This is a genomic window from Methanofastidiosum sp. (genome assembly GCA_035362715.1).
Taxonomy (GTDB): Archaea; Methanobacteriota_B; Thermococci; order Methanofastidiosales; family Methanofastidiosaceae; genus Methanofastidiosum.
This window is the reverse complement of the sequence record DAOSDU010000001.1, coordinates 169654-227324: the sequence shown is the minus strand read 5'-3', so window position 1 is coordinate 227324 and position 57671 is coordinate 169654. Positions and strand designations below refer to the sequence as shown.

The 57671-nt window shown below is 37.0% G+C and carries 55 protein-coding genes (2 of these 55 only partly in view); 38 read left to right on the top strand and 17 right to left on the bottom strand.

The annotated features are described in order from the left end of the window. Window positions 1-317, bottom strand: the 5' portion of a protein-coding gene (locus PLI06_01240) for a hypothetical protein (GenBank protein HOI76224.1). It extends 208 nt beyond the left edge of the window; only the first 317 of its 525 coding nucleotides appear in the window; it begins with the start codon at window positions 315-317; its stop codon lies beyond the left edge, outside the window. A gap of 22 nt (window positions 318-339) precedes the next feature. Beyond that, window positions 340-975 (bottom strand): hypothetical protein, encoded by a 636-nt coding sequence (locus tag PLI06_01235; protein HOI76223.1) that lies wholly within the window; start codon window positions 973-975, stop codon window positions 340-342. A 277-nt stretch (window positions 976-1252) separates the two neighbouring features. Between PLI06_01235 and PLI06_01230 the strand changes: the two genes are divergently transcribed. The 7 genes from PLI06_01230 (at window position 1253) to PLI06_01200 (ending at window position 11715) form a co-directional block, all read left to right on the top strand. Beyond that, a complete protein-coding gene (locus PLI06_01230; GenBank protein HOI76222.1) occupies window positions 1253-2131 on the top strand; it encodes a hypothetical protein in 879 nt (292 codons plus the stop codon). A gap of 184 nt (window positions 2132-2315) precedes the next feature. Further along, window positions 2316-2921, top strand: coding sequence for a hypothetical protein (locus PLI06_01225; protein HOI76221.1), 606 nt, complete (start codon window positions 2316-2318; stop codon window positions 2919-2921). A gap of 14 nt (window positions 2922-2935) precedes the next feature. Further along, window positions 2936-3775, top strand: a complete 840-nt coding sequence (locus tag PLI06_01220; protein ID HOI76220.1) for a hypothetical protein — start codon at window positions 2936-2938, stop codon at window positions 3773-3775. Beyond that, window positions 3762-4124 carry a hypothetical protein gene (locus tag PLI06_01215; protein ID HOI76219.1) on the top strand — a complete coding sequence of 121 codons (363 nt, stop codon included), beginning with the start codon at window positions 3762-3764 and terminating at the stop codon, window positions 4122-4124. The genes PLI06_01220 and PLI06_01215 overlap by 14 nt, the downstream gene beginning before the upstream one ends. A gap of 126 nt (window positions 4125-4250) precedes the next feature. Beyond that, a complete protein-coding gene (locus tag PLI06_01210) occupies window positions 4251-7106 on the top strand; it encodes an ATP-dependent DNA helicase (GenBank protein ID HOI76218.1) in 2856 nt (951 codons plus the stop codon). After that, entirely contained in the window at window positions 7103-8974 is a 1872-nt protein-coding gene (locus PLI06_01205) for a DNA methyltransferase (GenBank protein ID HOI76217.1), read from the top strand. The genes PLI06_01210 and PLI06_01205 overlap by 4 nt, the downstream gene beginning before the upstream one ends. Further along, window positions 8971-11715, top strand: coding sequence for a DEAD/DEAH box helicase family protein (locus tag PLI06_01200; protein HOI76216.1), 2745 nt, complete (start codon window positions 8971-8973; stop codon window positions 11713-11715). Before PLI06_01205 ends, PLI06_01200 begins: the two co-directional genes overlap by 4 nt. A gap of 134 nt (window positions 11716-11849) precedes the next feature. On the opposite strand, the gene PLI06_01195 is transcribed toward PLI06_01200, so the two are convergent. Next, window positions 11850-12413, bottom strand: coding sequence for a hypothetical protein (locus PLI06_01195; protein HOI76215.1), 564 nt, complete (start codon window positions 12411-12413; stop codon window positions 11850-11852). 467 nt (window positions 12414-12880) lie between these two features. On the opposite strand from PLI06_01195, the gene metG reads away from it, so the two are divergent. The 15 genes from metG to PLI06_01120 all read left to right on the top strand — a co-directional run bounded on the left by metG (window position 12881) and on the right by PLI06_01120 (window position 28573). Next, a complete protein-coding gene (gene metG / locus PLI06_01190) occupies window positions 12881-14914 on the top strand; it encodes a methionine--tRNA ligase (GenBank protein ID HOI76214.1) in 2034 nt (677 codons plus the stop codon). Between the two features lie 105 nt (window positions 14915-15019). Continuing rightward, window positions 15020-15142 (top strand): hypothetical protein, encoded by a 123-nt coding sequence (locus PLI06_01185; GenBank protein HOI76213.1) that lies wholly within the window; start codon window positions 15020-15022, stop codon window positions 15140-15142. Further along, a complete protein-coding gene (locus tag PLI06_01180; GenBank protein HOI76212.1) occupies window positions 15133-16443 on the top strand; it encodes a PQQ-binding-like beta-propeller repeat protein in 1311 nt (436 codons plus the stop codon). Before PLI06_01185 ends, PLI06_01180 begins: the two co-directional genes overlap by 10 nt. 109 nt (window positions 16444-16552) lie before the next feature. Then, window positions 16553-17506, top strand: a complete 954-nt coding sequence (locus PLI06_01175) for a hypothetical protein (protein ID HOI76211.1) — start codon at window positions 16553-16555, stop codon at window positions 17504-17506. A 103-nt stretch (window positions 17507-17609) separates the two neighbouring features. Next, on the top strand, window positions 17610-18815 hold the full coding sequence (locus PLI06_01170; protein ID HOI76210.1) for a PQQ-binding-like beta-propeller repeat protein: 1206 nt from the start codon (window positions 17610-17612) through the stop codon (window positions 18813-18815). A gap of 67 nt (window positions 18816-18882) precedes the next feature. Further along, the gene (locus PLI06_01165) at window positions 18883-19170 is read left to right on the top strand and encodes an ACT domain-containing protein (protein ID HOI76209.1); all 288 of its coding nucleotides are present in this window, start codon (window positions 18883-18885) and stop codon (window positions 19168-19170) included. A gap of 5 nt (window positions 19171-19175) precedes the next feature. Beyond that, complete coding sequence (locus tag PLI06_01160) at window positions 19176-20528, top strand: PFL family protein (GenBank protein ID HOI76208.1); 1353 nt, start codon at window positions 19176-19178, stop codon at window positions 20526-20528. Between the two features lie 69 nt (window positions 20529-20597). Beyond that, complete coding sequence (locus tag PLI06_01155) at window positions 20598-21869, top strand: ATP-binding protein (GenBank protein ID HOI76207.1); 1272 nt, start codon at window positions 20598-20600, stop codon at window positions 21867-21869. A gap of 172 nt (window positions 21870-22041) precedes the next feature. Next, window positions 22042-23202 (top strand): hypothetical protein, encoded by a 1161-nt coding sequence (locus PLI06_01150; GenBank protein ID HOI76206.1) that lies wholly within the window; start codon window positions 22042-22044, stop codon window positions 23200-23202. 93 nt (window positions 23203-23295) lie between these two features. Beyond that, the gene (locus tag PLI06_01145; protein HOI76205.1) at window positions 23296-23691 is read left to right on the top strand and encodes a hypothetical protein; all 396 of its coding nucleotides are present in this window, start codon (window positions 23296-23298) and stop codon (window positions 23689-23691) included. A 90-nt stretch (window positions 23692-23781) separates the two neighbouring features. Continuing rightward, window positions 23782-24288 (top strand): hypothetical protein, encoded by a 507-nt coding sequence (locus PLI06_01140; GenBank protein ID HOI76204.1) that lies wholly within the window; start codon window positions 23782-23784, stop codon window positions 24286-24288. A 250-nt stretch (window positions 24289-24538) separates the two neighbouring features. Continuing rightward, on the top strand, window positions 24539-25369 hold the full coding sequence (locus PLI06_01135) for a hypothetical protein (protein HOI76203.1): 831 nt from the start codon (window positions 24539-24541) through the stop codon (window positions 25367-25369). Window positions 25370-25383: 14 nt separating this feature from the next. Continuing rightward, the gene (locus PLI06_01130) at window positions 25384-26163 is read left to right on the top strand and encodes a hypothetical protein (GenBank protein ID HOI76202.1); all 780 of its coding nucleotides are present in this window, start codon (window positions 25384-25386) and stop codon (window positions 26161-26163) included. A 136-nt stretch (window positions 26164-26299) separates the two neighbouring features. Next, window positions 26300-26482 (top strand): YegP family protein, encoded by a 183-nt coding sequence (locus PLI06_01125; GenBank protein HOI76201.1) that lies wholly within the window; start codon window positions 26300-26302, stop codon window positions 26480-26482. 171 nt (window positions 26483-26653) lie between these two features. Beyond that, complete coding sequence (locus PLI06_01120) at window positions 26654-28573, top strand: hypothetical protein (GenBank protein ID HOI76200.1); 1920 nt, start codon at window positions 26654-26656, stop codon at window positions 28571-28573. A 6-nt stretch (window positions 28574-28579) separates the two neighbouring features. Here PLI06_01120 and PLI06_01115 read toward each other — a convergent pair whose 3' ends face one another. Further along, window positions 28580-28972, bottom strand: coding sequence for a hypothetical protein (locus PLI06_01115; protein ID HOI76199.1), 393 nt, complete (start codon window positions 28970-28972; stop codon window positions 28580-28582). Beyond that, window positions 28969-29259 (bottom strand): winged helix-turn-helix domain-containing protein, encoded by a 291-nt coding sequence (locus tag PLI06_01110; GenBank protein ID HOI76198.1) that lies wholly within the window; start codon window positions 29257-29259, stop codon window positions 28969-28971. Before PLI06_01110 ends, PLI06_01115 begins: the two co-directional genes overlap by 4 nt. Window positions 29260-29466: 207 nt before the next feature. On the opposite strand from PLI06_01110, the gene PLI06_01105 reads away from it, so the two are divergent. From PLI06_01105 to PLI06_01090, 4 genes are read left to right on the top strand one after another with little or no spacing between them, the layout of a single operon-like run. Continuing rightward, window positions 29467-30768 (top strand): hypothetical protein, encoded by a 1302-nt coding sequence (locus PLI06_01105; GenBank protein HOI76197.1) that lies wholly within the window; start codon window positions 29467-29469, stop codon window positions 30766-30768. A 26-nt stretch (window positions 30769-30794) separates the two neighbouring features. After that, window positions 30795-31481, top strand: coding sequence for an ABC transporter ATP-binding protein (locus tag PLI06_01100; protein ID HOI76196.1), 687 nt, complete (start codon window positions 30795-30797; stop codon window positions 31479-31481). Beyond that, window positions 31465-34401, top strand: coding sequence for an ABC transporter permease (locus tag PLI06_01095; GenBank protein HOI76195.1), 2937 nt, complete (start codon window positions 31465-31467; stop codon window positions 34399-34401). The genes PLI06_01100 and PLI06_01095 overlap by 17 nt, the downstream gene beginning before the upstream one ends. A 2-nt stretch (window positions 34402-34403) precedes the next feature. Continuing rightward, window positions 34404-34691 (top strand): hypothetical protein, encoded by a 288-nt coding sequence (locus tag PLI06_01090; protein HOI76194.1) that lies wholly within the window; start codon window positions 34404-34406, stop codon window positions 34689-34691. Window positions 34692-34784: 93 nt separating this feature from the next. Here the strand turns inward: PLI06_01090 and PLI06_01085 are convergent, their stop codons facing one another. Then, window positions 34785-35810, bottom strand: coding sequence for a HAMP domain-containing sensor histidine kinase (locus PLI06_01085; protein HOI76193.1), 1026 nt, complete (start codon window positions 35808-35810; stop codon window positions 34785-34787). Window positions 35811-35928: 118 nt separating this feature from the next. After that, entirely contained in the window at window positions 35929-36966 is a 1038-nt protein-coding gene (locus PLI06_01080) for a tRNA-guanine transglycosylase (protein HOI76192.1), read from the bottom strand. A 51-nt stretch (window positions 36967-37017) separates the two neighbouring features. Between PLI06_01080 and PLI06_01075 the strand changes: the two genes are divergently transcribed. From PLI06_01075 to PLI06_01025, 11 genes are all read left to right on the top strand, one after another. Beyond that, window positions 37018-39441: a DUF87 domain-containing protein gene (locus PLI06_01075; protein HOI76191.1), complete on the top strand. Its 2424-nt coding sequence runs from the start codon at window positions 37018-37020 to the stop codon at window positions 39439-39441. A gap of 2 nt (window positions 39442-39443) precedes the next feature. After that, entirely contained in the window at window positions 39444-40961 is a 1518-nt protein-coding gene (locus PLI06_01070; GenBank protein ID HOI76190.1) for a methanogenesis marker 3 protein, read from the top strand. A 129-nt stretch (window positions 40962-41090) separates the two neighbouring features. Further along, on the top strand, window positions 41091-42134 hold the full coding sequence (locus tag PLI06_01065; protein HOI76189.1) for a hydroxymethylglutaryl-CoA synthase: 1044 nt from the start codon (window positions 41091-41093) through the stop codon (window positions 42132-42134). Window positions 42135-42138: 4 nt separating this feature from the next. Then, window positions 42139-43287, top strand: a complete 1149-nt coding sequence (locus tag PLI06_01060) for a thiolase domain-containing protein (protein HOI76188.1) — start codon at window positions 42139-42141, stop codon at window positions 43285-43287. 1 nt (window position 43288) lies between these two features. After that, complete coding sequence (locus PLI06_01055) at window positions 43289-43696, top strand: Zn-ribbon domain-containing OB-fold protein (GenBank protein HOI76187.1); 408 nt, start codon at window positions 43289-43291, stop codon at window positions 43694-43696. A 9-nt stretch (window positions 43697-43705) separates the two neighbouring features. Then, window positions 43706-44923: a hydroxymethylglutaryl-CoA reductase (NADPH) gene (gene hmgA / locus PLI06_01050; GenBank protein HOI76186.1), complete on the top strand. Its 1218-nt coding sequence runs from the start codon at window positions 43706-43708 to the stop codon at window positions 44921-44923. 118 nt (window positions 44924-45041) lie between these two features. After that, entirely contained in the window at window positions 45042-45251 is a 210-nt protein-coding gene (locus PLI06_01045; protein ID HOI76185.1) for a 4Fe-4S binding protein, read from the top strand. Continuing rightward, entirely contained in the window at window positions 45241-46413 is a 1173-nt protein-coding gene (locus PLI06_01040) for a 2-oxoacid:acceptor oxidoreductase subunit alpha (protein ID HOI76184.1), read from the top strand. The genes PLI06_01045 and PLI06_01040 overlap by 11 nt, the downstream gene beginning before the upstream one ends. Window positions 46414-46460: 47 nt before the next feature. Next, window positions 46461-47237 (top strand): thiamine pyrophosphate-dependent enzyme, encoded by a 777-nt coding sequence (locus tag PLI06_01035; protein HOI76183.1) that lies wholly within the window; start codon window positions 46461-46463, stop codon window positions 47235-47237. After that, a complete protein-coding gene (locus PLI06_01030; protein HOI76182.1) occupies window positions 47234-47776 on the top strand; it encodes a 2-oxoacid:acceptor oxidoreductase family protein in 543 nt (180 codons plus the stop codon). The genes PLI06_01035 and PLI06_01030 overlap by 4 nt, the downstream gene beginning before the upstream one ends. Before the next feature lie 112 nt (window positions 47777-47888). Beyond that, window positions 47889-49451 (top strand): radical SAM protein, encoded by a 1563-nt coding sequence (locus PLI06_01025; GenBank protein HOI76181.1) that lies wholly within the window; start codon window positions 47889-47891, stop codon window positions 49449-49451. Here PLI06_01025 and PLI06_01020 read toward each other — a convergent pair. Genes PLI06_01020 through PLI06_01000 form a run of 5 tightly spaced genes read right to left on the bottom strand, consistent with a single transcriptional unit; the run spans window position 49420 to window position 53623 of the window. Further along, window positions 49420-50256, bottom strand: coding sequence for a deoxyribonuclease IV (locus PLI06_01020; protein ID HOI76180.1), 837 nt, complete (start codon window positions 50254-50256; stop codon window positions 49420-49422). The genes PLI06_01025 and PLI06_01020 overlap by 32 nt on opposite strands. Window positions 50257-50280: 24 nt before the next feature. Then, window positions 50281-50601, bottom strand: coding sequence for a carboxymuconolactone decarboxylase family protein (locus PLI06_01015; protein HOI76179.1), 321 nt, complete (start codon window positions 50599-50601; stop codon window positions 50281-50283). A gap of 43 nt (window positions 50602-50644) precedes the next feature. Further along, entirely contained in the window at window positions 50645-51772 is a 1128-nt protein-coding gene (locus tag PLI06_01010) for a DUF362 domain-containing protein (protein ID HOI76178.1), read from the bottom strand. After that, window positions 51765-52103, bottom strand: a complete 339-nt coding sequence (locus tag PLI06_01005; protein ID HOI76177.1) for a hypothetical protein — start codon at window positions 52101-52103, stop codon at window positions 51765-51767. The genes PLI06_01010 and PLI06_01005 overlap by 8 nt, the downstream gene beginning before the upstream one ends. Beyond that, window positions 52103-53623, bottom strand: coding sequence for an AMP phosphorylase (locus PLI06_01000; GenBank protein HOI76176.1), 1521 nt, complete (start codon window positions 53621-53623; stop codon window positions 52103-52105). Before PLI06_01000 ends, PLI06_01005 begins: the two co-directional genes overlap by 1 nt. A gap of 135 nt (window positions 53624-53758) precedes the next feature. Between PLI06_01000 and PLI06_00995 the strand changes: the two genes are divergently transcribed. Continuing rightward, a complete protein-coding gene (locus PLI06_00995; protein HOI76175.1) occupies window positions 53759-54265 on the top strand; it encodes a hypothetical protein in 507 nt (168 codons plus the stop codon). 19 nt (window positions 54266-54284) lie between these two features. Here the strand turns inward: PLI06_00995 and PLI06_00990 are convergent, their stop codons facing one another. The 5 genes in view from PLI06_00990 to PLI06_00970 are tightly spaced (at most 48 nt apart) and all read right to left on the bottom strand, a layout consistent with a single transcriptional unit that may run on beyond the window. Beyond that, window positions 54285-55097: an asparagine synthase C-terminal domain-containing protein gene (locus PLI06_00990; GenBank protein ID HOI76174.1), complete on the bottom strand. Its 813-nt coding sequence runs from the start codon at window positions 55095-55097 to the stop codon at window positions 54285-54287. Then, complete coding sequence (locus tag PLI06_00985) at window positions 55097-55459, bottom strand: Mov34/MPN/PAD-1 family protein (GenBank protein HOI76173.1); 363 nt, start codon at window positions 55457-55459, stop codon at window positions 55097-55099. Before PLI06_00985 ends, PLI06_00990 begins: the two co-directional genes overlap by 1 nt. 6 nt (window positions 55460-55465) lie before the next feature. Further along, on the bottom strand, window positions 55466-55906 hold the full coding sequence (locus tag PLI06_00980) for a helix-turn-helix domain-containing protein (GenBank protein ID HOI76172.1): 441 nt from the start codon (window positions 55904-55906) through the stop codon (window positions 55466-55468). A gap of 48 nt (window positions 55907-55954) precedes the next feature. Continuing rightward, window positions 55955-56620 (bottom strand): ribose-5-phosphate isomerase RpiA, encoded by a 666-nt coding sequence (rpiA, locus tag PLI06_00975; protein HOI76171.1) that lies wholly within the window; start codon window positions 56618-56620, stop codon window positions 55955-55957. A 15-nt stretch (window positions 56621-56635) separates the two neighbouring features. Continuing rightward, window positions 56636-57671, bottom strand: the 3' portion of a protein-coding gene (locus PLI06_00970) for a hypothetical protein (GenBank protein ID HOI76170.1). It continues 92 nt past the right edge of the window; the window shows 1036 of its 1128 coding nt (coding positions 93-1128); the start codon falls outside the window, past its right edge; its stop codon occupies window positions 56636-56638.

The following is a 57671-nucleotide window of genomic DNA, read 5'->3' as shown; positions in this document are numbered from 1 at the left end:
TTCTCAAAGCCCTGTTTGTCATACCTTGTCCCGGTGTCCCTATGGATCCCTTTTCCGTCAAACCCATACCTATCAAACCCTTCTCTATTGTAGCCCTCTATGTTAAATCCATCTTCATCATAGGCTGTTTTTGTCTTCATGTGCATGCCGTCTTTGTCAAAGCCATTTCTGCCAAAGCCTTTTTCATCAAAGCCTTCCTTATCATACCCATACTTGTCAAAGCCATCCTTATTGTATCCTTTGGGATCGTAGATCTTATGCGTGAGCTTATGGATGCCATTTTTATCAAAGCCGTGCTCGTCATACTCATAGGGCATATTGATCACTTTCTTAATTCAATTATATTTTTACAGCAAGATACTGGAATAGTCCATTTTCCTTTATCCCATTTTCATCATCTTTTATCTCGGAGTATTTCTCCCACCCAAGATCATATTGTCCGTTTAAATTAATCTTTTCTCTTCTACCCTTCATAGTGCCTTCAGAAGCACCTTTCCATTCAAGAGAGCCCCTTAATTTATTTCTATCACATATCCTAAAGGCAGAATCAACAGAGCCGATATTTTTTGAATCCTTCCAATACAATGGATCATTTGTAAGAAAAATTGCGTATCCAAAGAATGACTTGTCTTTAGATACAAATCCTTCTAATCTCCCTATATCTTTACAAAAGTCATACCTTGCAATGTCCTGTGCATGTTGTGTAGTAAGATTAAAAGATTCATTATTATGAGAATGCTCTATTCTTTTTTTCTTATACTTTAATTCTATAGCAATTTTAGAGTTGTTATTGCTTACAAGAATATCGAGATACTTTCTTTTATCTAACTTTGGATAGTCCTTTTCCAATCTTATATCGTATTTGGGATATTTTTCATGAATTTTCCATGCAAGGGCATGTTGGAAATCTGCTTCTGAGTGGAATATTGGGCGCTCGTTACTTAAATCTGACATTATACTTTCAAGAGAAAACATATTAACACCTAAAATATGATTCAATAGAATTACATTCCTAGTTATTTAAGGTTTTGGTAATCGCTTCCCAAAAATAATATAAACTCTGTTCTCCTATACCCACATTGAAAGTGAAAATAATCAAAGAATAATGCAAAAACTTTTCAAATATAAATAAATTCATTAAGTAGATATAAAATAAGGCGGATTAAAATATGTTAGATAAAAAATTATCATTTCAAAAATTGAATATGTTCTATGCTGAAAAAATAGCATATAAAAACAAGTGAGGCATTCTATGAGAATAGAAAAAATATTTTTGGAAAACTATTATGGTATTAGAAACAAAGAGATATTGTTCAATCAGAAAGATGGCAGCGATTTTCATGTTATAGTTCTTGAAGATAACTCAAATTATAATCCATTGATGAATGCTTTTTATTGGTGCTTATTTGGAAAAGATTACTTGCCAGATCGTTATTTATCAAAATCTGAAGGTGAACAAAAAGTTGAGCTATTAATCAATTTAGGTATAAATAATAAATTTTTAATTACGCGTAAAAAGAATAATACGCGTAAAAAGAATAATCAAGAAGATAACATTCAAATAACAAATTATAATTCTCAAGGAATTCCTAAAATCTTAAATAAAGATGATTCTATTTTATTTCTAAAAGATTGTCTGACTAATTACTATTCAGAATTATTCTTTTTAGATGAGGATAATCTAAATAGATTTAGCCAAAAGAATTATTCAAAAGAAGTATTATGTTGCTTAAAAAATAAAGTTAAGCTAGATAATAAAGAACTAAATACGATCATAGAACAAAAGGCTAACTCCTATCTGGCTAGGTTTCCTCCTACAATGAGAAAAATTGGGAAAATAAAAATTGGTAATACTGATAACATCACAGTTGAAGACAGGTTTTCTGATTATGATAGTTTTAGTAGTTTATCAGAAGATGATAAAAATGCAGTTATTCTTTCTTTTGTATTGGCGGCCTTAGAATTATTAGAAGATAAACAGTTTCTTATAATATCAACCCAAAATTACCTCACGAGACCATTTGGACATGAGATCTTCGAATTCATAAAAAGTATGAAAACTCGACCTTCAAGAAATCAAATTATATATCTGCCTACAGCGATGGAGCTAGTGGACTTAAAAAGAATTTAAGATTAAATAGAATTCAATAGATCTTTATCGCTAGATATTTAAGGTTTTGGTAATCGATTTTCAAAAAATAGTAGATAGGTTAAATTTAGAATTAATAGAGAAATGAGTAAGTTAATTTCCGATAATAAAGAGAAAAAAAATTAGTTGGGAAACTATTATAAATATTTATTAATAATAAGAATGCATGGATAAATTAAATCTAGAATCATTTATTAAAAGTTTTTCTTGGAATTCTCTTCCTAATATTTATGGAAGCGGACACAATTCAATTATTGGTTTAATTTCAACTGAATGGATAAAAAAATCTGATACAAATACAGTTCTTGACGGAGCACCATCTGCTTTTACAGGTGCAGGCCGTATAGGGCAGAAAAATGCAGATTTGATTTTATGTAAAAATCAAACTCCCCTATTCGTAGTAGAAGTTGAAACTACCGCAAATAAATATCTAGATAAATTGAATTCTATAGTAGACTATTTGAAAAACAAAGAAGAATATGACTTAATTGCAGGTTTAATGATTATGACAAATTACTGTGCGCCTTGTGAAAAAGCTGGATTAAAGTACTACAAACATAATTGGAAGAGTATTCAGGAAAAAATTATTAGTGATTACGCCAATTATTCTTTCATACTAGTTTCAATTGAAAAAGATAAAGAAAAGATGGACAAAAAAATAAAAGAAGATAACATTAGAAATAGAAATTCATACCATCCTTGGAAAATTAATAATATCGAATATTGGATAAAAGAAAAAGACAATAATGAGATAACGGGTAAATTGTACTAATTTAGAGTGGTCTTATGGAAAGACTCAATTTTTCTTATGAGCACAAAAAATTTTTATCAGATGTAAGAAGACTTTGTATCGTTGAATATTTGATGACGAATAATATTTACTACTACGAAACTATCGATAAAAAAAACTTACATAAATTTTGTAAGGAAAAAGACATTGGATCTCTACCTTCAAAACATAGTAATTTAGTTTATGTATTACAGAATAATAATTTTATAAAAAGGGAAATTAAATATGAAGAGAAATTGAAGATAACTGATCATATATTTGACAAGGATGTTTTAGAATCTTTCACTGAAGCAAGCCCAATTAAATACGTTTACAAAGATGATGTTCTAGAGGGAATAGTTCATTTTTCAGATTATAATAGGTCCGCAGTAAAAATATATCTATACGGAGTTATATCCGAATTTGAAAACAATTTGCGTTCAATCTTCATTTCTACAGAAATTAAAGAAGAAAGTGTACTTGAATATATCAAACGTAAGGCAGAGAAGGACAAAAAAATAGGGATATATGAAGAGGCCAAAAAAAGATATGAATCTTCTAAAAATAAATCATATCCATTTGAATCATTTGATTTAATACATCTACTATGGTTCTACAATCATAATGCAAATAATTATCCTTCATTTAATAAAATCAATAATATAGGAGAGATAACTAAATTAAGAAATAGCATCATGCATTCAAAAATATCCATAGAACTAAAAGATTTTTCAAATGAACCTTTAGTATTTAATTTTCCAAGTTTTGAAAGATTTAGATCAAATTGTTATTCTGTATTTGATGGATTAAAAACTACATATAATATTTTGGGAGATTTAAATAATGACCGATTTTAGAAAGATAAAAACTCGATATGTTAGAAACAAACTGAAAGAACTTGAATATAATGAGGAGAATAAGCAATATATTCAGGATCTGATGTTCATTGAGCGGGTGATATCGGGCGAGAGGATCAATTATATTTCCGGCATGAGCTACGAATCAAAGAAAAGTCAATACAAGGAAGAATTCAAGGAGATATACACAGAGCTTGACCCTGAAGGATACAAGAAGTACTTAGAAGATGAGGAACAGAGGAGAAGAAAATTAGAGGAATCAAAAAAAGAGTGGGAGCAAAAAATGGAGGAGGAAGAGGAACTTTCTAAGAAATCATGGGAAGAAGTTTCTGGTGAGAAATCAATATGAGCAGTCGTGATTTTCTCAATGGAAAAGAAAAATTTTTCCCTATTTTCCCTATTTTTTTCCATATCCTTATAAATGTGAAATTCTATATTATACAATTAAATAATTCAAATCAATGACTGTGATACGATGGATCAAGTGCTTTCAGAAATTATTCAGCTTTTTCCTTTATTAAACAAAGAACAACAAAAAGCTATTACTACTACAGAAGGCCCATTATTACTTATTGCAGGCCCTGGCACCGGAAAAACTTTGGTCTTAGTATTAAGAACACTTTATCTTATAAAAACAGGCAAAGCCAAACCATCAGAAATAGTATTGACAACATTTACTGAGAAAGCTGCATTTGAATTAAGAGATCGAGTTAGCCAAATTTCAAGAAAATTGGAAATTAAAGAATCCCTCCACGAACTAAAGATTGGAACTATCCACAGCATCTGCGAGAGCTTTATTTCCAAAAACTTATTTTATACCCAATTAAAAAATAATTATCTTACGCTTGATGATTTAACTCAGTACTTATTTATTTACGAGCACTTTAATGAAATAGTAGGCCCTCCTAGAAATGACCTTTATCTTGGCAAATGGAAGACAAAATGGTCAACAATAAAGGCCCTTATACCTTTCATAAATAAGATAACTGAAGAGTTAATCGACCCAGAACAATTATTGCGTTCAGAGGATAAGTTTGTTAGGAACTTAGGAAGTACCTATAAACAATATAGAAAGCTCTTATTTGAGAACAACAGAATAGATTTTTCCCATCTACAGACAGTTTTTTTAGATCTATTACAAAATGAAACAGTTGGCCCTAAAATTAAGGATAAGATAAAGTACATAATGGTCGATGAGTACCAGGATACAAACTATGTTCAAGAGCAGATAATCTTAACTTGGGGCAGTCCAATAAATAACATCTGCGTTGTTGGAGATGAGGATCAATCACTTTATAGATTCAGAGGGGCAACGATTAGAAACATAATTGAATTCCCTTCTCATTTTAAGGATTGTAAAGAGATTCCGCTTCTAACAAACTACAGGTCACATAAGCAGATTATTGAAAGATACAATAGTTTCATGCAAGATGTAGATTGGGCCGATAACGATGGAAGATTTTACAGATTTATGAACAAAGAAGTTATCCCTCCAGAAGATACAGTATTTCCAGATTACCCATCAGTATTTTCTATATGGGGGAGAAATGAATTTGATGAAGGCCAAAGAGTAGCCGAGATGATAAAGCACCTAAAAGATAAGAACGTAATAACTGATTATAGGGACGTGGCACTTATTCTAAAAAGTGTTCGAATAGAGTCAAGTGGCCATTACACAGAAGCCTTTGATAGATTGGGAATTCCTTATTTTAATCCAAGGGCCAAGGCCTACTTTGAAAATGATGAAATAAAGATGATGTTGGCCTGCTTTGCTATGCTCTTTGAGTTTATGGGAGAACATTTAGAAAATTATCCTTACCGAGATTATATTTATCAAGGATTTGAATTATTGAAGGATTACATTAAAAGTCCGTTATCTGAGTACATTCAAAGGCGAAATAATCAGATTAACTCCCTTGGCGAAGGGCAATCACTAGATATAACAATTGGAGATTACTTCTATCAGCTACTTGCATACAAGCCGTTTTCTAAATTCTTAAAGGAAGATAATAAAGCTAGAAATTTATCAATATTTTCCTCATTGTTAAGCAAGTTTCAACAATATTATCATTTTAATATTGTAACTTTTAAGAATAAAGAATTTATCAAGTTTTATTTATTTGGAAGTTTCTTTAGATTTTTAATTGATGGAGGGATAGATGAATACGAGGATCCTGACAATCCTTTCCCAAAAGGTCATGTACAAGTGATGACGATTCATCAATCAAAAGGATTAGATTTCCCAGTAATCATAGTAGGGTCTTTATCAAAAGGATTTAGTACGCAAAAGCAGATTGATAGAATTCTAGGTGGCTATTATGCAAGGGGACTATTTGAGCCTGAGAAGAGAATTACAGATTTTGATAGAGCAAGACATTTCTATGTAGCCTTCTCAAGAGCCCAAAAATTACTTGTTCTAACTACAACTGATATTCCTCATAGGTCGTTTGCTACTATTTGGGAAGGTCTTGATCAATGGCCTCATGTTAAAAGAGAACTGCTTGCCGCCCAAAAATTTTCTCCAAAAGATCAGTATGTACCAAAAAGGTCTTTTAGTCTTACTTCAGATATCGACATCTACGAAACTTGCCCCAGGAAGTATCAGATGTACCGAGAGTATAAATTTGAGCCTTCGAGAATAGGGGGTGTTCTTTTTGGAAGTCTAGTCCACCAGACAATAGAAGACATCCATAGAGTTGTTCTAGAAGGCAGATTGGATGAGATAACGCCGACTTTGATAGAAGAGCTTTACAATGAGAACTATAAAGGATTAATTGCAACAGGTTTAAGGCCTTTAGCTCAGACTCCTAGAGAAGCCGGCCTTAAACAAGTGATTACTTACTTTAATCAAAACAAGGATTTAATGGACAGAGTAATTGAAACAGAAGTAGACGTTTCTGTAGAAAAAGATAAATATATAATACTTGGGAAAATAGATCTCCTCTTAGGAAAAGACAATAAGGTTGAGATACTTGACTTTAAGACTCAACCAAAGCCAGACTTTAATGATCTGCTGATTGAAAGATATAAGAAACAACTCTCCCTATATGGATACATAGTGAATCAAAGGTATGGATTGCATCCAGAAAGGCTATTGCTATACTGGACCAGTGAGGAGATAAGAGACAATGCGTTGATGGAGTTCCCATATAGTAAAGATTATGTAAATGAAGTTGGAAAACACTTTGATTATGTTTCAAGTTGTATTATAGAAAAAAAGTTTGATATAAGAAATCCCCCAGATATTTCAAAAACATGTAAAGACTGTGATTTTAGAATTTACTGTTCCAAAGAAGGCGTTATTAATTTCAAAAGTGAGGATGTTATATGAGTAAAATAGATATAAAAAAGCCAGAGCTAGTTTGGAAAGGAAAATATGATAATGAGAGTAATTTAAAACCAATTGATAGGCCTGGACCTTACCCATTCCAAGTTGTCGAAACTATCAACTCTCCGAGAAAAGGAAAAAAATCTGGAGAAAACCTTACTTTGTATGATTTCTATGATGTCGATGAGGGCGATAGTTTTGAGACTGGATGGACAAACAAGCTAATTTGGGGTGACAACAAACTAGTAATGTCTTCTCTTCTCGAGAAGTTTGCTGGAAAAATTGATTTAATTTATATTGATCCGCCTTTTGCTACAGGTGCCGATTTCAGATTGAAAGTACTAGTTGGTGAAGAAGGGGAAGAGATTGAAAAAGATCATTCTATCTTGGAAGAAAAGGCGTATCGGGATACTTGGGGAGATGGGCTTGAATCATACCTAGGAATGATGTACGAAAGACTATATCTAATGAAAGAACTACTTTCTGAGAATGGATCTATTTTTGTTCATTGTGATTATAGAGTTAACTCTTATCTTAGACTAATTATGGATGATATATATGGCAATGATAATATAATTAATGAAATAATATGGGCTTACCATGGGGCCACAAGTCCTGGAATGAAAAGATTTGCAAATAAACATGACACCATTTTATGGTATTCTAAAAAACCAACTTGGATTTTCAATGTTGACGATGTAAGATTAGAATATGCCGATAGTACTCTAAAAAGAGCAGAAAATCCTACGCACCATGGCAGATGGAATCAAGGAAAAGTTGAATTAAATGAAATAGGAAAATTTCCAGAAGATTGGTGGTCGGACATAAAAGCTATGCAATATGTATCACCTAATGAAAGAATAGGATATCCAACTCAGAAACCAGAATCTTTATTAGAAAGAATAATAAAAGTTGGCAGTAATCCTGGTAGTTTGATAGCAGATTTCTTTTGTGGATCTGGAACTAGTCTTGTCGTGGCTGAAAAGTTAGGAAGGCGTTGGATAGGCTCAGATCTTTCTAGATATGCAGTCCATACTACTAGAAAAAGACTACTTGAAATACAAAATTCAAAAGATATTCTTCAGTCTAATAACAAATTATATAATAAAAAAGCTAATCCGTTTGAGATTTTAAATCTAGGTAAATATGAAAGACAGTATTGGAAGAGTACAACTTTTAATTCAAAAGACCCTAATCAAGCATATTATGAATACTTAACATTTATTTTAAAATTATATGGGGCAGAGCCCATTGCTGGGGCGCAATTTATCCATGGTAAAAAATCTAATGCGTTAGTTTATGTTGGATCTATAGATTCTCCTGTTACAATAAACGAGATTATAAATGCAATTACCGAAGCAAAAAAAATGGGGCAAAAAGAACTTCACGTTTTAGGCTGGGAATGGGAAATGGGACTAAACGATGCAATAGATCAAATAGCAAAAAGAGAAAATATTAATCTTAAACTTTGGATTATACCAAACGAAGTTCTAGAAAAACAGGCCATTGATAAGGGCGACATAAAGTTCTTTGAATTAGCTTACTTCAAACCTGAAATAAAAGTATCTGGAAAAGAAATAGCAGTTGAACTAATAGATTTTATTATTCCCCACACTGATCAAATATCTAAAGACATAAGGGATAAAATAAAAAAATGGTCTGATTGGATTGATTACTGGGCAATTGATTTTAATTTTCAAAATGATACTTTTGCTAATAGCTGGACATCATATAGAACTAAAAAAGATAGAACTTTATCACTCAAGGCAATCTACAAGTATAAGGAGCTGGGGAATTACAAAATATTTGTGAAAGTAATTGATATTTTTGGAATAGACACCTCTCAGATTTATGAGGTGACTATAAAATGACTGGAATACCTGAAAGCATAGTTCATTATGATAATAAAATACCCTTGATTGAAGGCCGTGACCCCACTAAATCACCTGGTTGCCACATCGTAAGAGATTTGCCAGGCCATTATAAAATAATGAAAGGTAGAAGAAAAAGTTCTACATTTTTAGTCAATAATATCCGAACCTTAGTAGACAAGTGGAGAGATGAAGGGTACCCTGGAGTAACAGATACTACTAAAGAATTATTAACCTTCTGGTTTGAAAGCGATCATATAACCAAAGGTAGACAGTTTAATTTCTGGTTCTGCCAAAGAGAAGCGATTGAAACATTAATCTATTTATTTGAGGTAAAAAAATTCAACGATTTTGAACAAGTTATAAATGAATTTGCTCAAAAAAATATAACTGGAATCTTGGGGAGTTCTGTAGAAATTATAAAAAAAACAGATGGTAGTAGAGATGTCATCCGATACTTTTCAGAATTAAAACAAATGGGGAATCAAGAAATTCCAGAGGAAGGATTGCTAAAATATGCATTTAAGATGGCCACCGGGTCGGGTAAAACAATAGTTATGGCTCTAATCATTGTTTGGTCATATTTTAATAATATTAAGGAAAGGGATACACGCTACAGCAACAATTTCTTAATAGTTCCCCCCAATGTAATAGTATATGAAAGATTAACAAGGGATTTTAGAGATAATCAAATCTTTTATGATTTTCCATTTATTCCTGTCTCTTGGAAATCATTATGGAATCTAAAGGTTACTTTAAGGGACGACGATTCGCCTTTGGCGCTCTCTGGCAATATAATATTGGCAAATATCCAGCAGCTATACGAATCAAGAGTTGATGGATGGACTCCGGCGAACATTGCAGAAGCTTTCTTGGGGAGACCCCCACAAAAGAATTTAACAAAATCTCCTGTTATGCTTTTGGACAGAATAAAGGATCTCACAAATCTCTTGATTATTAATGATGAAGCACATCATGTTCATGACACAGAATTAAAGTGGCACGAGACTCTTATCTCTATTCATAGATCCATACCAAAGGGAATTACTCTTTGGCTTGATTTTTCTGCTACGCCTAAGACCCAAACTGGTGTTTATTACGCTTGGACAATAGTTGATTATCCATTGGCCCAAGCTGTAGAGGATAGGATAGTAAAAGCTCCAATAATTGTTCACCGTGTCAATAAAAAAGATCCAATTGATGTAAGTCAAGACAATGTAATTGAAAAATATGGAGAATGGTTACTATCATCGATTCATAGATGGAAAGTGCACTATGATTCTTATTCAACTATAGGAAAAAAGCCGATTCTATTTATAATGTCTGAAAAATCTGTGTATGCAGATAAGATTGCAGAGTTTGTTCAAAATAATAAATCAATTTATGATTTCTCAAAGGATGAAATATTAGTTATTCATACTGATACATCGGGAGATATAAAAAAATCAGATTTTGAACAATTACGACGAGTTGCAAGAGATGTCGATAATCCTACAAATAAAATAAAAGTTATTTCTAGTGTTTTAATGCTTAGAGAAGGTTGGGATGTTCAAAACGTTACTGTATGTCTTGGATTACGGCCCTATACAGCGCAGGCAAAAATTCTTCCAGAACAAACTATTGGAAGGGGCCTTAGAATAATGGGTGGAATAACGCAGGACTATATACAAACACTTGAAGTAATGGGAACAAACGAATTTGAAAGTTTTGTCAAGAAGGAGTTAGAACAAGATGGTTTAAGCATAGAAACAGTTCATATCCCACCACCACAAGGAGTAATGATTTCTGCATTAGAGCCATCACGTTTTAAGTACGATATAGAAATTCCCCAGATAGGCTTGAGATACAAAAGAAATTATAAAAAATTATCAGAGATTAATATTGATTCAATTCCAAACATATTCACTTCGGATGTCCTAGAAGAGGAGTGGAAATATAAATTAAGGATGGAATTTGCTACCACAGGCACTGGTATTCATGAAGAGGAGATTAAACACAAGGCAGATTATGAGATAAGAGAAAAAATATCCTATATTGTTAACAACATTATGAAAAAAGCTGGCCTTACTTGCCAGTTTAATGAAATATGCCCCGTTGTAGAGGGGTATATATTAAATAAATGCTTTGATACCAAGATTGATAGTATTGATTCTATTTGTATTAAAACGCCGCTAAGTAGAATAGATGTATCAGAAGGAATCATTTCTGTTCTTGCCCAACATATTGGTGAATTAACAGCAGAAAAGACAGATGTGCTTATTTTGCAAAAACCAATTAAACTATCTGAAACTGAAGTTAGTCCATGGAATAGAAAACATGCAAGGCTTGATAAAACTGTTTTTAACTATGTAGCTGTTTATAATAACTTTGAGGAAGATTTTGCAACATTCCTTGATAGGAGATTTCTAGACATAGAGAGATTTGCTTCACTTGCAACCACAATTTTTAAAATTGATTATCTTAGTTCAAAAGGTTCTACTAGATTTTATCACCCTGACTTCGTTGCCGTTCAGACTATTGAAGATAAAAAGAAATATTGGATCATAGAAACTAAGGGAAGAGAGTACGATGATGTCGATAGAAAAGACGAGGCAATAAAAAGATGGTGTCAAGATGTATCAGAACAAACAGGCCAATCTTGGAATTACCTGAAAGTTCCACAGGTTAAGTTTGATTATATAAAAAGTAGAGTTACAAGTTTTGAAGATTTGATTAGAAGACTTGATAAAGACTATAAGTAAATTGTATTTTTAAAAAGTACAAATTAATAAATTAAGTGTTAACTTAAATGATATTCCAATGAATATCTGATATTACAAACTGAAAAATTAGATAAAAGAATTATTCTAAAATGATATAATTTGTTTCAAACTTATTATCTTTTTTTAAATCTATTTATTAATTCGGAAGCATCGATTAGATTAGATATTTTTACATCAAATTTGGTGCCTTTAACTTTTTCACCACCATGCATAACGTTTCCTTGATGATTAATCTTAGCTATTTCCCAAAAAGTTGAATAATCTATAAATCCAACAATAAAGGCCTTTTTTTTATTTTCACTAAGTTTAATAAAAACATAATAATCCATTAACTTATTTCTTTGTTTTTCATTCACTTCACAATTCCACCATTCTTGTGGGTAATAATCATTTAATTGTGTTTTAACATCTATATTTGCTTTTTCGCCGTTTTTTCTCATCAAAACAAAATCTTTTTCATCAAGATCTGTTAAGCTTTCATCATATTCGTAATAAAAATCATACTCATCTAAAAAGATCTTGAAACTTAATTCACCAAGCTTCCCAATTCGATTGGCTTGAATTTCCTTTCCATCAAGAAATTTATCATGGTAACCTTTATTTTTTGAATCATAATAAATTCTTTCTGCCTTTTTACTCTTTTCAATTAAATTTTCATCAAAAGATATCTCAATCATAAGTATACTAGTAAAAAATTATATATATTCTTTTCTACTATTTTTAATTGTTATCCTGGAGAGATTGCTTAAATCTTCTCTATGGCCAAATCTAAGTATTCTAATAAATCTGAATCGCCTATCTTTTTTAACAATAATTCCTTTTCAAAATAAGCTTCTCCTAAGTTCGTATCTAAACTAATCGCTTTATCAAAATCTTGTAGTGCATAATTATCTTTTTTATTTTTTTAGTACAATCCCCATCTTGCAATAAGCTTAAATATAGCCATGATTAATATTAATAGCTTTTTTGAATTTTCTCAGCACATCATTATATTTTCTGTTTGTGATTAATTTCCATTATGACACCTAAAATTAACATATCTCTTTGATATACAAGAATATTGAAAACTTCTCCTTTAGAGAGCCCTCACAAAGCCTTTTAAATATTTTTTAAGCACTAATAACTACTACTAGGTGTAATCACTATGAGAGAAAGAATACTTGTCACATCCGCTCTCCCCTATGCAAACGGGCCCCTCCATGTAGGCCATATAGCTGGGGCATACCTTCCGGCAGATACCTATGTCAGGTTTAAGAGGCTAGAAGGGGCGGATATCGTATATGTAGGTGGAACAGACGAACATGGAACAGCAATAGAAATAAAGGCTCTAAAGGATGGCGTCACACCAAAAGAGCTTGTTGACTTTTACTATGAGGATATGAAGACTGATTTTAAGAATCTAGGCATATCATATGATAACTTCTCAAGGACTTCCCTCCCAATTCACCATAAGACGTCCCAGGATTTCTTCTTGACACTTCTAAAAAACGGCCATATCGAGAGAAAGGTTGTGACCCAGGCATACTGCCCAAAGTGCAGCATGTTCTTGGCAGATAGGTATGTCGAGGGGACTTGCCCAGCATGCTCCGCACCTGACCAAAAGGGCAACCAGTGCGAGGTCTGTGGCAAGGTCTTGGAACCTATCGAGCTTGTAAACCCAAAGTGCATCACATGCAGCACGACCCCAGAAGTAAAGGATACATTCCAGTGGTTCATAAAGCTTGGCGACTTCCAGGATGAGCTTGAAGTCTGGATGAAGTCAAACAAGCACTGGAGACCGAACGTCGTGAATTTCTGCCTCAACTGGATAAAGGAAGGCCTCCAGGACAGAGCCATAACACGTGATCTAAAATGGGGTATCCCTGTACCCTTAGAAGAGGGAAAGGATAAGGTGCTATATGTCTGGTTTGAAGCGGTCATAGGCTACGTCTCATCCACAAAGGAGTGGGCAGAAAAGCAGGGCAAACCTGATGCCTGGAAGGATTATTGGCTAGACGCAAAAATAGTTCATTTTATAGGAAAGGATAACATCCCGTTCCATGCGATCATGTGGCCGGCTTTCCTCTTAGGATATGGCCAGTATGAAGCGAGAAAATGGAAGCTACCCTATGACGTCCCGGCAAATGAGTACTTGAACATCGGGGGCAAGAAGACATCAACCTCCCGGAACTGGGCCATATGGCTTGGCGACTTTCTAAAGGATTTCCCGCCAGATTACTTGAGATACTACCTAACATCAGTTGCGCCTGAATCAAGGGATTCAGACTTCCTCTGGGAGGATTTCCAGAAGAGGATTAACGATGAGCTAAATGATATCATAGGCAACTTTGTCCATAGGTCCATCACATTTGCTTTCAATAACTTTGATGGCAAGATTCCCCAAATGGATGAATCTCTTTTAGATGATGACGATAGAGAGGCAATAAAGTCCATAGAGGAGATCGGAAAGAAGGTAGGGGACCTCATAACAGTATTCAAGATGAAGGATGCGATGAAAGAGGTCGTCTCATTTGCAAAGAGCTGCAACAGGTACTTTGATAAGAAGGAGCCCTGGAAGCAAGTCAAAACCGAAAAAGCAAAGGCAGCAAACACAATCTACATATCACTAGAGCTTGCAAAGACTCTATCAATGGTGCTAAATCCGTTCCTGCCGTTCTCAACAGAAAAGATGCTAAAGGAGATAGGCATCAATAAGTTTTCTTGGGATGACAGCTCTAAGCTCTTATTAGAGCAGGGAAAGCCTCTGGCAAAACCAGAGCCAGTGTTCTCAAAAGTCCCTGATGAGGAGATAAAGAGGCAGGTCCAAAAATTAGAAAATCCAGCCCCAATGAAAAAAACTTTGGTAAAGAAGGAAACACCCATGATACCATTTGATGAGTTTGCAAAACTTGATATAAGAACTGGAAAGATAATCTCTGTAGAAGACCACCCGAAGGCGGATAAGCTCTATGTCATGAAGATTGATGTTGGTGAGGAGAGAACAATAGTCGCAGGCATAAAGAGCTACTATAAGAAAGAGGAATTAATCGGAAAGAAGATAGTGGCAATCTGCAATCTAGAACCCGCAACAATCCGTGGTGTAAAGAGTGAAGCTATGCTTTTGGCAGCTGACGACGGAAAGCTTGTATCCCTTCTAGCAGCGGACAAGGAAATGAAAACTGGTGCAAAGATCAGATAAAATTTTATTTATTTTCTCTTCTTTTTCTTAAAATTTTGAAAATCAAATCCCAAAAGCTTAAATATTATTTTTTACTTTTTATTAACAATTATAATGGTGTTTATTATGAAGAAGATAAAATCCGTATTGATAATAGCTATATTGCTATTTAGTATGTTTTTTGTTTTAAACACTGTCTCTGGGCAGGCTTATCCCCGAATCCAGTGGTATTTGAAGATGTGGGTTTAGATTATAATTTAGAATACAAACAGCCGGTGCTTGCTGATGTCGACAAGGACGGGAGGATGGAGGTCATCTATGCCGAAGATGATGATGATACGGTTCTCTGCATTGAAACGGATGGAACACTGAAGTGGAAGGCTAACTTTACAGCTGACGTTTATGAATCTACTCTAAAGGTTGCAGACGTAGATGGCGATGGATGGCTTGATGTCTTATGGGGCGATGAAGACGGCTATTATGATAATAGTTTAGTCTGCATCAGTGGCCAGACTGGAGCTTTCAAGTGGTCAAGTGGGAACAGCGGATATGATATGGATTCGATACCTTCAATAGGCGATATCAATAACGATGGGGTAGTCGAAGTCCTTGTTACAAACGATGATTATATTTTATTCTGTTTTGATGGGAGAAACGGGAATGAACTTTGGTACTACGACGACAGAGGGGTTGGCTATGGGATGGTGGCTCCAGTCCTTGTGGACGTTGACGGCGATGGGCAGCTTGAGATAATAGCAATAGGCCAGGATAATAACGATGAGCTTGTTTGCATTGAAACAGATGGCAGCGAAAAATGGCATTTCACTGGCTCTAAGGACAACGAAGGAGTCTACGTTACTCCAACAGTCGCTGACTTTGACGGCGACGGCATGCCTGAGATTGTTTTTTCTAACTATAACGGCGTAACCTATATGGTGGAGCATAACGGAACTGAAAAATGGGTAAATGATGACATTCTCTCTTTATATGGAATAATATACCCCGATTACCAAAATGTTGTTAGTAGTGATCTAGACAATGATGGGGACATTGAGATAATAGTACCAGCTTATTATGGACTCATGGTGTTTGATCACAGAGGAAAGCTCCTCTGGCAGAAAAACGACGGGCTTTCTGGCGACGATCAAGTGGCAATAGAGTATGCCTATGTTACTCTTTGTGATATAAACAATGACAACAAAGTTGAGATACTATACAACAACTACGAGACAGGAAAGATAGATGCAAGGGACTACATGGGAAACCTCATATGGGCATGGAACCCTGATGATGACTACTTCTACCACAACGGCGTTTCTGTAGCAGACATTGACAATGACGGCATACTTGAGATGGTCGTTGGAAACTATGACAATTTAAAAGTTTACTGTGTCGAAGTTGGACCGGTGAATAGGAATTATCCCTCATGGACTACTCACTCCTTTGACAATTATAACACTGGCTTCTACCCAACGATGATTAGAATAAAGAAATCACTTCCATTAGATAAGATAATGAAGATCTTAGAAAAGAACAAAGACAACGAATAAATCTTTTTATTTTATTTATTTTCTCTTCTTCTTAAATATTTTGAAAATCAAATCCCAAAAATTTAAATATTAATACTTTCTTTTATTTTTAACATAATGGTGATTTTTTATGAAAAAAATAAATACTATAATAATAACGGCCTTGCTTTTTGCAAGTGTTTTTATTTTAATAAGCCCAGTTTCTGCGGCGACTTATCATGTTTATGAAAGTGATGGGTGGCAGGTCCTTCATGACACAATTCAAAATGCACCTAGTGGATCAACGATTTATGTCCACGCCGGAACTTACTACATCTTAGACCCTATTGATATTATGAATTATAGCAATATTACTGTAATTGGAGATAGCCCTCATAATACCATAATTGATGCAACATCTTCTGGTGGAGACGGCTTCCTTTGCACTCAAAATTATTTTACCATAAAAAATGTCACAGTTAGAAATGCTCCTTATACAGGCATTAGAGTGGCGTCTGATTATTCCTTAATTGAAAACTGTATTGTTCATGGCAATGGTACTGGGATATATATCGCCCATTATTCAACAGTCAAAAACTGTCTTGCATATGGTAATAGCTATCGTGGGATTTCTATCAATCAGTACTGCGAAGCTATAAACTGTACTTCTGCATTCAATGGGAGTGATGGAATTGAAGTAGAGGACTATTGTAAAGTCTATAACTGCATATTCGCAAAAAATGGTGGCTATGGATTCAATATCGATTCTACGGGGATATACGTATATAACAGTAATTCATGGGGCAATGCCTACGATGATTGGTATGACGATGGCGGCGTTAATTTTAGTAACTGTATTTCAGTTGATCCAAAGTTTGTCGATGGCATAGATACTTTCTACCTTTCAACAAGTAGTCCATGCGTTGACAAAGGCTCCGAGTCATCAGCAGCACTTGGACTATATGAAGGATTTACAACAAGAACAGATGGCAGATGGGACACTGGAATAGTTGATATGGGATTCCACTACGCTTCCAACAGAGGCCCACCATCAAGTCTACCAATGGCAAAAATCCTTGAGATACTCAAAGGCAATCAAGAATAATTTTTTCTCTAATTTTATATTATCTATTTTCACAATTGAAAAGCAATACCCAAAAGCTTAAATAGTATTAATTTCTTTTATTTTTAACTTAATGGTGAGAAATATGAAAAAAATAATAGCTATTTTAATAATTAGTATATTCTTAATATCTTTATGCTCTGTCTATGCAGCAGACGGTGATGTAAAGTGGGACTTCGAAACTAACGGAATTGTCAGATCATCTCCCGCCATTGCAGCTGACGGCACTATATATGTAGGGAGCGGTGACACTTATATTTACGCCATAAACCCCAACGGATCACTAAAGTGGGAATTTGAAACTGGCGCAGGCGTCCACTCATCCCCTTCAATAGGTCCTGATGGCACAATCTATGTAGGCAGTAACGATAATTTCCTCTACGCCATAAACCCCAACGGATCACCAAAGTGGGAATTAGAAACTGGCAGTGGTGTCAGGTCATCCCCCGCAATCGGAGCTGACGGCACAATATATGTCGGTAGCCTTGATGGGTATGTTTACGCCATAAACCCCAACGGATCACTAAAGTGGGAATTCGAAACTGATGATGGTGTCACATCATCCCCCGCAATCGGAGCTGACGGCACAATTTATGTCGGAAGTTGGGATAACTATCTTTACGCCATAAACCCCAACGGATCACTAAAGTGGGAATTCGAAACTGGTTATGATATCGTTTCATCCCCCGCAATCGGAGCGGACGGCACAATATATGTCGGTAGCCTTGATGGGTATGTTTACGCCATAAACCCCAACGGATCACTAAAGTGGGAATTTGATGCCGATGGTGATGTTGAATCATCCCCCGCAATCGGTCCTGATGGCACAATCTATGTCGGCAGTAACAATGATTACCTCTACGCCATAAATCCAAATGGAACAGAGAAGTGGTATTTCGAAGCAGATAAAGATATCAGATCCTCTCCTGCAATAGGCCCTGATGGCACAATCTATGTCGGCAGTAGTGACAATTATTTCTACGCCATAAATCCAAATGGAACAGAAAAGTGGAAACACTATACATACTATAATGTCTATTCTTCCCCCGCAATCGGCCCCGATGGCACAATCTATGTCGGCACTAACGACTATTATCTCTACGCATTTCAGAGTAGCTCAAGTTGGACATACGCGTCTTATCTAAACTCAATGAAGGCGTATGCAAACTCAAACTGGCCTAAGTTCGGGCAGAACAATTTTAATCTTCACAGAGCAATACCCTTGGCCCCAAAATCCCTTCCAATCGACAGGATAATGAAGATACTAGAGAAGAACAAAGATGAAGAATAAATATTTTTAATTTATTTTAATCTCTTTTTTCCACTAACTTTTTAAGATAAAACGCATCTTTCTAGACATGGCAGACCCAATTGGTGAAAAGATTGTTATAACTGTATTATCAGCTGATAGACCAGGTATAGTGGCAGGCGTCACAAGGGTGTTGGCTGACCTAAACGTCAATATATTAGAGCTCAGCCAGACTGTTCTTGACGGCGTATTCTCAATGATAGCCATAGCCGATATCAAAACATCAGGTTATGATTTTAAGAAGATAAAACATGACCTTGAAGCTGAAGGTGTAAAGCTTAATATTAATCTTCTTATACAGCGGAAAGAAATCTTTGATAGGATGCACAGGGTTTGAAGCGTATGGTAACATCAGATGAGATTCTTGAAACTATCAAGATGGTTAAGGTTGAGCAGCTTGACATCAGGACTGTTACCCTTGGTATTAATCTCCTAGACTGCGCTAAAAATGATGTGGGGCATACTTGTGAGAGAATAGCTGAAAAGCTAGAAGATAAAGCTGGTGACTTTGTCGAGATCGTAAACGGCGTGCAGGAGGATTTTGGCATCCCCATAGTGAACAAAAGGATAGCTGTGACCCCTATATCGCTCTTGATAAATGCGCTTGGCATGCCCTCGAAAAAAGCTGCAGTAAAGATCGCCACAACTCTTGACGAGGCGGCTGAAGATCTGGGAATTAATTTTATTGGTGGATATACTGCTTTAGTTCATCGTGCAGCATCATTAGGTGACAACATGCTAATCGAATCAATCCCCGAAGCTATGGAGGCCACAGAAAGGCTATGCTCATCTGTTGTTGTCGCATCAACTAGGGATGGAATCAACATGGATGAAATACTCAGGATGGGTCGCATAATCAAAAAGACTTCTGAGGTATCCGATACTGGCTGCGCAAGGCTAGTCGTACTAGCAAACGCGCCTGAAGATATACCATTTATGCCTGGTGCATTTCATGGCATTGGAAACTCTGACGCATCAATCAATGTGGGCATAAGCGGCCCTGGGGTAGTAAGGGCAGCGGTAGAAAAGACCGATGGGAACTTCATGGAGCTCTGCGATACAATAAAAAGGGTATCATTTAAGATAGTTAGGGCCGGGGAATTGATTGGAGAAGAAGTCGCCAAAAGAATGAAGGTCGACTTTGGTTCAATAGATCTGTCCCTCGCACCAACTCCTGCGGTAGGGGATAGCGTTGCAAAGATTATCGAGGATATGGGGATAGAGCACTGCGGTGGGCCCGGTTCCACATGCGCTTTAGCACTTCTAACAGACGCTGTTAAAAAAGGAGGCATTATGGCAAGCTCCCGTATTGGGGGATATAGCGGTGCATTTATTCCAGTATCTGAGGATAGAGGCATGATAGAAGTTGCAAAGGCAGGGTACATCAATATAGAAAAGCTTGAAGCCATGACCTCAGTCTGCTCTGTAGGACTAGACATGGTCCCAATTCCAGGGGATACTCCAGCAGAAATTATCGCAGGGATTATAGCAGATCAGATGGCAATAGGTGTTTACAATAATAAAACAGTGGGCGCAAGGCTTGTCCCAATCAAAGGTAAAAAAGAAGGGGACTATGTCCACTTCGGAGGCTTGTTGGGCGAAGGGTCAGTCATGCCAGTTAAAAAAATTGACTGCTCTAAGTTTGTGAAACGTGGCGGCAGGATCCCGGCATCAGTTACAAGCTTCAGGAATTAATTTATTTTTATTTTAAAATACTCATTACCAATGAGTAAATTTATATATAAGTACTCATTATCAATGAGTATGACTACCAAGGAGATATTAAGACAGGTAGTAATAAATCAAAAGAATGAACTAAACATCCAGAAAGAAACCGTAAGAAGGGAGCTATTAGACAAAATATTGGATTTCTTTGATGATGAAAGGATAATTATCCTAACTGGCATCAGGCGATGCGGTAAATCCACTTTATTAAAGCAGCTCATGCAGAATACATCAGGATGGTGCTATCTAAATTTTGAAGATGAAAGGCTAATAGACTTTAATGCTAAAGAATTTGAAACTCTAAATGAAGTCTTGATAGAAGCTTACGGCCAATCAAAAATCTACTTCTTTGATGAGATTCAGAATGTTGAGAAATTTGAAACTTTTGTTAGAAGATTGCAGGACGAAGACAAAAAAATAATACTCACTGGATCAAATGCTTCGCTTCTCAGTAAAGAGTTTGGCACAAGGCTCACCGGGAGATACAAGGTGTTTGAAGTCTATCCTTTCTCATTCAATGAATTCCTCTTATTTAAAAATATGGCCGTCAAGAAAGATGATTTTTACTTATCTGAAAAAAAGATTAATCTCCAAAATCTCTTTGAAGAATACCTTGTCTCAGGGGGATTCCCAGAGTACCTAAAAAATCAAGATGAGGATTACTTAAAAACAGTATATGAGAACATACTGTACAAGGATATAATAGTCAGGTACTCTATAAAGAAAGAGAAAATATTGAAGGAGCTTGTGAGCATGCTTGCGACAAACGCTTCATGCAAGTTTACATACAACTCTCTTAAGAAAACACTCGGCCTTGGAAATGCCATAACCGTGAAGGAATATATCTCCTATCTTGGGAACTCTTACCTATTCTTTGAAGTGTTAAAATTCTCTCATTCATTGAGACAGCAGCTTAACTCTCCTAGGAAGATATATCTTGTTGATCAAGCGTTCAACAAGGTATCAGGTCTAACATTTACACCAAACAAAGGTAGGAACTTAGAGAACCTGATATTCATTGAATTAAAAAGGCAAAATAAGGAGATCTATTATTACTCAAATAAGAATGAATGCGATTTTTTAGTAAAAGAAGGAAATATAATAACAAAAGCAATACAGGTGTCTTATATACTGGATGAATCTAACAGAGAGCGGGAGATAAACGGATTGATTGATGCGATGAATGCCCTAAAACTAAAGGAAGGATTAATTATAACTTTTGAGCAGACTGAAGATATAAAAATTGAAGATAAAAGAATCAAAGTTATACCTGCTTATAGGTGGATTATTGAAGTGGCAGATTACACATAAAGTGATTAAAGAAGGTTGATCTCTCCAATTTGAAAAGGGGCGGCAGGATCCCGGCATCAGTCACAAGCTTTAGGAATTAAATTATTTCCTAATTTTTTATTATTAAACAATTGTTATCGGCATCTTTAAATATTAATGGATATTATTATTTGCAAGCATTAGTTGTGGTATTATGAAAAAACAAATAGTATTGATGTTATCTGGAATTATTTTAATTTCATTATTTGCAGGATGCTCTCGAGTATTTATATATGATGACCATCTAGAAGGATGTAAAACGGAATTTATTATTTATGGAGAATCTGTTGTAAATCAAGAATGTTATGACGAATGTTCTAGTGAATTACAAACTATGCAAAGGCAGGGGTGTGAGGCTTACTGCCAAGACGACTGTGAGGATTGTCAAGGAGATTGTGAGGAAAATTGTATTGAAAGTTGTAACTTATATAAAAAGTCACCTTATAGTTCTGAAGATATGTGTAAAGAAGAATGCATCGAATTCTCTCCTAAACCGATAACACTTGAACAACCAATTCCCGTTTCAAGGTGCAGCTCAGCTGGTCTTGCAGCATATCTCTTTTCTGGCTTCATAGGGTGCGTAGATGTAAGAAATTGTCCTTCAGAGGGCGATTGTAACCCTGAGATATCTGTTGGTTGCACAATCCCAAACAATTATACTTGCCAAATAGTGGACGAAAATTATAATCTTAAGGTATATTATTCGGGCTCAGGGACAATATATGTCAACGGAGTTCCATTTTCAACTTTTATTCCCTCATCAGATAATTTTGGGCATTATATTCGGGTATATTTCTACGATCAAGCGGACGGATCATATAATAGTATAGCTGGCCTACCCTCAAGCATAACTATAACTGCAGATGGGAATTTCGATGAAGAGGGATTTGGAATTACTTTAGATAGAGAATGCTGCTATGAGTGCAGACAAAAATCTATGCCTGCGGCTATTATCTACCCAAAAGTCGATATAGAAGGATTTTCTATAACAGGTGGATCTGCAATAATTAAGGATGGTAAGGTAGTGTCTGCCTTTAACGTGGTCCCAGGAACTCAGAAGACTACAATCCAGATAGAAAACAGGGGATTCTTTACCCAAAGAAATGCTATGCTGCAATTTGTTGGACTTCCAGCAGGTGTTACAGTTGATGTAACGCCAAAGAGCCAGATTATTAAAGCCCACAATGCAGCCGATTATGAAGCAATATTCACAGTTGGGCCAAACGTATCTTCTGGCACTTACAAAGTGACAATGTTGGCATTATCACCAAACGGTACATTTGACACAATACAAATAGATCTTGTTGTACCTTAAAATTTTATTTATTTTCATTTATCTATTTCTAAAAGAGATACCAAATATTTAAAAACACATAGATAAAAATTATGCTAATTAAAAGTGATAACTATGAAAAAAATATTTGCTATATTGGCAGGATTGTTATTAATAGGAAGTGTGATTGGAGTAGCTTCTGTAACGGCAGGCGGGGGGTGCGACTGTAGTCAAGTGAACTTTTTCCTGAGTCAGACTACTGTACAGGTAGGGGACACATTTACAATAACTAAACGTGGATATTGTATATACGACGAACAACCATATCCAGGAACACTTGGAGAGATGCTGCAATTCGTAAGTGGAAGTGAAGAGGGCATTTGGAAAACTGTTACTTTTAGAGCATTGAAGCCTGGAACTATAACATACACAAGTGAAGATTGTAGTGATGTTCATATAGTTACAATAATTCCAAAAGAATACCCGATTTTTTCCTTCATGAAAATACTAGGATTTGGCAAAGAAAAATAAATATCTTTTATTTTATTTCTTACAATTCTAATTTAAATGCAAATAGTTATAAATAATCATATTCTTTATTAGTTAACTATGGTGATAATCATGAAAAAAATATTTGCAATCTTAATATCCTTGCTCTTTATAGCAAGTGTTTTTGGTGTTGCTCAAACGATGGCTGATGTTGAATGCGATTGTGAGGAAAACTACTACAAGTTTAGCAAAACTACAGTCCACGTTGGAGAAACATTCACAGCTTCAATATGGGGATTATGTATATTCGTCCCTGATAAAGGAATTTTAATAGTTGAAGATTTTGAAGCTTGGGATAATTGGGATGGTACATTTCCCCTTTCATTGGGGGCTGTTGAACTGATTGATCTTAATTACGTTGATGAAGAAGGCAATGTACTGAGTGAAGATAATCCTCCAGAGGGGCCATGTGACTTTTGGATTCAGGGAACGTATAAAGCAATTAGTCCGGGTACATTAAATATGAAACGTTATACCGGTGAAGATGAATATACTGTCACAGCCACAGTCACAGTAATTCCAAAATCATATCCAATGCAACAATTCATGAAGATACTTGGCATTGGCAAAGAAAAATAAATATCTTTTATTTTCTATTATAAATATTCTTTATTTCAACTTCTTTTTAGATATTAAGTTTCTTATGATTCTTATATAATATAATAAGATTAATTTAAACTTTAAAAACTAAAATAAACAATTATGAACAATTAAAAAACAAAATAAACTTTAATGAACGATTAAAAACTATTATGAACTATTATTAACCTCTAAATTTAGAATAAAGGCACAGAAAGCTTTAAATAGGTAAAAGAAACACTATTTTTGTATGAAAAACACACATAGATATATGGCATTCTTAATAGGCATTGGGCTCCTATTAAGTGTTATAGCCCCTGCAATGGCCGAAAGTACCATTGAAGATATAGCTAATGTTGCCTTTGAAGAGGCAGAAGAAATTGAAGATGTTACTTCTGAAACATCAGTAATTGATGAGAAGTTCACAGAAAAATCAAATGCATTTTACGAGATCATAGAAGAAATATTCATCCTCTATGGCGTCACACCTGAAACTGAGGAAGAAACAACACCTGAAGAGCCTTTAGGGGAAGAAACTGGCGAGGAACCAACAGCTGAAGAAGAAGCCCCAGAAGAAGGCGTATACACACTTGGCGAATTCGAATTCTACTTTGAAGAAAAGGAAGATGGATACTACTTTACCGATATTGACGGCAACTCCTATTATATAGACAGCTTTAATCTACCACAATCTGTTTACTCTCACTTGAGCCAGATCTCTTCAACACTCGACAAAATCTCTTTAGCCATTGAAGAAGGAAAAACAGGCAGAGCATTTGGTCTATTAACTTCACTTGAAGCAAGACTTAAAGCAACTGAAAGATATCTAGAGAAGGACGCCACAAGGACGCAGCTAAAGGAACAGAATGAACTAAAGCTCCAGGAAAAACTAGAGGAAAGAGAGAGAATCAAACAGACAATCCAAGATAAAAAAGACCAGGATAAAAACAATAATTCTAACAACAGTAACAAGAATAATGAGGACAAGGGCAACTCAAAAGGAAACTCAGGCAATTCAAACAATGCAGGTGGAAACAGTGGAGGCAATGGTAGCGGTAACGGCGGCGGAGGTAAAAAATAAATAAAGGTGACTAAATGAAAAAACTCTTTATTTTTTTAATTATTTTATTTCTTTTCACTTCAACATATGTTGCAGCAGCACCAAATAATCAAGGACCAAATAATGAGGCAAATACATCCCCTAAGAATCTTGCAAATTCAAACAATAATAATGTAACCCCAACACAGAATGCTAATCAATTGAATGTTCAAGAGCAAACTTCAAATAAAGGGAACACCTCCAATATCCAAGTTCAGCAACAAACTCAGATTAGTCAAAATGAAGGGAATGTCTCAGAAACTCCCCAGAACATTCAGAATCAAAATCAAATTACTTCAAACACAGAACAACAGGTCAGATCAGTTATCCAACAAAAAACTCACGAAGTAAACTCTTCAATGGGGAACTCCCTACAAAATCAAAAAATGGCTCAAGTTGCAGTCCAGACGATGGAATCAACAGCTTCTATGTTTGGAAAATCAGAAGCAAACATCTCAAAGTTATCAAATGAAATCAAGAATTCCTTTGAGGTAACGACTAGGGCTGAAGAAAGGATCAGAAGCAAAAGCGGATTTGTTAAATTCTTTATGGGTGGGGATAACGAAGCAGCAGGGCTCATAGCACAAGAGATTGTGAGAAATGAGAACAGGATCAGAGAATTAAACAGGCTCATAGAAGAGAGTGATTTTGATCCACAAACAAAAGCAATCTTACAAGAGCAGATCCAAAATATAGAACAGGAACAATTGAGACTTAAACTCTTAGCAGAAAAGGAAATAAACAATAAAGGTATTTTAGGCTGGCTCTGGAAGTAATTTTTTCTTATTTATTATTTTTTAAATTGATTTCATTTTAAAAATGAAATCAACTAAACCTAAATGAAATCCAATTTTTTAATTTTGAAAATCAATAACTTTAAATAGTAAAACAAACATATATTAGGTGATGCCTATGGCAGCAAAATTTGAAGTATACACGGACGCTAAAAAACAATTTCGATTTAGATTAAAAGCAGCAAATGGGGAAATAATTGCAACAAGCGAAGGATACACTACGAAAAAATCATGCATGAATGGAATTGAAAGTGTCAAAAAGAACGCCCCAATTGCCGAAATTGTTGAAATAGAAAAGTAATTATTTTTCTATTAATTATTAATTTTTTTATTCCTTTCTTCTTTTCATGACTTCTTTTGATATACCATTGTTCCATTACTTTGTATTATTATTAAATTACATAATACCTTTATAGATACATTTAACTTAGATTACAATCAACTGTATTATACCTGTTAATTGGTGGCTAGTTTGACAAATAAACTGATAGTATTCCTAACTGTTATCATATGTATCTCATCTTTCAATAACGCTGCTCTAGGTGCACCTTTCGGAAATGATTTCTTCTATAGTGGAGAAGGCATCGAATCTTTGATTGTACTTGGGTCAAGTGCATCGTCAAATGAAGTTATTCAAACATCAAAGCTTGCATCACTGATTGCAAATTATTACACCAACAGCATAGTGATAGAAAAAACTGAAACTTATTCTGCTTCAATTGAAAATGTCAGCTATGGTGATACCGTTCTTATAGATCCAGTTTACTCATATGTTAATGGAGTGGAATATGTAGATGGTCTTTCCTCTCTATGGTATTCAAACAAGGAAAGTGAAAATAACAAATACAGTGCCAATTCAACGCATGAAGAGATCGTCTTAATAATGGGCGATACCGACATTCCAAGGGATTACTGTCTTGATTTCAATATGTCAAGTATAATCTATCGTGTCGTCAATATCCCTAGATCATCGCCCTCAAGTTTATTGAACTGCGATGTTAATATCGAAATCTTATCCTCCTCACAGAAGATAAAATTCTTTGATGAGTATTATTACATCCTATACAATGGTGACTTTAGGGATGATGAAGGGGATGTTAGACTGAAATACTTTATCTATGGGACAAGGCAGATGAGTAACAACGTGATGTTCAAAGTGGGCCAGGGGAAGGATTTCGGGTGGTATACAGTAAAGCTTCTGGATATACAGGGGCAACAGATAGAGGAAACATCCTCTGGAGACAAATTCAAGGTACCAAGTTCGGGGACATTTTCCGGGGAATACAAAGTTTTCCTAGAGATTTCAGATTTTAAGGGGAGAAACGAGCAGTTCATAATGGTGATGGATGCAAATGGCACCTGCTGTAGTTGTAATCCCTCTCAGTGCGATTCCAACGGTGGGAATGGGGCCTTTGCATTAAACTCTTCCAATAGTTATGAAAATGATCCCTATTACATACTTGAAAAAGAATATATGTTAATTGATGGAGTTGAGGAAACTATCTGGTCTTTTCCAACATTTTATATCGATGGAATAAAGGTCTTTGAAGGTGCAAATGGGGAATATCTTGCAGAGTTCAATGTCTACTCGCTAAAGGACTTTGGGGTAATTTACAATACACCGTGCTGTGAACCTTTTATTACAAATCCCAATAATTATAGCTTAAATGTCCTAAACAATGTGGAAAATATTGTTGCAAGAGGCGTAGATATCGACCTTGATGGGAATTTATCGTCTTACGAAAAGAATATCTCCATTTATGAAACTTTGACCGAGGAGTGCAACACTTCAATTAGGTTGTTGGGTATTGAGTTTTCTGTTTACATAAATCCTGGAAAGGATGGAATGTACGGTACATGCGATGATTTCTACGATATAAACTCATCTCATCCTAGATTTAAGAAATGCAACTATGATGGCATTGAAGTTTCACTTTGCGATAAGATTGACCTCGAATGCTGTGAGCCTCTTTACCTTAAAGGACCAAATAATTATTTTGATATAAAAATTACAGATCTAATGTATGAAAATATTGATAAGGATGGGGTTAGCCTGGAGGTCTCTCAAAATGTCATTACCAGAACTATCACCTATGATAAAACTATAAAGATTGATCCTTCACTCATAATTAAACTTGACAAAGAAGTTACACAATCTGACAAAATCAATAAAAATCTAATTTTGATTGGGAATGAAAACGACAATATCTTAATAGATGAGCTCTACAATACGGGATTTACAAAGGTGAAGTGGAGTACATCACAAGGGGAATGGGAGTTCATAGAGTTTGGCCTTTACGGAAAGAGGATTGTAATTGTCGGAGGAAAGGACTCAAGTTCACTAAAAAGTGCAATAGATGATTTCATTATATTTTCTAGGCATTATTTGTAATTATCTTTAATCTCCTTCAATTATCTCTTCGTCTTTTATTACCTCTTCGTAGATCTTCTTTTCTATTTTCTCAATCTTGGCGAGCTTTTTGCCCCATGATTTTAGAAACAACAGATTCTTTATACCAAGGAATACGAGCGCAATACTTGTCAAAGCATTTAGAGTCACCAAAAAGTATAATGGCATCATCGACCTTCCAACTTTATAGAACGTTCTTGAAGTTTCGCCATCTGTCAATAGTATTCTCTTAGTCATAAAGAAGAATCCCGAAAGATTCAAAGTAAGTGCGAGCGGTACAAGCAAGAGCACAATTGCTGTTGCTATAAGTAATCTTTTCCTTTCCCTTTCCATATACTCCACTAGATCATACAACACATTAACTGAACTCTCGTCTTTCATATTCCCTCAAGCTCCGTATCAATTTTTGAAAACCATCTGTATCTTTCTATGCCTTTTTCAGTGATATCATAATAGATTACAGTCCTTTTGCCCCACGTATCCTCTACCCTTTTAATATACTCGGCATTTTCAAGTGAGTTAAGGTATTTTTCTGCCATTGTAGTCTTTAAGTTTGCATACTGCATTATGTGGGTCTTTAAGACCCTACCTTGTGAAGATTTTTTCTTTAGGATGCACTCTAGGATTTTTAGGATGATACTGTTACTGTTTCTGTAATTATTGTTCATGATGGTAAACCCTTCCCTTAAATATAGAGAATAATTAGGGCCGTCTTATATATTTGTAACTGGTATTGGTGCGACACTTATATTATGAAAAACCTTTAAATGACTAATATACCAATGTTATATGACTTTGTATCGTTTTTCTGGTGCATAATGTCTTTATATATAGTTTAACGTTTTACGATATAAGGTGAATAACGGAGGTATTATATGAAAATAATCCCAATTTTATTTATTACGCTAGTCCTATTATCAACGGCTAGTATTTCAACAGTTTTTTCGGATGAAGAAAAGGACATTGAAGCCGAGATTTCAGGCGGCTCAACACTTAATGCTGGAACAGAAAACAATCAAGTAACAATAAGGATAAATAACAAGATTTCAACTGACTTTTCGAATGTCAAGGCATATCTTGATTTATCTTACCCTTTCTCGGCATCAAGCAAGGATTCAAATGAGTTTCATATAGGCAATCTGACAAGTACTCTTGTCACAGCGTATTTCACAGTTAACGTTGACGGTGGAGCAAAGTATGGGACTTACAAAGTGCCTGTAAGGATTGTTACAAACTTGGGCACTTACATGGATGAAGTTGAAATCAAGGTTGTAGGGCAAACAGTCCTAAAAGTTGATTCTGTTACTATCGATGGCGTGAGCAATGCTTCTGTAAATCCCGGGGATATATTCGATCTAGCAGTTACTTTGAAAAATTCAGGCGGAAATGATATTAAAAACGCTAAGGTCACCCTTAATACAAATAATGATAACATTATCCCCGTTAGCTCTTCTCTAAGTGAAAGCTTTACAAATATCCGGGCGGGATCTTATGTACGTTCTATCTTTAACATTGCGATAGATAAAAACTTAGCTCCAAGAAATCAAAAAATGAGTTTGACTTTGGATTTTGAGGATGCCCTTGGGAATAAATACACTCAAAATGAAGAGATAGGTCTTCGAATAGTGGGCCAACCAAAATTAGAGATTGGTAGGATAACATCAAATCCTTCCACACTCCAGCCAGGCACTGATTTTGTTCTTACTTTAAAGATTGAAAATATCGGAACAGCTGACGCAGACAATGTCAGGCTTCAGCTTGATTCTAAATTTACAGGTAACCCTCAAGCGTTTCTTGGGAGAATAGAGAAAAATGATTATACGAACGGTGTATTTTATCTAAACACCGCTCAAACTATGGGAAATGTTCCATGCAAGTTAATAATAACTTACATTGATAGTCAGGGCGAATTCAAAAGTGAAAAGGAGTTTAATCTTTCAATAGGGGCTTCTGGGCCACCATCTTCTGGTGGTACAACTTCCACACAGACATCTGCAGGCACAAAACCGCAGCAGAGTGGCACACCTTTTATTAGAACACAAGGCTCAAGCATACCCATAGTGCCGATTGTAGCGGGGATAGTAATAATTTTAGCCGCTATAGTAGGAGTCTTCGTTTATAGAAAGAAAAAGAAGTTAAAAAAAGAAATTGAGCCTCCCGCAACTGAAGAGCAGTAAAATCACCATATTGAGAGGCGTATACAATGAAAAATGTAATCGAGGCAAGAGGGATTTTCAAGTCTTATAATCTAGGGCATTCAGAAGTACCCATACTCCGAGGCATAGATCTAACTGTTGGAGCGGGTGAGATAGTTGCGCTGATGGGGCCATCGGGGTCTGGAAAGAGTACACTTCTTGGAATACTTGGGGGACTTGATTTGCCTACATCGGGAAACATAATAATTGATGGGGTGGACATCACAAAACTCCCTGAGAGTAAACTTGCTGAGATTAGGGGGGCAAAAATTGGATTTGTATTTCAGGCCTATAATCTAGTTTCTACATTAACTGCTCTAGAAAATATTGCGCTTCCTTCATATTTTACAAACGGGAAAAAGAAAGACCCCAATGAACTTATAGAGATTGTTGGATTGGGCCACAGGAAGAATAACAAGCCAACAGAGATGAGCGGTGGAGAGCAGCAAAGGGTCGCCATAGCAAGGGCCTTGATTAATAATCCAAAGATACTGTTTGGGGATGAGCCCACAGGAAACCTTGATTCAAAAACTGAAGTAAAGGTGTTACACCTATTTCAAAAATTAAGAGAAGAGTTTGGAACAACTATTTTCCTTGTCACGCACTCTGATGAAGTTGCTAGAATAGCTGACAGGATCATTCATATCAGAGATGGGAAAATAAGAGAGGTATCCAATCATGGGCCTCATCTCTAGAATTGGCATTTATTTCAAATACGCCACAAGTTCACTTCTAAGAAGAAAGCAAAAGACTCTCTTCTCATTATTGGCTATATCTCTTAGTGTTGCCGCAATTATTGCCATAGGTATTGTTAGCTATTCGGCCGAATATACAATATCCGGTACAGTCAAAAGTGAGCTTGGTGGGGATCTATTGCTCAATTTGAGGGGAGGAGGGTTCCAAGTCCCCGGTATGGGTGGAACAACGACTGTTGATTTTGATCTAATTGAAGATTTTCTAACTGGATTAAAAGATGCTGGGACGATAGATGAATACACCTACACGCTTGGTAGTATGGCCGTTACAGATTCAGATGAGCCAAGAATGATAAGATTTATAGGTATCGATTCGGGGGTGTATCCTCTTTATGGTGAGATAGCTACAATTGAGCCAAATGTTGGCGACTATAGTCTGCTCTTGCAAGATACTAATGATATTCTAATAACAGATACTCTTTCAGATAATTTAGGGCTTGGTAGCGGCAGCACAATTTTAGTAATAGTTGATGATGAGTTAGTTGAACTTAATATAGCCGGAGTAGTATCCACAGGAACTGGCGATATCAGCGATTATGCTTATATGGAAATGGGCGCATTCAAGGAATTATTCAATTATGATGTTGCTGAAAATCCGCCAAATCAGATAGTAATAAGGACTCAAAATGATTATCTGATGGAGGACACAGTTGACCTTATTGAATCGGAAATAAATGAGAGGGAAAAATATAGTATCAGAACAACAACATATATAGAACAGAGTGAGAACACTTTGAGTTCATTAGAGATTGTATTCACCTTTTTTAAGCTATCCGGGATTGTAGCTCTTTTAGTTGGAGGGCTCGGGATTATCACAACAATGTATATATCAATGAAGGAGAGAAAGAAAGAAATCGGTATAATGAAAGCAATTGGGATAAAAAATATCAATGTGATTTTCTTTTTTATCGTTGAAGCATTTCTTCTTGGATTAGTAGGTAGTGCGACTGGGGTAGCTCTTGGAATCTTTTTTTCAAAACAGCTTGCAGTGATAGCCAGTAGTATTTTTAGGACATCACTTATATGGACAATCAATTCAGATACGCTAATATATGGATTTTTGCTTGGCCTCTTCTCTACGATGGTTTTCCAGATTTTGCCTGCATATATAGGTAGCCGGGTTAGACCTATAATAGTATTGAAGGACATGGAGGGGGATGATCCTTTCTACAAAGATATTGGATTTTTCATTATAACTGCTATTTCTCTCTTAGTCTTTGGGGCAATCATAAATATCAATCTTAATTCATGGTCTTTAGTTCTTGTAATATTTGTATTGATTCTAATAATGCTTGGTTTCACGATATTTTGTAGATATCTCGTTAAAGCCATATCTTTTATTCCAACTCTTGGTATTCTTTCCTTAAAAATGGCTCTTAAAAATCTTGAGAGAAACTGCTGGACTATAGCAACAGCACTCCTTGCAATTTCAATTGGTCTTGGAACAGTTGGGGCAGTGCTTATGGCAGGCGAAGGTGTTAAAACTTCTGTCAGTGAAAGCCTTTCAAACAATTTGAACTATGATATCCAGATTATGTCAATTCCAGAATCTTCTATAAAACAGGTAGAAGAAAGAATCTTACTAACAGAAGGTATATCCAATCTTTACAGATATTCCATAAGCATCTCTGACTGCTATATCCAGAGTATTAATGGACGGCCGATTAGTAATTACCTTTATCGCATGTCGGATGGCGATAGGGATTTTGTTGAAGATAGATTTATGTCTGGCGTTTCTATTTCGGGGCAGAATATTGGGAATGATGTGATAAATCAACAGATCGCATCAGGAAGGCTTCTTGGGGTAGAGGATATTGGAAGAAACAATATTATTATGACTTCAAGAGGCGCAGCCTACTTCGATATAAAAGTTGGCGATAAGATTTTTTTTACATATGAAGATTATCCAATCGAGATGACCGTCATTGGATTATACTCGCAGACATCAACTTTCGGCCCAGGAGGCGGAGGTTCAACAAATCTTGGGCTTATGGCATCATACGAAACAATTGAAGAGATAAGAAAGACTTCTAAAAATCAAGAGTTTAACATCATCAGCGTAAATGATGGGCCAATATCAAGTTCAGCCGTTATCTTAAATATCGTGGGAAACGGACTTGAAAACGACTATTTTTCAATTTATGATGAGAACGGTGTGATAATCTCAAGGTCACTCTCAAACTCTAATGGATTAAAGATTGGGGACACTCTGACATTGGAGCTAAACGATAGATCAAAGAAATTCGAGGTTAGGGATATCCAAAATGGCCCATTTAATCTTGAGGCCCAGATTATTGTTCCGTATAGGGCGTTAAAGGACAATTTCTCGGGGATTTATACCTACACACTTGCCGTTGACGCAGAAACAGGTTATGAAGAGATTACCTTAAAAAAACTTGGGTCAATGTTTCCAGATTATAGGATATTTGAAGCATCACGACTCCAGGAAATGGTGACAAGAATGATCGACCAGGTCCTGATACCTATATCAATAATTGCATCATTTTCTCTTTTTGTAGCCGTCATTGTCATAGCAAACATGATGTATATCTCAACACTAGACAGAAAACGAGAATTTGCTATTATGAAAGCAATCGGGGCAAGGAACTGGAGTGTTTTAAAAAATATTGCCATAGAAAATATCTCTATAGGCGTTACAGGCGGATTTACTTCACTTTTGGTACTCTATCTAGCGTCACAATTGATGTCTATCTTTTTGGGGCTTGATAAATCAATGATAAGTTTTATATTCATGATGGAATTAATAGGATTGTCTGTATTGATATCTGTCTTTGCATCTATTATACCTGCATATAATATAGTTAAAATTAGGCCGCTTAGTGTATTAAGGTACGAGTAGATATGGAAATTAAAAATTCAGGTTTAAATGAGATATTGGATACCCTTTCTCAATTTAAATCATCAATAAAGAAGCTTGAGGATCAGGGGGTTGATGTTTCAGCTCTAAAAAAAGAATTGAATCATATCTCTGATAAGATAGAAAAGTATAAAGATGAATGTAACGACGAAATACTACCGAAAATTAGAAAAGAGATATCTACAGATTGCCTATTCTTAAGAAAGAAAATTATAGACTCGATAAAAACTCAGATTGAGGATATAATAAAATATGAGATTCATAAATCTTAGAGGAATAACAAGAAAGAGAAGGAGAAAATAATCCAGAGCTTTTCAGAAATACTAAATGAGATACAAGTATTAAAGAATCTATAGAAAATCAAATTATCCTTTCTTTTTTTGAAGTGCTTCATGATGTAAAGAACTCTTCAATTTCAAAATGAAAGTAGTGCCTTTGGGCAAATTATTCTCAAATGAGACCTCGCCTCCATACCTCTCAATGGTCTTTCTCACAATGTAAAGACCTAGGCCCATACCTTTATTTTCGCCATAGCTAACCCCTTCGTCAAATAGTTTATCTTTTATTACGTCAGGTATCCCTACACCATTATCGGATATTTTAATAGTACAATAATCACTCTTATTATCAATAGAAATCTCTACTTTGTCGGCTTTTCCATGGACCAATGCATTTCTTAAAAGGTTATTAAAAACGGAGATTATCGCTTCATCGGCTAAAATCTTGCAGTTTCCTTCAATTCTAAATTTAATCTCTGGAAAACTTATTATTATTTCTGCAAGTTTTGTCCTGACATCATAAGACTTAAGTTCCCCGCCTGTTGAAATTGCCGTTTCTAGGTCTCTCATCTTATTTACAAGCTCAACACTTTTTTCAATTGCCGAAAGAGCCCTATTTTTTAAGGCAATATCTTCAGTTTTCATCATTTCTAGTGACAGCATTATAACTGTGATATTGTTCAGGATATCATGCCTTAGGATCTTGTTTAAGACCCTTAAAGCTTGGTTCAACTCTATTATTTTTTCCTCTCGGAAATGTTTTTCATTCACATCAGTCATTAAATGAACAAAAAAGCAGTTCCCTCCCACTAAGATCTTACTAACACTAACGTCGTACCATCTTTTCGTAATTGCGTCATCAAAAAAAGTTGTATCGCCAGCTACTCCATCTTTAACGCAATTCATTACGCAAAAATCCGGAGCTATAGGTGTTTTATGATGGACTTCATAGCACTTCTTTCCAATAACGTTTCCATATTTCTCTTTGACTTTCTTATTTGCAATCAATACGGTATTTTTGTCGTTCAAGACCATTACATAGGTATCAATTTGATCGAATATCTCTTCCATCAAAGTCTGTTTTTCAATGTTCTTGAGCTCTTTTGCTTTCATAGAAATGCCTACTTCAAATCAATAATAAGTAAATTAGAATATTATAAATATATTTGGACTATTATTTAAAGCTAATTATCCAAAAATACTTTAAAATTTTTAGGTATTTTATGCTGCGCTACTGGGTACTGTTTTTCATATGGTCTTTTGCATATTCATAGGCTTTCTTTATTCTCGTGTTGTACTTACTCTTCTGCTCAACTAGCTCTTCAAAGCTGTTCTCATCCATATGTTCTTTTATCTGTTTCATTTCACGCATGAATATATTCAAATTATGAATTGCAAGATAGGCCTGCGGAACACTTGTCGCCCCAAGAAAATCTTCCATTCCTAGTTCTTTGCAGATAAAGCAATCGCACTCTGGGATGCTCCCTGTTTTTCTCATTCTGACCCTTTTCAAAGTTTGCGGGTGTATGTACTCCTTGTAAATCGACGCTACAAGATAGGTCCAAGAATCCATGGTCTCAACACCCATAAAGCTCAATGCATATAGCATTGGAAATCCTGTGACCCCAAATACGTGGAGGGGTTTTTCCCGCTCATGTGCATGCATTTTTGCGCTGTGTATTAATTCAATAAGTGTCTTAAAGTCATTTTTTCTAGGTACGAGGGAGCCCATAGCATACCCATCAAAACCACTACTAAGCTTTGAAAAATACCAGTCTATTTCTTTTTTTGAAAATCCGTGAACGCAGGAGTATAAGAGCATATCTTTTCTCTCTTTATTTTCAAGAGCTAAGTTAGCGCTGTCAATACTTTTTTGAAGCATTGCCATATAGTCGGATTTTTCAACATTTAAGGTCACAGGGTAATCAAAAGTCGCGGCAATATCGGCCTCAAGTTTTTCCTGAAATCTAAGCACATCAATGGGATTCCTCTCAATCCCTTTTTTCATAGATTGGAATCCTCCTGAATCAACAAATATCGGTTTTTTTTCTTTAAAAAGCCTGTGAAATCCATATTTGACCTTTTCCTCATATTTTGTGTTTCTAACATACTCCAATGAGAAAAGGCTGGCCTCTGAAAGCTTCCAAGGCGGGGTGACTCGCTCTTCGATAAAAACGTCCCATACGCCGTATGTCAGTGCGCACACTGGTAGAAGTGCGGGTGTTTTGATGTCTCCGTGAGACGTCTTAATCCTAGAAATTGCATCCATTAAATCCGAAAAGGTTTTAATTATAGAGCTTTTTATATCTTTTTAGTGAACATGATCGATATTGAGGAAAAATTGGAACTCCTTTCTGACGAAGAAGGGGCATATGTCGGCAGAAAAAAGAGCATCTTTGAGAAGTATAAGAGCAAGGCTGCGCTATATATCGGTAAGGTTAATGAGACAGGTAAGCAGCTACAGGACTATTTCAACAAGAAGGTACTTCTTGATAGCATTAGCCCCCACGCAATATTCATCTGCGGGATGAGGGGAAGCGGCAAATCCTATACCCTTGGAGTCATCGTTGAAGAGATGGCCATGAAGAACGATGGTGTTGGCATTCTGATAATTGACCCAATGGGGATATTCTGGAGCATGAAGCAAAAGAACAAGATGGCAAACGAAGGCGAGATGCTTGAGCGCTGGGGATTAAAGCCTACAGGCATCAAAAATGTTAGAGTCTTTATCCCAAAAGGGTATGTCCACAAGGCGCCTAAAGAAACGTGGGATGATGTTTTCAAGATTAAACCTTCAGAGCTTAGAGTTGAAGACTGGTGTCTTACCTTTGATATTGAGCGATTTGACACCATGGGCCTTCTAATCGAGCGGGTAATAGAAAAAACTAAAACAGGATACACCACCATTGATGAAAAACAGATAGCAGGGCTTGGCGATGATTACGACATTGAGGACATGATTAAGACGATTGAAAACGAAGAAAGCATATCTTCCCGGGAGGGGGGATTTAAAGAAAACACCAGAAGGGCGCTAAATGCAAGGCTCACAGGAGCAATACAGTGGGGCATATTTGATAAAAAAGGGACAAAGCTAAACGACCTATCGAAGAGGGGCCAGGTTTCTGTAATTGATGTGAGCTTTTTAGAGGATAACGTCAGGGCGCTTGTTGTCGGGCTTCTTTCAAGAAACATCCTGAACACTAGGAAGGTCATCTCAAGGCAGGAAGCTATGGGGGATATTAATCTCATTGGGAATGTACCTGTGACGTGGCTTATGATAGATGAGGCCCACATACTTGTGCCTAGAGGGGGAAAGGTCACAGCAGCAACGGATAGCCTGATAGAATACGTAAGGCAGGGCAGGCAACCCGGGTGCTCAATTGTTCTTGCAACACAGCAGCCCTCGGCAATCGATTCAAGGATATTGTCTCAAGTTGATTTGCTAATATGCCATAAATTAGTCTATCAGGACGATATCAAGGCGGTGCTCCAGAGGATGCCCTCTGAGATCCCAAATAAGCTTTCTGATTTTAGGTTCATAAGATCACTTCCTATAGGAAGTGCTATCATCGGTGACAAGGAGGAGTCGACATCCAGGGCTTTTTTAATCTCAGTAAGGCCGAGGATAAGTCAGCATGAGGGGAGAGAAAGGCAGCCCATGCTTGACATCGATCCAGAGCTCATGAAGAAAAATGTTAAGAATCTTATAATAGAAAAATACCGGCAGAAGCGGCCGCTTGCTGAGATGGAGGAAGTCGTGAACATAGCAAACGAGGAGTATAAGCTCAAGTTCTCGTTTGAGGATATTATAGAGGAGCTAAGAATAGATGGCGAGTTTGATACAATAGATGAAGTAATGCCAAAACCCCAGCCAAAGCCAGTTGTAATTGACATACCGATGATTGATGAGGAAGAGGATTCTCTAGAAGAAGTTGAAATTATCGATGAGTTTGAACCTGAATATGGTGTGACAGGTGAAGCCGCATTTAAGGGAGTAAAGATAGCGCCAGTGATATCCTCTGAAATTGATTATGAAGCTATGAGAGAGATTGCATTAAAAAGCAGAAAAAAAATATCATTGAGGTCGGAGGAGATAAAGGAGGTAGTCCCTATTTACTATCCGCTTATCATGGTATTTTTTGATTATATGCCAAAGAAGGGCAGTTACAAGAGCATGTCATGTTTCTTTGACGGCATTACAGGAGAGCTTGTTATCTGGGACGGAAAGATCTCAAGGACTGTAGGATTTACAGAAATCTATAAACTTAAACCCGATGAGAAATGGTTTTTAGATTACCTTATTGACAGAGAAAATCCAACAGTTTCAGAAATAAAAAAAGAAACTGGGTTCACCCCTAGAAGAACACATTCTTTAATATCGGCTCTTGAAGCAAAAGGGCTTTTAGAGTATAAGCAGAACGGCAGCAATCTAAGCGTCAAACCAAAGATTAAATTTAAATTGGTCAAGGGATTTGAGGATAAAAAACTTAAAAAACTGGATGTTTCTCTTAAGAGCAAGGAGATAACAGGCCGGGTAATTGAATCGCTTATCTCAAAAAATGACGTGTCTAGGGGGATTGAAACACTGGGAAACGCCAAGATATGGCGGACTGAGGAAGTTTATCTCCCCTACTGGCTTGTTGTATATAGAAACTCAAAAGGCAAGGAAAGGCGTGAAGTCTTTGAAGCGTTCAAAGGCAAGAAGGAGGAGCATATTAGGGACATCGTATTAATGAGGGTATGATCATGCAGATAGAAATCGATGGCAATAAGATTGAGGCAAAGGACGGGGCCGCATTAAAGGAGATTTTTTCTGATAATAATATCTCTTACCTAAAAGGGACTACAATTGGGGTAATAAAGAAGGAGAAGGAGACGTCTTCATACCTTGACGAGTTTCTCGTAAAAACGACCAAAGGCTCGTTTGTCATTAAAATTAATGACACTGAAGAGGGAAGGCTGTTTAAAAAAATATCAAAACAGTTTGAAAAAAAGGGTGTTAGGTGGAAGACTTCAACACTTATTGCGATAGGTTCAGTTCCTACAGATTTAAAGCCTACAAAGGAGGAGCAGACCTACTACCCCTGGGATGTTTTTTTCACTCTCGCTGGATTTGATAATAACACCACATATATTGTCCTTTCTAAAAAGATACAGAAAGGAAGCTATGGGACCAAAAATACTCTTGGGAAAATAACCCAAGGGAGGCATGTCCTAGCTCTGATTGAAGAGGAAGATGAGATTAACTCAATTGAGCCAGTTGAAGTTTTCACCGTCGAGAAAGACTTTGAGACCACAGCTGACCTCTCCTATAAGCCAAAGAATGGGGAAAGAATATTTACCCACATCAAAATTAAACTTCAAGATAATACACCTATGGCGATGGAGCACATATTCTCGCTTACTAAAGATGGCCAAATTACTGTTGATGATGTAAATGAGTCATATGTAGCTTCACAGAGTTTGATAGGTTTTGACGTACAAAATGAGAACTCCAATCTAAGAAAAAGGAACTCTGTTTCAGTCAGAACTGAAGGCAAGGACACAGGTGCAGTCTACATCTACAAAAAGGAAAGAATTACCACGCCAAATCACTCCGTTGCCGGCATGATTGTTTCAGGGTCAGAACTAATCGAGATGTTAAAAAAAGGAGACAAAATTGCAGTAAAGACCATGCCCTTAAGTCTATCCCTTCTCGGGCTTACTCAGAAAGAAGCCGAAGGAAAGCTCAAGGCAGAAGGCATCAAACAGGAAAGAACTGGCGATACATCTGACGATGCTTTTATAGTCGAGCAGGAGCCCCCGTACACCTCTGAAGTCATAAAAAACAAATCGGCAAAAACTTTAGGCATTGATAGAAACAAAATCATTGAAATTGAGCTGTACGAAGATGTGGCCCCAAACACAGTAAAATACTTCAGGAAGATCACAGGCCTTGTCAACAAACCTATTGGGAAGCTCGATATTCAGTTTGCGCACCCCACAGTTTCTCTGGTCGCATTTGAAGGGGGCAGCGTTGAGGCTGGAGGGCTCACCCCTGAAAATACGCCGATTAATGTATCAAAGAGGGGGGATGTTGGCGTCACAAACATGTCAAGACAGCACAAGGGGCTTATTGGGGTCAGATTGAAAGAGGATAAGGCATACGGCCCGACTGGCGAAGAGTTTGACGGTACAAATCTTGTTGGCAAAATTGACCTCGACAAAGTTAAAATTGATTTTAATAATGAAAAATCTATTTATATAAAGGAAATCAGGAAATGACGTTTCTTGTCGATATAATATTTCACTAATACCGAAATATTTATATATATTTTATTTTCCATCTATTACATCGTACCGATTATATCTCTTTTATCAGTAGTAAGTCGTCTTTGTTAGAGGAGGAATTAAATGAAGCCTAGTAAATCTGTAGGTATTGTAGGCTATGGTGCTTATGTCCCAAAATACAGGATACAGAACACGGAAATTGCGAGGGTATGGGGAAATGACCCAAATCTTGTGCCAATTAGAGAGAAATCAGTTCCAGGTGCCGATGAGGATTCTGTCACGATAGCCATTGAAATAGCCAGAAACGCCTTATTGAGGGCTGGCATAGATCCAAAAGACTTGAGAGCAGTTTGGGTTGGTACAGAATCCAAACCTTATGCCGTTAAACCGACTTCTACAATAGTAGCAGAAGCTATTGCAGCCACACCATTTGTCAATGCTGCAGACTGGGAGTTTGCATGTAAAGCGGGGAGTGAAACAGTCCAGGCATGCATAGCATATGTGGGCTCCGGTATGGCAAAATACGCCCTTGGCATTGGTGTCGATACAGCCCAAGGGGCACCAAGCGATGCTCTTGAATATACTGCCGCCGCAGGTGGAGCTGGATACATTATAGGAAGTGCTAAAGAAAGCTTAGCTGTTATTGAAGGTTCACTATCTTATGTTACAGATACACCAGACTTCTGGAGGAGGCAGCACGAGCATTATCCAAAGCATGGGAATAGGTTTACAGGAGAGCCTTCATACTTCAAGCATGTCGTCAGCAGTTCAAAGGCGCTTATGGAGGAGCTTGGAACAAAACCAGAGGATTACAACTATGCCGTATTCCACCAGCCAAACAGAAAGTTTCCGCTGGAAGCTGCAAAGATACTTGGATTCCCAAAGGAAAAAGTCATTGATGGTTTAGTTTCACCTTATATTGGTAATACATACGCCGGCTCTGCTCTATTGGGGCTTGCCGCAGTTCTTGACAAGGCAAAAGCCGGGGATAAGATCTTCTGCACATCTTATGGGTCTGGCGCAGGGAGCGATTCATTTTCACTTGAAGTAACTGACAAACTTTCTGATAGGAAGGTAAAGGCCCCTTCAGTCAAATCCTATATTGAAAGAAGGGAAGAGATCGACTATGCACGTTATGCAAGGTATAGAAAGAAGATAAGGATGTGAACAAATGGACGATAATGTTGCCGTAATTGGAGTTGGACTTGGAAAAGTTGGAGAGCACTGGGAAAAATCATTGAGAGACCTTGCAATAGAGTCTATATGGATGGCATTTGAGGACAGCGGTATAGACAAAGTCGATGCCCTTTATGTTGGAAACATGTCATCTGGGCCGTTTGTAGAACAGGAACACATTGGTGCATTGATAGCTGATTTTGCCGGGCTTGGGCCTATACCTGCCGTTAAAGTGGAGGCAGCATGCGGTTCAGGCGGAGCCGCTTTTATTGAAGGGTATATGGGTGTAAAGTCAGGGATGTATGATTATGTTCTTGTCACAGGTGTAGAAAAGATGACAGACGTCCTTCCATCAAAAACTACCTCAATTCTTGCAAATGCATCAGACAGGGATTATGAGGCATTTCATGGAGTTTCGTTTGTAGCACTAAACGCCCTCGTCATGAGGCGTTACATGCACGAGTTTAATGTAAAAAGGGAAGATCTTTCAATATTCCCCGTCATATCTCACAAAAATGCACCTTTCAGCAAACATGCCATGTACAGGAAGGAAATCTCTCTTGAGGCTGTAATGAATTCACCAATAATAGCCGAACCGCTTTCCCTTATGGACTGCGCCCCAATTTGTGATGGCGCAGCATCTGTAATTCTCTGCTCTGAGAAAAAGGCCAGGGAGTTTACCGATGCCCCAATTATAGTATCCGGAGTTGGCCTTGCAACTGACACTTTAGGCGTGCACGATAGAAAGCACATGACCACCCTTTCTGCAGCAGTTGAAGCCAGCAAGAAGGCCTACAGGATGGCAGGTGTCACTCCAAAGGACATTGACATCGCTGAAATTCACGATGCATTTTCTATTATGAGCGCCCTCTCCATAGAAGACATGGGATTTGCAAAGAAAGGCCAGGGTACAAAGATGGCTTTAGAAGGCCAGCATTATATTGGAGGAGATCTCCCGATAAATCTTTACGGCGGCCTCAAGGCAAGAGGGCACCCTGTCGGTGCAACAGGCGTTTACCAGATAGGAGAGCTTGTTTATAGCCTTAGAGGCGATGGCCGAGTTGACGCTGAAAGAGGATTGGCTGAAAATATAGGTGGCAGTGGGGCAACAATATCTGTATGTGTTCTTGAGAGGGGTGATTAGGATGGATGTACCAAGGCATTGGAGAGAACAAGTTAGGAGATACAGGCTTGTAGGTTCAAAGTGTAAGGATTGCGAAAAATTATCTTTCCCTTACAGAAAAGTTTGCCCTAAGTGCAGGGGCAGAAATCATGAAGATTACCAGCTTATCGGTAGAGGTAAGATATTATCTTTTACAAACATCAACAGCCCTCCAAAGGAGCACAAGTATAATCTCCCATTTGCAGTGGCCCTGATAGAGCTTATGGAAGGTCCTGTAATAACTGCCCAGATAACTGATGCCAGGGCAGAAGAACTTGAGATTGGCATGGAAGTCGAAATGGTCACAAGGAAGATAATGGAATACAATGACGATGGCATAATATGCTATGGCTATAAATTCAGGCCGATAGTTGAATATGCCCATCCATGAGTGGATCAGATGAATAAAGAAGAGATTTTGAACAAGATACTTAATGGCGAGATAAAGATATACCAGATTGAAAATTATACTAAGACCCCCGCAGAAGCTGTTGAAATAAGGAGAGAGGCAATTCAAAAAATAAAAAATGTAACTCTGGATTACATCGGCAGATATTCTCTTAATCCCGACAATCTTTTTGGCAAGAACATAGAAAACATGATTGGCGCTGTTCAGGTGCCAATGGGGGTTATAGGGCCTTTAAAGGTCAACGGTAATTATGCAAATGGCGAGTTTTATGTCCCCATGGCTACATCAGAAGGGGCACTTCTTGCAAGCGCGAACAGAGGCGCTTCTGTTATTACTTCATCTGGCGGGGCCGTAACAACAATATTTAGAAACGGCATGACAAGAGCTCCCGTTATTAAGTTAGAATCTTCCAGAGACTATTACAAAATAACTGAGTTCCTCCACAAGAACTTTGATAAAATCAAGAAGGAAGCTGAAAAAGATTCCCGATTCAGAAAGCTTGAGAGGATAGTTCCTTACCTTGTGGGAAGGAATCTTTTTTTAAGATTTGTATATGACACAGGGGATTCTATGGGGATGAACGGTGTTACAATCGGAACAGACGCCGCTTTGAAAATGATTGAAGATAAATTCCCAGAGATAAAGTGTGTTTCACTCTCAGGAAATCTTTGCACTGATAAAAAATCTTCGGCGATAAATCTAATCGAAGGGAGAGGCATAAGCATTACAGCTGAAGTCGTGATACCACATAAGGTAATCCAGACTAAACTCAAGACAGATGCAAATACCTTAATTGATGTTAACTATAGAAAAAATTTCCTTGGCTCAGCCCAAGCTGGGTCCTATGGATTCAACGCACATTTTGCAAATATTGTCGCCGCAATCTTTCTAGCTACTGGCCAAGACATTGCCCAGGTAGTTGAAGGGAGTCAGGGATTTACTACAGTTGAAGAGGATAAAAACGGAGTATACTTTGCCGTTACACTTCCCTCTCTTGAAGTTGCAACTGTTGGCGGCGGAACTAAGATCGAGACGCAAAAAGAAGCACTTGATATACTAGGTATTTCAGGTGGCGGAAAAAATAGCGGTGACAACTCCAAGGCATTTTCAGAGATATGCGCAGCAACAGTTTTAGCCGGCGAGATATCCCTCATTGGAGCACTTTCAGCAAGGCATCTCGCAAAGGCGCATATAGAATATGGACGGTAAAAGGATTTTTTATTGGACAAATGTCCTATTATTATTCTTTCTTAAGTTGAAATAATCATTTAATGATAAACTTTATAAAAGATTTAAATTTCTTTTCTACATTATTACGGTGATTCTTTTGATTCATGTCAACTCAAACTATTGCAAGGGGTGTCTTTTGTGTATGGAATACTGCCCAAAAAAAGTTTATGTGAAGTCTGAAAAATTAAGTAAAAAAGGAGTGTTCCCCCCAGAAGTAAAGTACCCTGAAAATTGTATCAAATGCCACTTATGTGAATTGATGTGTCCTGACTTTGCAATTATTGTGGAGGATAAAGATGACAAATGACGTTATTAGACTTTTAGGTAAAAAAAATCTTTTCATACAGGGGGATGACGCCGCTGTTTATGGTGCATTAATCGCAGACTGCAGATTCTTTGCAGGATACCCTATCACACCGGCCACTGAAGTTGCCGAAGGCATGGCATTGTGGATGCCAAGACTTGGTGGCGTTTATGTTCAGATGGAAGATGAGATAGCAAGTATAGCCGCCGTCATCGGGGCATCATGTACCGGGGTAAAATCAATGACTGCAACAAGCGGCCCTGGATTTTCACTGATGCAGGAGTGCATAGGTTACGCATGCATGGCGGAAATACCATGCGTCATTGTAAATGTCCAGAGAGGTGGCCCAAGTACAGGCCAGCCTACAGAAGCAGCCCAGGGTGATGTAATGCAGGCAATGTGGGGCACACACGGGGATCATCAGATAATTGCACTGGCACCAAAATCAGTCCAGGAGACACTTGACCTAACTATTGAAGCATTTAATCTATCTGAAGATTATAGGGTTCCAGTTATTCTTCTATTGGATGCTGAAATTGGGCATATGAGGGAAAAAGTTGTCTTGCCTGAAGTTGTAAATGTCAAGGTGGATGAGAGGGTTCCCGCTACGATAGGGCCCGATAAATATAGGCCATACAGGACTGGGTTCACAAGAACCTCTAAAGTTCCTGAATTCGCGCCATTTGGCTCAGGTTATAGGACGTATGTCACGGGGCTCACACACGACAAGAGAGGGTTTCCTGTCACGACATCTGCTGAAGTGCACGAGGAACTTGTCAGAAGGTTAGTTGAGAAAGTTCAGGATGACATGGATATTATATGGTATCATGAAGATTCATTCCTTGAAGATGCGGAAATTATTGTTGTCTCATATGGTACAACTGCAAGGCCTGCGGTCAGCGCTGTTAAGATGGCCAGAAAGAATGGAATAAAGGTGGGTCATGTTAGACTTATCACAATTTGGCCTTTCAATTATGAAAAGATGAAGGAACTTTTAAAAAATGCCCACACAGTTATTGTCCCTGAGATGAATCTTGGGCAGATGGTTCACCCCATAAGAGAAGCTGTCGGCAAGAATACAAAAGTTATTTCTGCACCAAAAATTGGCGGTGCAATCCATACACCTTACGATATCTTAAAATTTATAGAGGGGGAAAAATATTGAGTTTTATTTCTAATGATATCATCATAGATAAATACCTTAGGAAGGATATGCTTCCAACAATATTCTGCACCGGTTGCGGGATAGGGAGCGTAATGAACTTTTCCCTTCGTGCTATTCACGACCTTAACATTGATATGAATAAGACTGTTTTTGTATCAGGGATAGGATGCTCATCTCGTGTACCTGGGTATATATACTCTGATGGCCTGCACTCACTCCACGGAAGGGCAATCGCTTACGCAACGGGGGTTAAACTTGCAAATCCAGAATTAAAGGTCATAGTATTCACTGGCGATGGGGACTGTGGCGCCATAGGGGGGAATCATTTTCTTCACGCAATAAGGAGAAATGTGGATATAACTGTTATCTCAATAAATAATTTCATATACGGGATGACAGGGGGACAGGTAGCTCCAACAACACCTCTAAAATCAAAGACGACAACAACGCCCTATGGGAACATCGAGTACCCCATAGATCTTTCAATGACGGCCAAGGTAATAGGAGCCCCATATGTGGCCAGATGGACCACAGCACACCCTGTCCAATGTATAAATTCAATAAAAAAGGCCCTCCAAAAAACTGGATTCTCTTTTGTCGAAGTTTTATCTCCGTGCCCAACATCATATGGCAGACTAAATAAAATGGGAACGGCTCTTGATCTGACAAAGCATTTCAAGGAATCAACAATCAACGTCAAACTTTATGAAAAAATGTTGGCCGAGGGCAAAACTACCGATAAGATGGTGATAGGGGATCTTGTCGACATTGAAAAAGAGGACTTTAACACCAAGTATAAAAAATTCTGCGGTGAATTAAAATGAAGGCAGGTATAAGAATAAGCGGATTTGGTGGCCAAGGGATAATACTGTCCGGTGTTATTGTGGGCAAGGCTGCTGTATTTGACGGTTTCAATGCAGTTCAGACACAGTCTTATGGGCCGGAGGCAAGAGGTGGCTCGACACGTTCTGAGGTAGTTGTCTCTGATGAGGAGATTGACTATCCAAAAGTAGAATCTGCCTCAGTTTCAATAATAATGAGCCAAGAAGCATTCTTTAAGTACGCATCAAGGACAAAAAGGGAAGGTATTATCATCTATGATCCAGAGCTAATACCTGACAATAATATAGAAGGCAACTTCAAACTTGCAGAAGTAAACGCAACTAGGATCGCATCAGAACTAGGGACAAAAATTGTGGCAAACATCGTGATGCTTGGGGCGTTCAATGAGATATGCAATCTGATATCAAGCGATGCCATGATAGAATCGATTAAGGATAGTATACCAAAAATGCTTGATTTGAATCTCAATGCATTTGAGGCCGGCAAGAAAAATGTAAGAATAATTGATAAACTATTATAAATTTTTTATTTTAAATATATGAAAAAATAATAATTGATATGAAAAATATCACACAAAAGCTTTTAAATATAATTTTAGGATACCCTATTATAATCTTTTACCGGTGTTTTATATGTCAGAATTAATAGATAAAACTAAATCAATATGTCCTGTGTGTTTTAGTGTCATTGATGCAGACATAGTTGAGGAAAAGGGCAAGGTTCTTATAAAAAAGACCTGTGCCGAGCATGGCAATTTTCAAGATATTTATTGGTCAGATTACGAAATGTTCAAAAAAGTTAAAAAATATCATATTGATGGGTCTAAACTGGATAATCCAAACACAGAAGTCAAGAAAGGATGTCCAAACGATTGTGGCCTTTGTTCAGATCACTTTACCCCAACAGTACTTTGCAATATTGATGTTACAAACAGATGTAATATGAAATGCCCTATATGTTTTGCAAACGCTCAGACAGCAGGTTATGTTCTTGAACCATCCAAAGAAGAGCTAATTGAAATGATGAAATTGGTAAGGGATGAAAAGCCAGTTCCATGCATGGTAGTCCAATTTGCAGGAGGGGAGCCAACAATTAGAGATGATCTTCCTGAGATAGTCCAAGAAGCTAAAAAATTAGGATTTACCCTTGCGCAGATTGCAACTAACGGGGTCCGCCTTGCAAAGGACCTTGATTTTTGCAAAGAACTTAGGCAGAAAGGACTTAATACTGTGTATTTGCAATTTGACGGTGTAACAGAGAAACCATACATCGCCGCTAGAGGATTCAATGCGCTCCCAATTAAACTTCAGGCCATGGATAATTTCAGAAAAGCCAATTTGACAAGTGTTGTTTTGGTGCCTACACTTGTAAAGGGTATAAATGATGACCAAGTAAGCGATTTAATCCAATTTGGTATTAAAAATATCGATATCATCAGGGGCATTAACTTCCAGCCTGTTTCATTTTCGGGTAGAATTGACACAGAAGATCTTGAGAAGATGAGGATTACAATACCTGATTTCGTTAAACTTGTTGAGGAACAGACAAATGGAGAAATACTTGCTGAAGATTTCTACTCGGCGCCCAGTGTAAATGCTTTTTCAAATTTCATTGAAGCATGGAGAAAAACTCCCCAGGTAAAGTTTACATGTCATGAACATTGTGGCGTGGCGACCTATGTATTTATCGATGATAATGGAGGGATAACACCAATCACTCACTTCATCGATGTCGATGGATTCTTTGGATTATTAAACGATTTGACAGAAAAGGTAGAAGATGGCGGGAAGATAACTAAGACACTTGCTATTGCAAAGATAACAAAAGAATTACCCCACTTAATTGATTTAAAGAAGAAACCAAAGAACCTAGATATCAAGAAACTACTATTGGGTGTATTAAAGGAAGGAGATGTCGACACCCTTGCGGAATTTAGCTACCACACATTGTTAATCGGATGCATGCACTTCCAAGACCCCTACAACTTTGATGTTGAGAGGGTGAAAAGATGCGCCATACATTATGCAGTGCCAGGCGGGAAAGTTATCCCATTCTGTACTTACAATAGTCTCCACAGGGAAAGAATCGAAAAGCAGTATGCAATTCCACTAGACGTATGGGAGAAGCAGAACAGGGACAAGAACCTTCAGTCCCAGAGGAACCTTAAATCTCTATCATTTCCTTCAAAAAAATAATATTTTCTTTATCTCCTCTTTTTTCATTTACAGGCGTTTCCATAATCATTGGGATATTTTTTAGATAATCGTGATTTACTATAGCCTTAAAGCCAGTAGGTCCTATCTTTCCAAGACCGATATGTTCATGTCGGTCCTTTTTTGAATTTAGCTCACCTTGCGAGTCGTTTAGATGTATAAGTTTTAAATTTTCTAGACCAACTACCCTATCAAAACTTGAGAGAGTATTTTCAAGCGCTTCTTCACTTGATATGTCGTATCCAGAAGTAAAAAGATGGCAAGTGTCAAGAGTAACGCCGCAGCTAAAGTTTGTGTTTTCAAGTAAGAATCTTAGCTCTTCAAAAGTTGAACCTAGAACTGAGCCGCTCCCCGAGGTGTTTTCAAAAAGCAGAGTGACGTTTCCAACATAGTCTTTTATTGAGTTGAGGGATTCACAAATCTGTGCTAGCCCTCTATCTTTACTCTGCCCTTTATGGGCACCTGGATGAATATTCAAAAACTCTAGGCCCAATCTGTTGCAGGAGATGAACTCCTTTTTTATAGAATCAATTGATTTTTCTCTCATAGCTGAATCTTCAGAAGCAAGATTTGGTAGGTATGAGTCATGGACTACTATTGGTTTAATATCTTCTTTTTGGTACTTATCTTTGAATAGATTCCCAACATCTTCGGATACTAAGTTAAATGCCCAACTTCGTGGAGAATGTGTAAATATCTGACAGCAGTTTGCACCAAGAGCTTTTGTGTTGTCAAACACCTTCAAAAATCCTTGGGCGACAGATACGTGAAAACCTATCCTGCGCATAAAAATAAGTAAAATAATTTTAATTTATTTTTCTATCTCTTCTAGAATCCTCATGCCCTTTGTGAAAGATGGCATACCTGAAGTTAATAGTACTACCCTTAGTACGTCAACTATCTCGTCAGAGGTGACACCAAGCTCCTTAATTGCAGACCTCATCTGCCTATCAGTTGCGCTCTCATCGCATCTTGATGCGGCTATTCCTATCGCAATAAGTTTCTGAGTTTTGTAGTCCAATGTTTTTCCTGTGTAAACTGCATCGTTTAATTTTATAATAGCATCATAAATCTCTGGGTACTCTGATCTGATTTTCTTCATACCCCTTCCGTAGAATACTTCTTCTTTCATTTTATCACCAAAACAATGCCATCACTTATACTTAAAAGGATTTCTATAAGTTAATTCTTTTAAGGTCAATAGCACCTTCGGGGCACTGCTCATGGCAGCAGTAGCACTTGATACATTTACTGTAGTCTATTTTCGCTGAAACTTTATCTACTGTAATCGCCTTCTCTGGGCAACTTCTCACGCATACCCCGCATCTTATGCATTTTTTCTTTATGACCTTTGGTTTTTCAATCAAAAATCTTGTGAATATGGGGAATACAATATAATTGTACAAAGAAATTGGATCGAGCGATATCTTCCCGTGATAGGTCCTTGGGAGGATAAAATCATTTATTATCGGTAACTCTCCAATAAGATTATAGTTTCCGTCAGAAAGATTATTTTCTATCGCGACTTTTAGGTAAGGTAGGTCATTATAAGTCAATCCAATAAGTCTGCATATAGCAAAATCCATTGAGAGAGGGTCCTTTGATCCCAAGACAATCTCAGTCCTCCTTGGAACGCCCCTCATAGCAGGGCCATCGCCTTCAAGTGAGACAATTCCATCCATTAACGTAAGCTCAGGCTTTGTAACATTCCAGACGTCAAGCAATGCTTTTGAAAAATCATGCACATCCCTAAATCTTGAGTGGTATCTTGTCTTTTCCATTCCAGGAACTGAACCGTACATATTTTTTACTGCACCTGAAAGAAATGTGAGTGTATGAGTCTTCATTTTTGGCAGATTAATAATTACATCAGCATCAAGCAATGGCTTTAGAATGTCCACCCTCTTTAAAATAAGCCCATTTTCAATTTCAACTGTTTGTTTAGATGTATCTGTATTAAGACAATCTGTATAGTCTTTGAAGGTGTCCCAGTATCCTGTCAATCTATAGAGGGACTTAAGCGAGTTTTTAGTAAAAGGTATCCCGCTGCCAGGGCTGTCTATAACAAATGGCTCGCCCCCGGCTTCAATTACCCTCTTGAAGACCTCAAAGGTGAAGAGGGGATGAGTCACAATGGCCTTCGAAGGAGACGAGAAAACAAGCAAATTAGGTTTCAGTGCCACCCTGTCGCCTTTTTTTACAAACCTCTCGATACCGCCCAAATCAATTAGTACTTTATCTATGGCCGCTGATAGACTTTTTTCGTAGTCAAGGGCTTTTCTAATGGATACTATTTCAGTCATGTTTCATCAGATAAGATAATCCTTCAATCAGTAGGTCAGTGATTGCACTTTCAACTTCTTTTTCAACTGGTTTTTCAGGTGGGTGTTCCATCTCAGAGGCTTTATCAAGCAATTTCCTGCTCTGGGCATCTTCATAGACAAACAGTAAGACGCCCAATAAAAGAACTATAACCCCCGCAATGCTAAGAACAACTGAGTATCCAAATCCAACTAAGAATAAAAACAGAGATGAGAAAAATAGCGTGAAAAATAGGATAATTCCATCCTCTCTTTTCCTTCGTGCATCTTCCAAAAGTCTCCTATGCTTAAGACCATAATAGTCAAGTTCCATCAAATCACCTTAAGTCCTGGAAATCTTTTTAGGATCATTCCTTCGGTCTGGAATATCCTGTTGTAATCCAAAAACCTTTTTGCGGATAAAAGCCTTTCCTTGCTCTCTGCAAAAAGCTCTACTATAACATCATCCTTTTCTACGCGGTCGCCTACCTTGTAATTCAACAATAGTCCTGCACCTTTGTCAAATGGAGTGCCTAGGACCTTTGCAACTTTGACAATTGTTGCGTTATCAACTTTAGTTATGTAACCTGAATCCTCTGACAATATAGTTTCTTTGTACTTTCCAAGTGGGATTTCTTCCGGCTTTATATCGTGATCTCCTCCTTGCGCTGCGATAATCTCTCTAAATTTTTCTAAAGCCTTTCCACTTTCAAGAATGTCCCTTGCCATGACTTTTCCTTTCCCAGCTTCTGCTTTCTTACCGAGTTCAAGGAGTATTGCTGCGAGACCAATAGCCTTTTCAGTAAGACTTCCGCTTTGCTTTCCTTCTAAGGCCATCAAAGCTTCCCTTGCCTCAAGAGCAGGGCCAACGGCGTTTCCTATCGGTTGACCTCCATAGGTAACAGCAACTTCAACATGCATTCCAAGAGACGATCCAAGGTCAGTGAAATTGGATGCAAGTTTTCTTGCATTTTCCCAGGTGTTAATCTTTGTACCCTCCCCCATAGGGATGTCAATCAAAAGGTATTCTGCACCCATTGCATATTTTTTGCTTAATACGCTTGCAAGGATAATTGGCTCTGGGTCAATGTGAAGCCTTCTTTCAACTTCAACTATCTTTTCATCTGCAGGTGTCAGATTTAAGACACCACTCCAAGCAAGACATCCGCCAGTTGTTTTGACAATTTCCTTTAATTTATCTGGAGAAAAATCAACAGGAGAGAGGACCTCTACAACATCGGCTGTACCTGCAGGCGATGTTATGGCCCTCGAAGATGTTTTAGGGATAAAAAGGCCAGAAGATGCAACTATCGGGATTGTGAGAAGGGCAGTTTTATTGCCAGGAACCCCCCCAATACTGTGGACATCCATTATTGGCCCTTTGTCAAATCTTATCATTGTACCAGTTTCTGCCATTGCACGGGTAAGATACTCTATCTCCCTTGTCGAAGTTCCAAGTATTTGAGTTGTAGTAAGAAAACTTGATATTATGACGCTATCGATATTGCCGTTTATTATGCCCCCGACAAATTTTGTGATCTCTTCTCTTGTCAGTATTTTCCCCTCTAGTTTCTTTTTTGATATATGGGCAAGCTCCGTATTTACATCAGGAAATACTTCGACTATGTCATTTTCAAAATGATTATAATGCTTTGATTTTTCTAGAGGAACCCCGATAAATCCTTCATTTATGATATCTTTTGTCAATACGGCAGATGATGAATAAGATGACTCAGATCTTTTGATAATAATTTTTTCTCCAGGATCTATTCTTTCCTTTATCGCATCCTTAACATTCAAAAAAACAATATCCTGCGTTTCCTGGATATCAAGGTACTTTATTTTAAGTTCCATAATAGTTATATTGTAAACGATTAATAAAAGAGTTACTATTTTTTCACGATTATTTTTTGAGATATTCTCAATTTTTAGCGATAATGATTCGTAACTCTTATAAATGATGATTATTCCCTACATAAGAGGGATAATATGAGGAAATTATATGCAATTTTAGTAACGTTACTTTTTGTAACAAGCGTTTTTGGTGTTGCATCAATAACGGCAACTGGCCCAACATACTCATGTAATGACTACTATAGGATTAGTAGAACTTCAGCTCACGTTGGAGATATATTAACAATATCTTTACGTGTAGAAGCTCTGGGCGATGTTAATATCGGCGATGAAACAATCAGCGACATAGTAACTGGTATTGTAGCTAATGGAGGACTGCCGTATCAAATAGGGCCTCTTGAGTTGATAAATGTAGAATATTTTGATGAAAATTGGAACTTAATACACGCAGGATTTATTCCAAGCATAACAGACCCAAAAATTAAGTGGATAACTTGGACATTTAGAGGAGCCCAACCTGGTACAATTAGTTTTACAAGCGACGAGAAAGACTGTGGCGATACAGTTACAATAACAATAAGTCCAAAATCTACACCAATGAATTTCTTCATGAAGATCATAGGCTTCGGCAAGAAAAAATAAATCTTTTATTTTATTTATATTAAATCCCTTTTTTTATAGATTCTAGATAAGCATTTAGAGATGGGGCAAATCCATTTTCTTTGGATATTCTTCTAACATCATCAAGGATGCCTGAGCCATACTGAAGTGCTTTCTTCTTGCGATAAATAATCTCAGGCGGTGCGCCCAAATCCTTTGCAATCTCTCTAAGGATATGTTTTCTTAGATCATCATCAGAATTTTTCAGATTACACTCTCTTTCAATTTGCATCCCTATTTTTTTAACTTCTTCGTCTAAAAATGGAGACATAAATTTTATACCAAAACTATCAAATATCTTGTATTCTCTCTTAGAAAGTATGCCTCCCAACTCCGCTACATCCTTGTTCCTTAAATCAATTGGATTTTCGCCTTTAGCTAAAGCCCTTCTATATTTGTCATACCCAAAAAACAATTCATCTGCACCCTGCCCAGACAGGCAAACATCAAAACTATCCTGATTTATTCTTTTTGCAACAAGGTAAAATGTAGATCCTATCAAAACATCAAGACTGTTATCCGCTCCGATTAACTCTATTGTTCTTTCAATTCCTTTTATTATCTCTCCATCCGATAACTTGATTATTTCTAAGGGGCAATCTAAAGATTTAGAAGCAATTTTTGAATAATAAAGGTCTTTTGAATTCTCATTCCCAATTGTGTAGAGTATTGGATTTGAGTATTTCTTAGCTAATGCCGAAACGATAAAACTATCTACGCCTCCAGAAAAAGACACAGGTACATATTCTTTTTTTTCTACCAATTCAGAAACAGATTTTGAAAGAGAGTTAAGAAGTAATTCTTTTAGCTGCATCAAACAACCTCATATTCTAAACTTTCACCATTCCTTGAATAAAAGAAATAGTCGCCCCTTTCATAAGGGTATCTGACTATTATATGGATCTTTCCGTAATGTGAGAAAAAATTTAGATCACCTTCAGAAGGCGAGCCATTTCTGCTTGGATGGGAGTGGACAGTACCTATGATAGTCGTGTCAAGAGGAAGGCTAAAATGAGAAATTGTAGATGAATTTTTCCCAAATATACTAAAAGGAGAAAAAACAACTTCAGAAATTACCCCTTCATTCTCTCTCAAAAAAGCAGCAAACTCATTTGGATAGGTATTTTTTGCAGCATGTGTTATGAAATCTAATAGCTCATTATCAATTCTTATCAATAGATTTCATTCCTCATCTTTATTCTCCGAATTTTCGACTCTTTCAATCTTTATTTTGAAAGGAAGTATTGGTGTTTTAATCTCCTTTTTATCTTTTATTACCTCTTCAAGTTTTAAGAAATCATTAAGTTCTTTTTCAAGTTGGCCAATCTTTCGGTCTACAAGTTTTGAAGGAGAAACAGCGGTATATGTTTCTGGGTCCCCCGGGGCCTTCTCTACTACCTTCATCTGTTCCATTGATGCTAATGATTCGCGGCAAGCGCTTGGGTATATTGCTGTTCCTTCTGCAATATTATCATACGTTGAATTGCCCTTTTTTAAAAGATATAGGTATATCTTAACCTTTGATTCGGTATCCAAAAAGAACTTTAGCATGTCCATTAATCCTTTATCCATGTCACTTTTCTCCGGAACATTGATTTTTAATTCCTTAGCATATTCTTTCATTCTTACCACCTGTCTTTTATTTATTTTTTTCTTATATATATTTTATCATCATGATTTTAGAACTACCATTTTTCCATCTTTCATGAATACTACTTCGCATTTTGAAGTAAATATGCCATTTTCAAATATACCAGGTATATCATTAAGTTCCTTTTCCATGGATTTAGGATTTTCAACAGATGTAAATAGATCAATTATGAAGTTTCCATTATCCGTCATCACAGGCCCATCTTTTTTGTCCCCCTTTCTTAACACTGGGCTCCCAAAAGAAGACAATAATTCAAAGACTTTTCTATAGGCAAGTGGGAATACTTCGATAGTCACTGGAAAAAATTTTCCAAGTTTTTCTACAAGTTTTCTCTCTTCGCAAACAACAACAAATCTATTTGCACTGTAATCAATTATCTTTTCCTGCAAAAGGGCCCCACCTCTACCTTTTAGTAGGCATAGTGTAGGGTCTACTTCATCTGCGCCATCAATTGATATATCAATATCATGTTCGTCAAGAGTTGTAATGGGGATGTTTGATTCTACCGCTAATAGCTTTGCCTGAAAAGAAGTAGGTATGCCATATATTGAGATACCTTCTTCTCTTATTCTTTTCCCAAGTTCGATTATCGTAAATGCAGTTGTACTGCCTGTTCCAAGCCCCACGACATCCCCATCTTTTACTAAAGATGCCGCGTATATGCCTACAGATTTTTTATCATCCAAGATATCTTCCAACCTTTACTTTTTTCTTAATCTGACTGAGTTCTCATAATCTTCCATGGCTTTCTCAAGTCTTTTCATATCGTCAATTAGATCCTTTGTACTATCTACTTTGCCATATGGGCGGTATCTGCTAGTTGGCTCTTCCCTTCTAAGAGGCCTTTCTCTCTCAACTGGCGCAGGAGGGATAGGTCTTGGCCTAACTGTTCTATCGGGTGGGGGAGATCTTTCATCACATTCCTCTTTCTTGGCGATAGCTTTGGCATGTCTACTATTTCTTATTCTTATTAAATGTCTCCAGTTGGCTAAATACTCAAGTATAATATCTACACCGCTCAATATGGTAAAGGCTATAAGGATGACACCAAGATTTGAATTACCCCAAGCACCCATCTTTTCCCAAGGAGTTGGTTCTGGCTGACCCTTCACAGCCTCAATGAATACACTAGTTGGTGGTGCAGAGTAATAGACGATGAAAGATTTAACCCTCTCAGTTGTTTCTGGTGTAACTGTAGTTATTGTGTAATCATCAGGAACTTTAATTCCATTAATTGCTGCGTCCCCATATGGGTATGAAAAAGATAGACTAATGTTATTATTTTCGTGTAATATTGAAGGGTCATTTGTACCCTTATCAAAGACAATCCAAAATTCACCATAAAAAGAATCAACTGTCGCGTTTAGGGGTAACTGGTAATAATAATCCCCAACTCTTTTGTATGTAAGAGTCAAAAGTGATATTTTCCTATTTACATCTCCGTCTCTTAAAAAATAAGATTGGCTAGCGTTCATATAAAGTGGCTTAATTGAGCTCACTACCCCCTTGGCCTCGGCAGGCTCAAGGAAAAACCTTTTTGACCTGTCAGGATCATTGACTAAAGAAATTTCCATTTTATCTATTCCAGAATTTCTTGGAATGTAAACATTCATCTTTAGTGTAATTGTTTCTTTGTCTATAATAAATCTGACATCTGAAAGCCTAAGATTTTCATCTGGCCTTACTGTTCCTTCTGTTCCTAAAAACTTCATCTGAAATCTATAATGCTGAGAACTT

What these genes read in the sequence shown, in the direction of transcription:
- PLI06_01160 (HOI76208.1), top strand. Translation starts at nt 19,176, where the DNA reads ATGGTAACATCAGATGAGATTCTTGAAACTATCAAGATGGTTAAGGTT.
- PLI06_01235 (HOI76223.1), bottom strand. Translation starts at nt 975, where the DNA reads ATGTTTTCTCTTGAAAGTATAATGTCAGATTTAAGTAACGAGCGCCCA.
- PLI06_01210 (HOI76218.1), top strand. Translation starts at nt 4,251, where the DNA reads ATGGATCAAGTGCTTTCAGAAATTATTCAGCTTTTTCCTTTATTAAAC.
- PLI06_00980 (HOI76172.1), bottom strand. Translation starts at nt 55,906, where the DNA reads ATGAAAGAATATGCTAAGGAATTAAAAATCAATGTTCCGGAGAAAAGT.
- PLI06_01225 (HOI76221.1), top strand. Translation starts at nt 2,316, where the DNA reads ATGGATAAATTAAATCTAGAATCATTTATTAAAAGTTTTTCTTGGAAT.
- PLI06_01090 (HOI76194.1), top strand. Translation starts at nt 34,404, where the DNA reads ATGGAAATTAAAAATTCAGGTTTAAATGAGATATTGGATACCCTTTCT.
- PLI06_01030 (HOI76182.1), top strand. Translation starts at nt 47,234, where the DNA reads ATGAAGGCAGGTATAAGAATAAGCGGATTTGGTGGCCAAGGGATAATA.
- PLI06_01145 (HOI76205.1), top strand. Translation starts at nt 23,296, where the DNA reads ATGAAAAAAATATTTGCTATATTGGCAGGATTGTTATTAATAGGAAGT.
- PLI06_01080 (HOI76192.1), bottom strand. Translation starts at nt 36,966, where the DNA reads ATGGATGCAATTTCTAGGATTAAGACGTCTCACGGAGACATCAAAACA.
- PLI06_01155 (HOI76207.1), top strand. Translation starts at nt 20,598, where the DNA reads ATGACTACCAAGGAGATATTAAGACAGGTAGTAATAAATCAAAAGAAT.
- PLI06_01185 (HOI76213.1), top strand. Translation starts at nt 15,020, where the DNA reads ATGAAGAAGATAAAATCCGTATTGATAATAGCTATATTGCTATTTAGT.
- PLI06_01065 (HOI76189.1), top strand. Translation starts at nt 41,091, where the DNA reads ATGAAGCCTAGTAAATCTGTAGGTATTGTAGGCTATGGTGCTTATGTC.
- PLI06_01125 (HOI76201.1), top strand. Translation starts at nt 26,300, where the DNA reads ATGGCAGCAAAATTTGAAGTATACACGGACGCTAAAAAACAATTTCGA.
- PLI06_01105 (HOI76197.1), top strand. Translation starts at nt 29,467, where the DNA reads ATGAAAATAATCCCAATTTTATTTATTACGCTAGTCCTATTATCAACG.
- PLI06_01195 (HOI76215.1), bottom strand. Translation starts at nt 12,413, where the DNA reads ATGATTGAGATATCTTTTGATGAAAATTTAATTGAAAAGAGTAAAAAG.
- PLI06_01230 (HOI76222.1), top strand. Translation starts at nt 1,253, where the DNA reads ATGAGAATAGAAAAAATATTTTTGGAAAACTATTATGGTATTAGAAAC.
- PLI06_01070 (HOI76190.1), top strand. Translation starts at nt 39,444, where the DNA reads ATGCAGATAGAAATCGATGGCAATAAGATTGAGGCAAAGGACGGGGCC.
- PLI06_01085 (HOI76193.1), bottom strand. Translation starts at nt 35,810, where the DNA reads ATGAAAGCAAAAGAGCTCAAGAACATTGAAAAACAGACTTTGATGGAA.
- PLI06_01035 (HOI76183.1), top strand. Translation starts at nt 46,461, where the DNA reads ATGCTTCCAACAATATTCTGCACCGGTTGCGGGATAGGGAGCGTAATG.
- PLI06_01130 (HOI76202.1), top strand. Translation starts at nt 25,384, where the DNA reads ATGAAAAAACTCTTTATTTTTTTAATTATTTTATTTCTTTTCACTTCA.
- PLI06_01060 (HOI76188.1), top strand. Translation starts at nt 42,139, where the DNA reads ATGGACGATAATGTTGCCGTAATTGGAGTTGGACTTGGAAAAGTTGGA.
- PLI06_01040 (HOI76184.1), top strand. Translation starts at nt 45,241, where the DNA reads ATGACAAATGACGTTATTAGACTTTTAGGTAAAAAAAATCTTTTCATA.
- PLI06_01055 (HOI76187.1), top strand. Translation starts at nt 43,289, where the DNA reads ATGGATGTACCAAGGCATTGGAGAGAACAAGTTAGGAGATACAGGCTT.
- PLI06_01005 (HOI76177.1), bottom strand. Translation starts at nt 52,103, where the DNA reads ATGGAACTTGACTATTATGGTCTTAAGCATAGGAGACTTTTGGAAGAT.
- PLI06_01170 (HOI76210.1), top strand. Translation starts at nt 17,610, where the DNA reads ATGAAAAAAATAATAGCTATTTTAATAATTAGTATATTCTTAATATCT.
- PLI06_01200 (HOI76216.1), top strand. Translation starts at nt 8,971, where the DNA reads ATGACTGGAATACCTGAAAGCATAGTTCATTATGATAATAAAATACCC.
- PLI06_01135 (HOI76203.1), top strand. Translation starts at nt 24,539, where the DNA reads ATGAAAAACACACATAGATATATGGCATTCTTAATAGGCATTGGGCTC.
- PLI06_01215 (HOI76219.1), top strand. Translation starts at nt 3,762, where the DNA reads ATGACCGATTTTAGAAAGATAAAAACTCGATATGTTAGAAACAAACTG.
- PLI06_01025 (HOI76181.1), top strand. Translation starts at nt 47,889, where the DNA reads ATGTCAGAATTAATAGATAAAACTAAATCAATATGTCCTGTGTGTTTT.
- PLI06_01205 (HOI76217.1), top strand. Translation starts at nt 7,103, where the DNA reads ATGAGTAAAATAGATATAAAAAAGCCAGAGCTAGTTTGGAAAGGAAAA.
- PLI06_00995 (HOI76175.1), top strand. Translation starts at nt 53,759, where the DNA reads ATGAGGAAATTATATGCAATTTTAGTAACGTTACTTTTTGTAACAAGC.
- PLI06_01095 (HOI76195.1), top strand. Translation starts at nt 31,465, where the DNA reads ATGGGCCTCATCTCTAGAATTGGCATTTATTTCAAATACGCCACAAGT.
- PLI06_01175 (HOI76211.1), top strand. Translation starts at nt 16,553, where the DNA reads ATGAAAAAAATAAATACTATAATAATAACGGCCTTGCTTTTTGCAAGT.
- metG (HOI76214.1), top strand. Translation starts at nt 12,881, where the DNA reads ATGAGAGAAAGAATACTTGTCACATCCGCTCTCCCCTATGCAAACGGG.
- PLI06_01020 (HOI76180.1), bottom strand. Translation starts at nt 50,256, where the DNA reads ATGCGCAGGATAGGTTTTCACGTATCTGTCGCCCAAGGATTTTTGAAG.
- PLI06_01220 (HOI76220.1), top strand. Translation starts at nt 2,936, where the DNA reads ATGGAAAGACTCAATTTTTCTTATGAGCACAAAAAATTTTTATCAGAT.
- PLI06_01010 (HOI76178.1), bottom strand. Translation starts at nt 51,772, where the DNA reads ATGACTGAAATAGTATCCATTAGAAAAGCCCTTGACTACGAAAAAAGT.
- PLI06_01100 (HOI76196.1), top strand. Translation starts at nt 30,795, where the DNA reads ATGAAAAATGTAATCGAGGCAAGAGGGATTTTCAAGTCTTATAATCTA.
- PLI06_01115 (HOI76199.1), bottom strand. Translation starts at nt 28,972, where the DNA reads ATGAAAGACGAGAGTTCAGTTAATGTGTTGTATGATCTAGTGGAGTAT.
- PLI06_01150 (HOI76206.1), top strand. Translation starts at nt 22,042, where the DNA reads ATGAAAAAACAAATAGTATTGATGTTATCTGGAATTATTTTAATTTCA.
- PLI06_00990 (HOI76174.1), bottom strand. Translation starts at nt 55,097, where the DNA reads ATGCAGCTAAAAGAATTACTTCTTAACTCTCTTTCAAAATCTGTTTCT.
- PLI06_01075 (HOI76191.1), top strand. Translation starts at nt 37,018, where the DNA reads ATGATCGATATTGAGGAAAAATTGGAACTCCTTTCTGACGAAGAAGGG.
- PLI06_01110 (HOI76198.1), bottom strand. Translation starts at nt 29,259, where the DNA reads ATGAACAATAATTACAGAAACAGTAACAGTATCATCCTAAAAATCCTA.
- hmgA (HOI76186.1), top strand. Translation starts at nt 43,706, where the DNA reads ATGAATAAAGAAGAGATTTTGAACAAGATACTTAATGGCGAGATAAAG.
- PLI06_01015 (HOI76179.1), bottom strand. Translation starts at nt 50,601, where the DNA reads ATGAAAGAAGAAGTATTCTACGGAAGGGGTATGAAGAAAATCAGATCA.
- PLI06_01140 (HOI76204.1), top strand. Translation starts at nt 23,782, where the DNA reads ATGAAAAAAATATTTGCAATCTTAATATCCTTGCTCTTTATAGCAAGT.
- PLI06_01165 (HOI76209.1), top strand. Translation starts at nt 18,883, where the DNA reads ATGGCAGACCCAATTGGTGAAAAGATTGTTATAACTGTATTATCAGCT.
- PLI06_01000 (HOI76176.1), bottom strand. Translation starts at nt 53,623, where the DNA reads ATGGAACTTAAAATAAAGTACCTTGATATCCAGGAAACGCAGGATATT.